At 41.9% G+C, this 57671-nt stretch carries 52 protein-coding genes and 1 tRNA gene (1 of these 53 running past the window's edge); 29 read left to right on the plus strand and 24 right to left on the minus strand.

All coding sequences use genetic code 11. From position 1 onward, the window contains the following. The 4 genes from H6G74_RS06060 to H6G74_RS06075 all read right to left on the minus strand — a co-directional run. On the minus strand, positions 1 to 1079 hold the 5' portion of the coding sequence (locus H6G74_RS06060) for an alpha-hydroxy acid oxidase (RefSeq protein ID WP_190966821.1). Its footprint begins 22 nt before the window's first position; only the first 1079 of its 1101 coding nucleotides appear in the window; the start codon lies at positions 1077 to 1079; its stop codon lies beyond the left edge, outside the window. 309 nt (positions 1080 to 1388) lie between these two features. Next, positions 1389 to 1694 carry a small RNA NsiR4-regulated ssr1528 family protein gene (locus tag H6G74_RS06065; RefSeq protein WP_190966822.1) on the minus strand — a complete coding sequence of 102 codons (306 nt, stop codon included), beginning with the start codon at positions 1692 to 1694 and terminating at the stop codon, positions 1389 to 1391. A gap of 97 nt (positions 1695 to 1791) precedes the next feature. Further along, a complete protein-coding gene (locus H6G74_RS06070; protein WP_190966823.1) occupies positions 1792 to 2184 on the minus strand; it encodes a four helix bundle protein in 393 nt (130 codons plus the stop codon). Between the two features lie 27 nt (positions 2185 to 2211). Then, complete coding sequence (locus H6G74_RS06075) at positions 2212 to 2388, minus strand: hypothetical protein (protein ID WP_190966824.1); 177 nt, start codon at positions 2386 to 2388, stop codon at positions 2212 to 2214. A gap of 53 nt (positions 2389 to 2441) precedes the next feature. Here H6G74_RS06075 and H6G74_RS06080 point away from each other — a divergent pair, with 53 nt between their 5' ends. Continuing rightward, complete coding sequence (locus H6G74_RS06080; protein ID WP_190966825.1) at positions 2442 to 2813, plus strand: hypothetical protein; 372 nt, start codon at positions 2442 to 2444, stop codon at positions 2811 to 2813. 97 nt (positions 2814 to 2910) lie between these two features. Here the strand turns inward: H6G74_RS06080 and ppc are convergent, their stop codons facing one another. Then, the gene (gene ppc, locus H6G74_RS06085; protein WP_190966826.1) at positions 2911 to 5964 is read right to left on the minus strand and encodes a phosphoenolpyruvate carboxylase; all 3054 of its coding nucleotides are present in this window, start codon (positions 5962 to 5964) and stop codon (positions 2911 to 2913) included. A gap of 100 nt (positions 5965 to 6064) precedes the next feature. Then, the gene (locus H6G74_RS06090) at positions 6065 to 6304 is read right to left on the minus strand and encodes a hypothetical protein (protein ID WP_190966827.1); all 240 of its coding nucleotides are present in this window, start codon (positions 6302 to 6304) and stop codon (positions 6065 to 6067) included. A gap of 217 nt (positions 6305 to 6521) precedes the next feature. Between H6G74_RS06090 and H6G74_RS06095 the strand changes: the two genes are divergently transcribed. Together H6G74_RS06095 and H6G74_RS06100 are read left to right on the plus strand one after the other, a co-directional pair. Continuing rightward, positions 6522 to 9545 (plus strand): DUF1574 family protein, encoded by a 3024-nt coding sequence (locus H6G74_RS06095; RefSeq protein WP_190966828.1) that lies wholly within the window; start codon positions 6522 to 6524, stop codon positions 9543 to 9545. A gap of 145 nt (positions 9546 to 9690) precedes the next feature. Beyond that, positions 9691 to 11190 (plus strand): MBOAT family O-acyltransferase, encoded by a 1500-nt coding sequence (locus H6G74_RS06100; RefSeq protein ID WP_190966885.1) that lies wholly within the window; start codon positions 9691 to 9693, stop codon positions 11188 to 11190. Positions 11191 to 11440: 250 nt separating this feature from the next. Here the strand turns inward: H6G74_RS06100 and purF are convergent, their stop codons facing one another. From purF to H6G74_RS06115, 3 genes are all read right to left on the minus strand, one after another. Continuing rightward, positions 11441 to 12931, minus strand: coding sequence for an amidophosphoribosyltransferase (gene purF, locus H6G74_RS06105; protein ID WP_190966829.1), 1491 nt, complete (start codon positions 12929 to 12931; stop codon positions 11441 to 11443). A gap of 391 nt (positions 12932 to 13322) precedes the next feature. Continuing rightward, positions 13323 to 15671 carry a phosphoribosylformylglycinamidine synthase subunit PurL gene (purL, locus tag H6G74_RS06110; protein ID WP_190966830.1) on the minus strand — a complete coding sequence of 783 codons (2349 nt, stop codon included), beginning with the start codon at positions 15669 to 15671 and terminating at the stop codon, positions 13323 to 13325. Positions 15672 to 16368: 697 nt separating this feature from the next. Further along, positions 16369 to 16854 carry an allophycocyanin subunit alpha-B gene (locus H6G74_RS06115; protein ID WP_190966831.1) on the minus strand — a complete coding sequence of 162 codons (486 nt, stop codon included), beginning with the start codon at positions 16852 to 16854 and terminating at the stop codon, positions 16369 to 16371. A gap of 138 nt (positions 16855 to 16992) precedes the next feature. On the opposite strand from H6G74_RS06115, the gene rlmD reads away from it, so the two are divergent. Both rlmD and H6G74_RS06125 read left to right on the plus strand, forming a co-directional pair. Continuing rightward, the gene (gene rlmD / locus H6G74_RS06120; protein ID WP_190966832.1) at positions 16993 to 18354 is read left to right on the plus strand and encodes a 23S rRNA (uracil(1939)-C(5))-methyltransferase RlmD; all 1362 of its coding nucleotides are present in this window, start codon (positions 16993 to 16995) and stop codon (positions 18352 to 18354) included. 432 nt (positions 18355 to 18786) lie between these two features. Then, on the plus strand, positions 18787 to 19236 hold the full coding sequence (locus tag H6G74_RS06125) for an ATP-binding protein (protein ID WP_190966833.1): 450 nt from the start codon (positions 18787 to 18789) through the stop codon (positions 19234 to 19236). 719 nt (positions 19237 to 19955) lie between these two features. Here H6G74_RS06125 and H6G74_RS06130 read toward each other — a convergent pair. Then, positions 19956 to 20028, minus strand: a tRNA-Val gene (locus H6G74_RS06130). Positions 20029 to 20134: 106 nt separating this feature from the next. On the opposite strand from H6G74_RS06130, the gene H6G74_RS06135 reads away from it, so the two are divergent. From H6G74_RS06135 to H6G74_RS06160, 6 genes are all read left to right on the plus strand, one after another. Beyond that, positions 20135 to 20740, plus strand: coding sequence for a metal-binding protein (locus H6G74_RS06135; RefSeq protein ID WP_190966834.1), 606 nt, complete (start codon positions 20135 to 20137; stop codon positions 20738 to 20740). A gap of 264 nt (positions 20741 to 21004) precedes the next feature. Beyond that, positions 21005 to 21622 carry a GerMN domain-containing protein gene (locus H6G74_RS06140; protein WP_190966835.1) on the plus strand — a complete coding sequence of 206 codons (618 nt, stop codon included), beginning with the start codon at positions 21005 to 21007 and terminating at the stop codon, positions 21620 to 21622. A gap of 48 nt (positions 21623 to 21670) precedes the next feature. Further along, on the plus strand, positions 21671 to 21913 hold the full coding sequence (locus H6G74_RS06145; RefSeq protein WP_190966836.1) for a hypothetical protein: 243 nt from the start codon (positions 21671 to 21673) through the stop codon (positions 21911 to 21913). A 188-nt stretch (positions 21914 to 22101) separates the two neighbouring features. Then, positions 22102 to 22269, plus strand: a complete 168-nt coding sequence (locus H6G74_RS06150; protein WP_190966837.1) for a hypothetical protein — start codon at positions 22102 to 22104, stop codon at positions 22267 to 22269. Positions 22270 to 22320: 51 nt separating this feature from the next. Further along, positions 22321 to 22716 (plus strand): beta-lactamase hydrolase domain-containing protein, encoded by a 396-nt coding sequence (locus H6G74_RS06155; protein ID WP_190966838.1) that lies wholly within the window; start codon positions 22321 to 22323, stop codon positions 22714 to 22716. 232 nt (positions 22717 to 22948) lie between these two features. Then, positions 22949 to 23308: a hypothetical protein gene (locus tag H6G74_RS06160; protein ID WP_190966839.1), complete on the plus strand. Its 360-nt coding sequence runs from the start codon at positions 22949 to 22951 to the stop codon at positions 23306 to 23308. Positions 23309 to 23433: 125 nt separating this feature from the next. Here H6G74_RS06160 and pcrA read toward each other — a convergent pair whose 3' ends face one another. Next, entirely contained in the window at positions 23434 to 25758 is a 2325-nt protein-coding gene (pcrA, locus tag H6G74_RS06165) for a DNA helicase PcrA (RefSeq protein ID WP_190966840.1), read from the minus strand. 285 nt (positions 25759 to 26043) lie between these two features. On the opposite strand from pcrA, the gene glgA reads away from it, so the two are divergent. Further along, positions 26044 to 27522 (plus strand): glycogen synthase GlgA, encoded by a 1479-nt coding sequence (glgA, locus tag H6G74_RS06170; RefSeq protein ID WP_190966841.1) that lies wholly within the window; start codon positions 26044 to 26046, stop codon positions 27520 to 27522. 350 nt (positions 27523 to 27872) lie between these two features. Further along, a complete protein-coding gene (locus H6G74_RS06175; RefSeq protein WP_190966842.1) occupies positions 27873 to 28370 on the plus strand; it encodes a hypothetical protein in 498 nt (165 codons plus the stop codon). A 33-nt stretch (positions 28371 to 28403) separates the two neighbouring features. On the opposite strand, the gene H6G74_RS06180 is transcribed toward H6G74_RS06175, so the two are convergent. Beyond that, entirely contained in the window at positions 28404 to 29036 is a 633-nt protein-coding gene (locus H6G74_RS06180) for an HAD-IB family phosphatase (RefSeq protein ID WP_190966843.1), read from the minus strand. A gap of 626 nt (positions 29037 to 29662) precedes the next feature. Between H6G74_RS06180 and H6G74_RS06185 the strand changes: the two genes are divergently transcribed. Next, positions 29663 to 30790: a hypothetical protein gene (locus tag H6G74_RS06185; RefSeq protein WP_190966844.1), complete on the plus strand. Its 1128-nt coding sequence runs from the start codon at positions 29663 to 29665 to the stop codon at positions 30788 to 30790. A gap of 85 nt (positions 30791 to 30875) precedes the next feature. On the opposite strand, the gene H6G74_RS06190 is transcribed toward H6G74_RS06185, so the two are convergent. Further along, positions 30876 to 31694: a M15 family metallopeptidase gene (locus H6G74_RS06190; protein ID WP_190966845.1), complete on the minus strand. Its 819-nt coding sequence runs from the start codon at positions 31692 to 31694 to the stop codon at positions 30876 to 30878. 100 nt (positions 31695 to 31794) lie between these two features. Between H6G74_RS06190 and H6G74_RS06195 the strand changes: the two genes are divergently transcribed. Beyond that, entirely contained in the window at positions 31795 to 32712 is a 918-nt protein-coding gene (locus H6G74_RS06195) for an AEC family transporter (protein WP_190966846.1), read from the plus strand. 60 nt (positions 32713 to 32772) lie between these two features. Here H6G74_RS06195 and H6G74_RS06200 read toward each other — a convergent pair whose 3' ends face one another. Further along, positions 32773 to 33291 (minus strand): phosphoribosyltransferase, encoded by a 519-nt coding sequence (locus tag H6G74_RS06200; protein WP_190966847.1) that lies wholly within the window; start codon positions 33289 to 33291, stop codon positions 32773 to 32775. Positions 33292 to 33362: 71 nt separating this feature from the next. Between H6G74_RS06200 and H6G74_RS06205 the strand changes: the two genes are divergently transcribed. The 3 genes from H6G74_RS06205 (at position 33363) to H6G74_RS06215 (ending at position 41350) form a co-directional block, all read left to right on the plus strand. Next, on the plus strand, positions 33363 to 34811 hold the full coding sequence (locus H6G74_RS06205) for an MFS transporter (RefSeq protein WP_190966848.1): 1449 nt from the start codon (positions 33363 to 33365) through the stop codon (positions 34809 to 34811). A gap of 152 nt (positions 34812 to 34963) precedes the next feature. Next, complete coding sequence (locus tag H6G74_RS06210) at positions 34964 to 35731, plus strand: class II glutamine amidotransferase (protein WP_062297612.1); 768 nt, start codon at positions 34964 to 34966, stop codon at positions 35729 to 35731. Positions 35732 to 36796: 1065 nt separating this feature from the next. Further along, positions 36797 to 41350, plus strand: coding sequence for a beta strand repeat-containing protein (locus H6G74_RS06215; protein ID WP_190966849.1), 4554 nt, complete (start codon positions 36797 to 36799; stop codon positions 41348 to 41350). A gap of 75 nt (positions 41351 to 41425) precedes the next feature. On the opposite strand, the gene H6G74_RS06220 is transcribed toward H6G74_RS06215, so the two are convergent. The 3 genes from H6G74_RS06220 to H6G74_RS06230 all read right to left on the minus strand — a co-directional run bounded on the left by H6G74_RS06220 (position 41426) and on the right by H6G74_RS06230 (position 44548). Next, positions 41426 to 42211, minus strand: coding sequence for an FHA domain-containing protein (locus H6G74_RS06220; RefSeq protein ID WP_190966850.1), 786 nt, complete (start codon positions 42209 to 42211; stop codon positions 41426 to 41428). Between the two features lie 169 nt (positions 42212 to 42380). Then, entirely contained in the window at positions 42381 to 43694 is a 1314-nt protein-coding gene (locus H6G74_RS06225) for a DNA double-strand break repair nuclease NurA (protein ID WP_190966851.1), read from the minus strand. 65 nt (positions 43695 to 43759) lie between these two features. Further along, on the minus strand, positions 43760 to 44548 hold the full coding sequence (locus H6G74_RS06230) for an HAD family hydrolase (protein WP_190966852.1): 789 nt from the start codon (positions 44546 to 44548) through the stop codon (positions 43760 to 43762). A 465-nt stretch (positions 44549 to 45013) separates the two neighbouring features. On the opposite strand from H6G74_RS06230, the gene H6G74_RS06235 reads away from it, so the two are divergent. The 10 genes from H6G74_RS06235 (at position 45014) to H6G74_RS06280 (ending at position 52469) form a co-directional block, all read left to right on the plus strand. Then, positions 45014 to 45559, plus strand: a complete 546-nt coding sequence (locus H6G74_RS06235; RefSeq protein WP_190966853.1) for a peroxiredoxin-like family protein — start codon at positions 45014 to 45016, stop codon at positions 45557 to 45559. 53 nt (positions 45560 to 45612) lie between these two features. After that, complete coding sequence (locus H6G74_RS06240) at positions 45613 to 45768, plus strand: hypothetical protein (protein ID WP_190966854.1); 156 nt, start codon at positions 45613 to 45615, stop codon at positions 45766 to 45768. A gap of 235 nt (positions 45769 to 46003) precedes the next feature. After that, on the plus strand, positions 46004 to 46489 hold the full coding sequence (locus H6G74_RS06245; protein WP_190966855.1) for an ATP synthase subunit I: 486 nt from the start codon (positions 46004 to 46006) through the stop codon (positions 46487 to 46489). Between the two features lie 62 nt (positions 46490 to 46551). Continuing rightward, entirely contained in the window at positions 46552 to 47316 is a 765-nt protein-coding gene (gene atpB, locus H6G74_RS06250) for a F0F1 ATP synthase subunit A (RefSeq protein ID WP_190966856.1), read from the plus strand. 150 nt (positions 47317 to 47466) lie between these two features. Beyond that, a complete protein-coding gene (atpE, locus tag H6G74_RS06255) occupies positions 47467 to 47712 on the plus strand; it encodes an ATP synthase F0 subunit C (protein ID WP_015112744.1) in 246 nt (81 codons plus the stop codon). Between the two features lie 178 nt (positions 47713 to 47890). Beyond that, entirely contained in the window at positions 47891 to 48322 is a 432-nt protein-coding gene (locus H6G74_RS06260) for a F0F1 ATP synthase subunit B' (RefSeq protein ID WP_190966857.1), read from the plus strand. Between the two features lie 280 nt (positions 48323 to 48602). After that, positions 48603 to 49172 carry a F0F1 ATP synthase subunit B gene (locus tag H6G74_RS06265; protein WP_062297596.1) on the plus strand — a complete coding sequence of 190 codons (570 nt, stop codon included), beginning with the start codon at positions 48603 to 48605 and terminating at the stop codon, positions 49170 to 49172. Continuing rightward, positions 49172 to 49726 (plus strand): ATP synthase F1 subunit delta, encoded by a 555-nt coding sequence (atpH, locus tag H6G74_RS06270; protein WP_190966858.1) that lies wholly within the window; start codon positions 49172 to 49174, stop codon positions 49724 to 49726. Before H6G74_RS06265 ends, atpH begins: the two co-directional genes overlap by 1 nt. A 192-nt stretch (positions 49727 to 49918) precedes the next feature. Further along, positions 49919 to 51439, plus strand: a complete 1521-nt coding sequence (gene atpA, locus H6G74_RS06275) for a F0F1 ATP synthase subunit alpha (protein WP_190966859.1) — start codon at positions 49919 to 49921, stop codon at positions 51437 to 51439. A gap of 82 nt (positions 51440 to 51521) precedes the next feature. After that, positions 51522 to 52469, plus strand: coding sequence for a F0F1 ATP synthase subunit gamma (locus tag H6G74_RS06280; protein ID WP_190966860.1), 948 nt, complete (start codon positions 51522 to 51524; stop codon positions 52467 to 52469). Between the two features lie 331 nt (positions 52470 to 52800). On the opposite strand, the gene H6G74_RS06285 is transcribed toward H6G74_RS06280, so the two are convergent. The 4 genes from H6G74_RS06285 to H6G74_RS06300 all read right to left on the minus strand — a co-directional run bounded on the left by H6G74_RS06285 (position 52801) and on the right by H6G74_RS06300 (position 54389). Next, entirely contained in the window at positions 52801 to 53163 is a 363-nt protein-coding gene (locus H6G74_RS06285) for a hypothetical protein (RefSeq protein ID WP_190966861.1), read from the minus strand. Between the two features lie 97 nt (positions 53164 to 53260). Then, complete coding sequence (locus H6G74_RS06290; RefSeq protein ID WP_190966862.1) at positions 53261 to 53401, minus strand: hypothetical protein; 141 nt, start codon at positions 53399 to 53401, stop codon at positions 53261 to 53263. Positions 53402 to 53686: 285 nt separating this feature from the next. Beyond that, positions 53687 to 53956 carry a BrnA antitoxin family protein gene (locus tag H6G74_RS06295; RefSeq protein ID WP_190966863.1) on the minus strand — a complete coding sequence of 90 codons (270 nt, stop codon included), beginning with the start codon at positions 53954 to 53956 and terminating at the stop codon, positions 53687 to 53689. 103 nt (positions 53957 to 54059) lie between these two features. Then, positions 54060 to 54389 (minus strand): helix-turn-helix domain-containing protein, encoded by a 330-nt coding sequence (locus tag H6G74_RS06300; protein ID WP_190966864.1) that lies wholly within the window; start codon positions 54387 to 54389, stop codon positions 54060 to 54062. Between the two features lie 222 nt (positions 54390 to 54611). On the opposite strand from H6G74_RS06300, the gene H6G74_RS30905 reads away from it, so the two are divergent. Next, complete coding sequence (locus H6G74_RS30905) at positions 54612 to 54761, plus strand: hypothetical protein (protein WP_206756976.1); 150 nt, start codon at positions 54612 to 54614, stop codon at positions 54759 to 54761. A gap of 84 nt (positions 54762 to 54845) precedes the next feature. Here H6G74_RS30905 and H6G74_RS06310 read toward each other — a convergent pair whose 3' ends face one another. The 3 genes from H6G74_RS06310 to H6G74_RS06320 form a co-directional block, all read right to left on the minus strand. Next, complete coding sequence (locus H6G74_RS06310) at positions 54846 to 55292, minus strand: SRPBCC family protein (protein WP_190966866.1); 447 nt, start codon at positions 55290 to 55292, stop codon at positions 54846 to 54848. 24 nt (positions 55293 to 55316) lie between these two features. After that, a complete protein-coding gene (zds, locus tag H6G74_RS06315) occupies positions 55317 to 56756 on the minus strand; it encodes a 9,9'-di-cis-zeta-carotene desaturase (protein WP_190966867.1) in 1440 nt (479 codons plus the stop codon). A gap of 334 nt (positions 56757 to 57090) precedes the next feature. After that, positions 57091 to 57264 carry a CopG family transcriptional regulator gene (locus tag H6G74_RS06320; protein ID WP_190871154.1) on the minus strand — a complete coding sequence of 58 codons (174 nt, stop codon included), beginning with the start codon at positions 57262 to 57264 and terminating at the stop codon, positions 57091 to 57093. Positions 57265 to 57671 lie beyond the last annotated feature (407 nt).

Here is a 57671-nt window from a genome sequence, read left to right on the forward strand (position 1 = left end):
CTAGGGTCAATATCTTGTATTGATGTGCAGCCACTCAGAGCCATTGCTACACTTAATTCATCTTGTAGTAGGGAAATGATATGGGATACGCCAACTTGTCCTGCTACGGCTAATCCCCAGAGTACGGGGCGACCGATAAGAACCGCTTTTGCACCTAAAGCCAAGGCTTTGAGAATGTCTGTACCACGACGAATCCCACCATCTACTAGCACTTCGGCTTGATTATCCACAGCAGCAACTATTTCAGCCAGTGCATCTAAAGCGGCGATCGCACCATCGAGTTGTCTGCCACCATGATTAGAAACTACAATTGCTTTGGCTCCATACTCAACTGCTCGCACCGCATCATCAGCGCGTAAAATCCCTTTGAGTACCAAAGGTAGTGGCGATAAAGACTGCAACCATTCCAAGTCACGCCAAGTTACAGCCGGGTTTAATTGCTGGGCAAAATAAGTAAATAATCCAGATTCTGCTGATTCTTGGGGAATATTTAACCCGGAAATATTGGTAATGTTCGCTAATTGCAATCCAGGGGGTAAGCTAAAGGTGTTCCGCACATCTCGCTCTCGTCGTCCCAACATTGGTGCATCCACAGTTACACACAGGGCTTGATAACCTGCGGCGTAAGCTCTTTCTACTAAATTCCGCGTTAAGCCTCGGTCTTTGTGGATATACAGTTGGAACCATTGCAAGGCATTATGTTTGTAACCTACCGCAGCAATTTCTTCTAGGCTTTTGGTAGCCATTGTACTCAAGACCATACCTACACCTGCGGTAGCTGCGGCTAAGGTTGTGGCTAGTTCTCCCTGGGTGTGGGCTAGACACTGAAACGCCATCGGTGCAATTAATAAGGGTATTTGTAAAGGCTGTCCTAAAATAGAGGTGCTTAAATTGCGATCGCTCACATCTACCAACATCCGCGGACGCAATTTTATCCGTTCAAAAGCAGCGCGGTTATCTCGTAATGTAATTTCATCCCAAGCACCACTACTGTAATAATCAAAAGCCATCTGTGAGAGATGCTGTTTGGCTAACTGTTCATATTCCCAGAGGTTAATGGGTAAAGAGACATCTGTCATGATGGGGAAAAATCAAGGGTTTGGGAGAGGGTGTTTGAAAAAGGTGTAAGGGTGTGAGGGTGTTTGAGAAGGGTGTGAGGGTGTGAGGGTGTACTTCTCTGCGAGACGCTCCGCGAACGGCTGCGCTCAGTAACCGGGGGGTTTAGGTGAGCAAAACCCATACACCCATACACCCAGCCTCAACAGACAATCTTTGTAAACCCAACCCATACACCCATACACCCAGCCTCAACAGACAATCTTGGTGCGCCTTACCCATCCCTACACCCATTCTTGACAGACCAACTTTGTATGTAAATCCTGGATTAATTACTTACCGCCGTAGAAAAAGGCGATTTCTTTTTCTTTCAGGGGTGCAAAACCCGCGTCGATGAGTTTTTGGTCAAGTTCTGCTTGGGGGATATGTTTTGCACCGATTCTCACAATCCGCGATCGCATGGTATTAGAAACGCCACTACGCTGTCTATTTGCTTCTAAGGCCATGACTTGATGATAAAGGTCTAGCTTGGCACTAGGAATGGGACTTCCATCAAAATCTATCCCTTTAGCGATCGCTTGGTCAATGGCATCTGCACCCTTGGTTGTGGAATTTACTTGATTTGTTTCAGCAGTCATGGCTATTTGCTCTTTCTTTGCTCTGGGTAGATTTTACCAGGACTGATGCACAAAGGGGGAGTGTGGGGAGTGTGGGAGGTGTGGGGAGTGTGGGAATTTAGTCAAGTAACCAATCATCTGCATGGGTAATCATCTTGACTAACCCACTAAGGACTTGATTGTAAGGAGCGTAGAGTTCTCTTCCTTGTTCAACGGTAAGATATTGACATTTCACAGCAAACTTTAACCAAACTTGAGTTTCTGCTGCCTCTGCTTCACAATCATTGAGTTTAGAGACAAAAGCGGCTTTATATCGCCGTTTTCTCCAAGCCTCTGCCATATTTGCACAGACAGAGCGAAAGGAGCGACGAATTTGGTCAGTTAATGAATATTTTTCTTCAACTGGAAACTTTTTAGAATATTCAAAAATTTGCATTGCTGTCTCAAATGCTAATTGATAAATGGCTAAATCCTCATGATTTCTAAAATACTTTTTCCCTTTTTCTTCCATCTTCTTTAATTTCGACTGCTCCTTTCTTCATCTTCCCACACCCCCCACACTCCCCTCTCTCCCCACCCTCTCCACACCCCCCACACCCCCCACACCTCCCACACTCCCCACACCTCCCACACTCCCCACACCCCCCACACCCCCCACACCTCCCACACCCCCCACACTCACCAAACTGAGCAAGTCCTGATCGACCCTTGGCATTTTGGGAAATTTTGGATTAACCTCGAACCATTGGTATAGGAATAGGTGAGGCTATGTCTGAGGCTCACATCTCTCAAAACAACGATCGCACTCTCGAAAAAGCACTAACTAACAGGATTATTGACGACTATTTTGATAATTCTGAAAGTTGGCTGAGAGCGATTTTGCGTATGTGTATATTCTCTTTAGCTCACTTGAATAAAAAACCAGTATTTATTGTGGAATGCCCCAATCAAGCTGTAGCTAAACGTTTAAGTCGCAAAACTTACCCTTTTCGGGGATTAGTATACTATTTAACTGATAATTTGTACAGTGGCGATCGCACTTTGTTTTGTTATCAGGATACCAAGCACGGTACTTGGCATTGTTTTGATACTAGTACCAATTCCTGGAGAAATTTGAATAACTTGCGATCGCGCAATTGAAGTCTGAAGTCTTCTACCTTGTCTACCTTGTCCCCTTTCCCTAGTCAATGGTCACTAGAGAACGAATGACCATTGACAAAGGACTCCCCAAACCAAATCAGCCTGTATTTCGCATTCCCGCAGCAATACCATTAATGGTTAGCAGTGCGCCCCGGAGTAATTCGCCTTTGCTGTAACGGGAGTGAATCACACCAGAGGTAGCTGTAGTATTTTTGGCTTGGCGCAGGCGCTTGAGTAATGAAACCTGGATGAACCCTAGCGGTACAATTGTTCCGTTACGTAATTGTACTGAACGCTGCAATACCGGATCACCATCTAGCAGTCGAGTGTGACCAGTAATTTTCAGGACGAAATCTTTTGTGAGATAGTATTCACTAGCAATTTGTTCAAAGACTACCTCGAAGCGTTCTTTGTCTTCTGGGTTGGATAATTCCTGGACGTAGTGTCGCGCCATTTGGATATCGACTTTCGCCAGTGTCATTTCCGCTTTAGAAATCACCATTTTGAAGAACGGCCACTTCATATAAAAGTAGCGGAGTAATTTCAGGTGTTCTTCTGGTTCTTCATTCAAAAATTCTTGCAAAGCTGTTCCGACACCATACCAGGAAGGTAGTAAAACTCTGGTTTGTGTCCAGCTAAATACCCAAGGAATCGCCCGTAAACTGCTTAAATCTTTCTTTCCTGAAGGACGACGTGCGGGGCGAGAACTGATTTGCAGTTGGCTAATTTCTTCAATGGGGGTGACTTGGTTGAAAAAGTCGATGAAATCTGGTTGTTCGTAGATTAAAGCACGATAATGTTGCCGCGATCGCGCTGCTAGTTCTTCCATAATTTCGTTCCAAGGTTCGATATCATCAAACCCTGTCCGCAGCAAACTAGCTTGAATTACCGCAGTGGTGACGGTTTCTAAGTTATATAACGCCAAGTCCACCAATGAATATTTAGAAGCTAAGACTTCGCCTTGTTCGGTAATTTTAATTCGCCCGTTAATACTGTGGCCTGGCTGTGCTAAAATCGCCTCGTAAGCAGGGCCGCCACCTCTTCCCACAGAACCGCCGCGACCGTGGAAAATTCTTAAATCAACACCATATTCTTCGGCAATTTTCTGCAATGATTTTTGGGCTTTGTGAATTTCCCAGTTGCTACTTAAGAAGCCAGAGTCTTTATTACTGTCGGAATATCCCAACATGACCTCTTGTAGGTCGGGCGTAATTGTGGAATGGGGATTTGCTTCAGCGTCAGAAAGTCTTTGCTGAATATTTTCGTAGCCGCCAGCCAACAAAGCCCGATACGAGGGAAGTTCAAACAGCTGACGCATAATGCTGCGGGAACGCTGCAAGTCTTCTACAGTTTCAAATAACGGTACAACTTGAATTGTGCCAACGGCAATAGCTGGGTCAAATAATCTTGCTTCTTTGGCTAAAAGTAAAACTTCTAGTACGTCGCTGACTTGACGGCACATACTAATAATGTAAGTTTGGCAGATGTTGACACCAAACTCTTGTTGCAGCGATCGCAAAATTCGGAAGGTTTCAATGATATCGTTGGTTTTCTCGGAAAATGGCAATTCCGCCGGAATTAACGGACGACGAGTTTGCAATTCCGAAGTTAACCAAGCTACGCGCTGTTCTTCTGTGAGGTCGTTGTATGCTTGGGGTAAAACTTGCAGATACTCCAAAATTTCATTTAGCGCATCCGAATGGCGGGTTGATTCTTGGCGGATATCTAACTGTGTCAAGTTAAAGTCAAAGATTTCTACTTGACAAATCAAATTATCTAATTCTCGACAACTCAAGCCAGTTTCGCTCAAATTGCGTTGAATTAGCCGCAATTCTGCCAAGAAATCTGCTCCAGAACGATACATTGGTGCATCTTCGTTGCTGGGAGTTTCGCGCTTATATAATGCTAAATTGCGATCGCGGGTATTTTCTAACCGTCTCAGGACATAAGACAACTTCAACCGATAAGGTTCTTGGCGATAACGCAACGCCAGGGCATCATATATATCACTTAACTGGGACTGGTCTAATTCCAGCGATTCAAGTAAATCTGGTAAAACATCACTCCAGTGCATCGAGATGCTTAATAATTCAATTAGCTTTTTGACTGACTGAATATAACGTTCCAGCACCATTTTGCGCTGATAGCAAGCTGTCTTCCAGGTAATTTCCGGTGTAACTGAGGGGTTCCCATCTCTATCGGAACCTACCCAAGAACCAAAGGAACAAAAGTTTTTCCGGGGCGGTTCTAACCAATCAAAGGTTTTACCCAAAGCATACTTAAACCGTTTATGCAGTTGGGGAATACCATCAAATAAGACTTCTTGGAAGTAGTGCAGGGCGTAATCTACTTCATCTAAGACTGTGGGTTTAAACTGGTGGAGTTCATCGGTACGCCACCAGAGGCGAATTTCTTCTAGTAGCTTTTCGCGTAACTCCCCTGACTCCCAAGGATATGCACCAGCCCGATTTTCGATTGCGTCGATTTGTTGCAGTAGATTCACTACTTGTCTTTGTTTATCGCGGATGGTGTGACGCACAATTTCTGTGGGGTGGGCGGTGAACACCAAGCGCACATCTAACTGGGAAATTAAACGCTGAATTTGTTGGGGCGGGACATTCAAATCATACAAATAAGGAAACAGTGTTGCAAAAGTACCTTTTTGTTTATTTTGCATTTTGCCCACCCAGCTTTTAGCCAACAAGTCTGAACCTATACCTTTGTTGACAAAGGCATCATCTTCAGTATTGTTGGAGGAATAAGTACTCTCTGACATAGTGTCAGAACTAGTGGTAATTTGCTCATCTATTTCGGAGTAGCGGGTGAGTTGCTGCTTCTGCTCATATTCTTGCTCAATAATGTTAATTAGCTGAAAATAAAGCGCAAAAGCCCGTGCTGCCCGAATGGCTTCATTAATATTCAGTTGTTCAATCAATTTGACGGCGGAGGATGCTTGGTCGTTGGTGGCTTGTCCTTCCGGCGAACATAAATCTCGCAACTGTCGCAACAAATCTACCATTTTCTGGCCGCATTCTTGCCGCAAGACGTTCTCCCATAACTCTTCGACGATTTGGAGACGACGACGTAAAAATAATTCTGACGCAGGGTAATAATTCGCAGCGTGGGACACAGAGTATAAAAGCGAACTCATATTTGCTTCTCTTGTAAAGCCAATTACTGTTTACATTTTTGAACTTTGTGATTTACGCTCATTGTTTTCTATGAGCGGTTTATTTTTTAAAGTATAAGTTTTAGCTTTTATTGGTTAATTCATCGTGATTGGGAAAGGGAAGAATCGGCAAGCGATCGCCGCGAAACAATTCTTCACTAGCTTGCCCGATAGATTCTAGGGCTTTGAGCGTGAATTTTTCGCTGGTCAGCAGCAGTAGTATAGACGCTGTACCTATTTCGAGGATAAAAGATTGGGGAATGCTAAACAAAACCAGATTTAGGCCGGGGTTGGGTGAAGATTGGGAGGTGATAGGAGGCATTGCTAATTTTTGGTGGTTGGCAAACGAGGAAAATGAAACGCAAAACTCAAAATCTGTATGACTTGCAACGATATAAGACTATCTTGGCCTATTTTGCAAGCACAGAAGGTAACAAAAGTGTTAAAAAAAAACAGCAAAATGTGATAGACATTATGGTTCTAGTTTACAAGCGCAGGCAATACCCCCGAATACTCGCTTCCTGTAAAGTTAACTGCCCATGAAAAAAGTATTAGTAGATAGCCAGCAAATATTAGTGCAATGGGTAAGCCAAGCAACAGGGATTAACACTTTAGGGGTGAAAATCCGGTTGCGGGGAAATGACCTACACATTCTTTGTGAAGCGACAGAGTGTCCTCTACGCTGGCGCACTCTTGCTGATTTGCTTCACGCACTCCAGCAAACAAATTTAGATGTCTTAACCAATAACGAACAACCCTCAATATACCAAGTATTGGTTTATGGACGAAAAAAGGGCGAAAATCGACCCCAATGGTGTCATCGGGTACATCTAAATCAGTTAGACAAGCATTTAGAACAGGTAGAACAAGCCCTAAAAGATGCAGAAGCATCACAGCCGGGTGGGTCGCTAATTATATCAAATGAGAGTTTAGCCCGTCGCGGCGACCCCAATGCGATCGCTCATTATCTCAGTGAAACTCTCAGTTCTTTGGGTGTGGGAGTTCAAGTCAAGATTAAGCCACACCAACCCAAAGACAAAACCCAAGCCCCAACAAATCGTCTCTGGGTTTTTTGTCAATCTGTCTATAGTCCAGATTCTTCCTTATTAGCCGAAACAATTGCCCAAAAACTGCGCCTATTAAAGTTGACGGGCTATCAAGATGCAGTCATTACCGCCCAAGTTAGTGGTGAAACAAATAATGATTGGGTACTGCGGGTAGATTTAACGCCCCCAGAAGTAATGTTGAAAGAATGGGCGCGTTGGGGAGATATACAAGCGATCGCTCGGCTGTTAACAGAAGTATTATTAGAATTTAAAGTTACTGTCCAAGCATCTCTCAAAGAATCAACTTTACACCTTTTCTGCTCCCCGGCGTTTGATCCGCTAGAAGATGCACCCGCACCCGATAAAACTCAATGTTTGGATATCATCGTATCGCACCTAGAAGCGATCGCTCCTCAAGGCATTCTCGGCGCGACGATATACGGTCAAAAAACTGCCCAAAAGCAACCAGCTTGGATTGATTGGATTTCCTTACCTGCGTCCCAACATCCAGCCTTGGCGACTTCCGCTTTAGAATTAGCCATTAGCGGCGATGAACCAGCCACGCATTTCTTATTAGAACGCTTACTCAATACCGATTTAGAATGGCGCTTGAAAACAGGCGGGATACGTGTCCTTTTACTTCACAAAGGCGACTTGCTGCATATTATGTGTGATGCGCCTGTCTGTCCCAACCGCAAACAAGTCGCCAATAAAGTTACCCAGTTTGTCCGCCAGTTAAAATTACCTGGAATCACTGGGGTGAGGGTTTACGGTCGTCGCGCAGGCAATAAAGAACCAGTTTGGCATCATGGCGCAGATTTTGTCCAACGCCAACGTTTAGTACCCGAAGCCACCCCAGAATTTGCCGCAACTTCGGAATATGTCGGTGAACTGATAGTTAAAGACGGTCAAGAACCGATTTTTCGCCCTGATTTAACTTCCGAAGAAGTTCAAAATTTTGTTACAGAAGTCGCGCGAGATTGGGTTGTCAGCACCAGCACGACAATTAAAAATTTCCTTTTAGGTACACAAATATTTACCGAATCTGATCAGTCAAGCGCCGCCGACCCCGATTTACAAGGCGGACTGAAAGTGGCTTTGGTTTGGGGAACATTAGGATTATTGCTGACACTGCAAACCGATTGGATTAGCGGTCAAATGGTGGCGCGGACATTACCCCAGACACCACAGGTAAATAGTTTAGAGACTGCCAATGCCAAACCAAAACCCCCGGACAAACCCAAACATCAAGAAAAACTGGAATTATTGAATAATTCCTCTGGGCAGAAATTATCAGGATCGAAAAATTCCGCCTTCAACGCTTCTGGATTTACTGTGCATGAAGATGATCCAGAAGCGACAACTTTAACAGCCGCGCCATTAAAAGAAAAAGCCACAGCCTCGGCAATTTTATTAGCAGCGCGATCGCAAATGCCCAGTTTTAATGCGCGGCAATTAGACGAACAATTAGCTTTATACCGCCAACAATTAAATATTAAAGGCAGTCCCCCAGATATTTTAATTATTGGTTCTTCGCGGGCTTTGCGTGGCGTTGACCCGGCGGCATTATCCAAAGGTTTAGCTAAACAAGGATATCCAAATATTGAGGTGTTCAACTTTGGGGTAAATGGTGCAACAGCCCAAGTTGTCGATTTTATTATTCGTCAAGTCCTGGAGGTATCAGAATTACCCAAAGTGATTCTGTGGGCTGATGGTTCTCGCGCTTTTAACAGTGGTCGAGACGATATTACCTTTAATGCGATCGCTGCTTCCCCTGGTTATCAAAAAATCTTGGAAAAAGCCCAGAATACTGACGCTAATGAAGAAGCTGCTAACAATCCAGCAAAATCTCCAGACAAGCAAAAAAACACAAAAAAACCAGATGAAATTACTAGCTATCAAGCTATTAATAATGGGTTAAATCAAATTTTAGGGGCTTTTTCCAGTACCTATCAAAATCGTAACCAGCTTAAATCTCTGTTACATCAACAACTGGATAATTTGCCATTAATTAGCGATCGCAATTCCAAAGAAAATCAACCAACTGACTCGGCTAATGACAGTTCTGATGATGAAACCTCACTACAATCAGTTGATTTTGATGGTTTCTTACCTTTATCTGTGCGCTTCAATCCGGCTCGATACTATCAAAAACATCCCAGAGTTACAGGTAATTATGACAATGACTACAAATCATTTCATATAGAAGGTAATCAAGATGCAGCCTTTCAAGAAGTTTTGCAGTTTACGCAGGCGCAGCAAATCCCTCTCGTATTTATTAATATGCCTCTCACTGCCGAATATTTAGATCCAATTCGCAAAAAATACGAGCAAGAATTTCAACAATATATGATTCGGTTAGCAACAAATCCTAATTTTATTTATCGGGATTTTAGCCAACTTTGGCCCAGGAAAAATGACTATTTCTCTGACCCCAGCCATCTAAATCGCTTTGGTGCTTATGAAGTCTCGAAAAAATTAGCGATCGACCCGGTGATTCCTTGGCCTACAAAGTAAGTGCTGAGTGCTGTAAACTTCGACTTCTCCTGACGGAGACGCTGCGCGAACGCTCAGTGTACATGTTGAGTTAAAGATTCTCCCCCTGCCTTCTGCTTTATAACAAATGACCAATGACCAATGACAATTGACCAATGACCAAAATATGAACTTTATTTCAATTTCTTACGCCATATTTCTACTGAGTATATTAGGTATTTACTGGACTGTTGCCGAACAAAAATGGCGATTGTGGATTTTATTAATTGCCAGTATTGCCTTTTATGCTTCTTGGAGTATTCAATACATCCCACTGTTATTAGCACTGACCTTTATTAACTTTCGCTTAGGTAGAGAAATCGGCAAAAATACTTCGCCGGGAGACCATAGTCTTGATTGGCGTATATCTAATGAAGAATGGCAATATGCCAATGCTGATTGGAATAGTCGCCGTCTGAAATTGTTATCGCTCGGTGTAGTATTAAATGTTTTATTACTTCTAGGATTTAAATATATTTCGCCGATATTAAACTTAGTTTTTCCTATCCAATCAAATTCACCAGAGACATCTTTTAAAGTTATTGCACCGTTGGGAATTTCATTTTTTACCTTTGAGTGTATTGCTTATTTGATAGATGTTTATCGCGGCGCTCCGGCTACTGACCATTTTCTCAAATTTGCCACATATAAACTATTTTTTGCCAAACTAATTTCCGGGCCAATTACGCGCTATCACAACTTAGCAACTCAATTTAATGCACTGCAATTTCCCACAGCCGAGAGAGTCGCTGAAGCATTATGGTTAATTGCTAGAGGTGCAATCAAAAAAGGACTCTTGGCAGATAACTTGGGAATTTTTGTTGATTTATGTTTTGGAAATTTGCCCCGCGCAGGTAGTACTGATTTGTGGTTAGCGACTTTTGCCTATGGTTTGCAATTGTATTTAGATTTTAATGGCTATGTAGATATTGCCCGTGGTACAGCGTTGCTATTTGGTTTAGTTTTACCAGAAAATTTTGATTTTCCTTACTTTAGTACTAGCATTGCTGATTTTTGGCGACGCTGGCATATAACTTTAGGTGATTGGTTGCGTAACTATGTTTACTTTCCTTTGGGTGGTTCTCGTCGCGGTTTGATGCGTACCTGCTGGAATTTGTTCCTGGTGATGGTAATTGCAGGTATTTGGCACGGTTCCGCCTGGGGTTTCTTTGTGTGGGGTATTCTCCACGGTATTGCTTTAGCCGTACATCGAATCACAGATGATTGGAGCGATCGCAACGAAAAACTAGCCCAATTCTGGCAAAATCCTTTTGGTGTATTTATCGCTTGGCTATTGACACAGTTGATGGTTTTCACTTCTTGGATTTGGTTTCGTTTACCCAATCTCCAAGATTCTTCGTTAGTAATTCAGCACCTTTGGGGTCACACTGCTGACGCACAGTTCGCCCAAAAAGTATATGTAGAAGCTCTAACAATTAGCCCTTATCAACTTTCTTGGCTATTGGGAATTTTAGCGGTTTTGATGGGCTTGGTTTATGCTTTGAATGGCCGATTAAAACTAGAGTTAAACTGGCCCATCAAGCTGGTTTTCGTACCCTTGTGTTTTTATATTGTCTGGTTACTAGCCCCCGAAGGCGGTCTACCTTACATATATTTTGATTTTTAATTGATCAAGATTTACGCAAAAGTATGGAGCGACGAACCGCATAGACGCGCAAGATGCTACTCTTACGAGTTCTCCGAAGGAGTACCCGCAGGGTAGGAAGTGAAGGACAAGAAGTTATAAGAGTTTGAGAGAGTTCTGGTGTAAGTTCTAAATTCTTTGGGTACTCCATCCCAAAAAAGACTTCCATCTCCCTTGTCCCCCTTGTCCCCCTTGTCCCTAACTCATAGGAATTGCAGTCCCTTTTGAGAATTTAAACTACCACCTTCTCTAAAATCAACTTAGAACGCTTCACTTGTTCAGGAATAGCGACTGGGTAATCTCCTGTAAAGCAGGCAGAACAAAAACTATTGGTGTCTTCTCCTGTAGCTTTCAGCATTCCTTCCCAACTCAGGTAGGCGAGGGAATCTACTTCTAGTTGTTGGGCAATTTCGGCAACAGATTTGGTAGCCGCAATTAATTGATCCTGACTATCGGTATCAATCCCATAAAAGCAAGGATGAGTGACAGGCGGTGAAGAAATTCTCATGTGAACTTCAGCCGCACCCGCATCACGCAAGGCTTTGACTAATTTGCGGCTGGTTGTACCCCGCACAATTGAATCATCTACAATTACAACTCTTTTACCCGCCAAGACATCTTTGAGGGGGTTGAGTTTCATCCGAATACCAGACTCGCGCATGGTTTGAGTTGGTTGAATAAAGGTGCGCCCAACGTAGCGATTTTTAATCAAGCCCTCACCATAGGCAACGCCAGAAGCTTGAGAAAATCCAATCGCCGCCGGGATACCAGAATCAGGTACGCCAAACACAATATCGGCTTCGACATTCGATTCGGCAGCCAGTTGTCTTCCTAAGCGCATCCGATAGCTGTATAAAGTTTCATTGTGCATAACGCTATCAGGACGGGCAAAGTAAATCATTTCAAAGATGCACAATTTACGTTGCGGCTGCTGACTCCAGTGGAATGAAGCCAAACCTTCTTCGGTTATCCAAACTAATTCTCCCGGTTCAACATCGCGCAGGTATTCAGCGCCAATAATGTCTAAACCGCAAGTTTCGGAAGACAATACATAACGTACAGGATTTGTCCCAACAGTCCCAATTACTAAAGGACGAATACCGTTAGGATCGCGGGTTCCCATTACCCCGACTGGTGTGCCAATAACTAAACTAAAGGCTCCTTGGCAACGATGAAATGCTTGAATTGCCCCGTCTAACCAATCTGCACCAGCGTTGACTGCTTCGGCGATCGCAAAGGCAATCATTTCTGAGTCAGTTGTTGTGACTAAGTTAAAATTGCTCTTAACCAATTCATCACGTAATTGTGTCGTATTGACAAGATTCCCATTATGTGCAAGAGCAAGATTGCCTAAGCGAGTCTCAACCACAGCAGGCTGGGCGTTAACTTTGCGGCTAGAACCAGTGGTGGAATAGCGGGTGTGACCAACAGCAAGATTTCCGGGCAACTCTTCTAAAATAGATTCGTTGAATACTTGAGACACCAAGCCCATATCTTTGTGCAGATGGACTTTTGTACCCTCAAAGGTAGCAATTCCAGCAGATTCTTGACCCCTGTGCTGGAGGGCATACAATCCAAAGTAGGTTAGTTTGGCAACGTCTTCTCCTGGTGCGTAAATTCCAAAGACACCGCAAGCTTCTTCGGGCTTGTCAGGACGGTCATTATTTGAGTTGAAATGAGGTTCGGGGTATTCATCCGAAGTCACAGAATCAATGGGAATCATGCTGGCTTTGCTCCTGGTTGGGGTGTCAAGTCACTGGGGTGATGGCTTGAGGTGGCTATACCATTTGGGATTTTGGATTGTCAAACGGTGAGTATGTAACCTTTTGAGCAATCCGTCTCCGTATTCACTTTTTGAAAGTGTTATGGTCTATTCTTAACAAATCTTTAACCACTTATTAAAACAGTACCCTAAGAAGTCTGAAGTATGAAGTCTGAAGTGTGAAATTTTTGACTTCAGACAAGATAACTTGATGTGGAACTTATTTTTGAAACCCCTCTCCAAACCTCTCCCCGACGCGGAGAGAGGCTTTGAGTCTTACTCCCCTTCCTTCGTAGGGAAGGGGTTGGGGGTTAGGTTAAAAAGAAAGTTACACACGGCGTTAGATACTTTTTTAGGACTGAGTGTGTGCAGCTAGACGTTTAGCGATCGCATGATTGTAACGATCCTTCATATCTTCCATACTAACTGCGATTAAGGTTTGGTTATCGGTAGTTAAAACCGTCAAACCAGCACCATAATTACCAACCATGCCTAATTTTTGCCATTCTTGAGGAAGATGTTCTTGTAAGTATGATTCCCAGATTTCTTGGTGTTCTGATCCCACAGAAACAATAATTCTTGCGCCAGCTTCACCAAATAGCACTTCATCCAGACGCTGTAACTGATTTGGCGAAATGTCTAATTGTACTTCTGCGCCCAAATTGCCAGTAATCGAAGATTCTGCCAAAGCGATAACTAATCCGCCCTCAGCACAATCATGGGCTGAACGCACCCACCCAGAACGAATACCATCACGACAAACCTGCTGCACACGTCGTTCCAAGTCAAAATTTACCCTTGGTGGTCTGCCAGCTACAGTATTGTGGATGGTAGCCAGATATTCTGATGCGCCTAATTCCACTTTGGACTGTACAGTTAACCCCAGTAAATAAATCGCATCACTGCTTGCTTGCCAAGCTTGACCGCAAATTTTGGTGAAATCAGGAATTAAACCCACCATACCCACCACAGGAGTCGGATAAATTGGTTGGGGGTTGCCTTGAGAATCGACAGTTTCATTGTAAAGAGAGACATTTCCCCCTGTGACTGGTGTGGCTAGTTCTCGACAACCTTCTGCTAAACCGCGACAAGCTTCGGCTAATTGCCAATAACCAATGGGTTTTTCGGGACTGCCAAAATTCAGGTTATCGGTAACAGCTAATGGTTCTGCACCCACACAACTGAGGTTGCGGGCGGCTTCGGCAACTACAGCCTTAGCACCTTCATAGGGATCAAGGTAAACATAGCGGGGATTGCAATCTACCGTAGCAGCAACGGCAGATTTCAGATTTGGCGATGTGAGATTGGGGATGGCTTCTAATGGTCTTAAGCGCACTACAGCCGCATCTGCACCACCGGGAAGGAGGACAGTATTATTTTGTACTTGATGGTCGTACTGACGGTATACCCAATTTTTCGAGGCGATCGTGGGTGTATTGAGTAAAGTCAATAAGATATCATTCCAACTGTGGCTACCGATCCCCGCAGTTGTGCAAGCAGGTAAACTATCGGCTGTCCATGTCCAAGCTTGGCGGGCGTATTCTGGCGGTTCCGCTAACAACTCACGTTCGTAAAGTGGCGTATTTTCTGCCAAAGCATCAGCCGGAATTTCCGCCGCAATTTTCCCCCGGAATAAAATCCTGACGATGGGTTCTGCAATTACTGTGCCAGCGACAACCGCGTGAAGCCCCCACCGATGGAAAATATCAATTAACTCCTGTTCCCGGCCTTTGTGGGCAACAAACAACATTCGTTCTTGCGATTCCGACAGTAAATATTCATAGGGAACCATCTCAGTTTCCCGCACCGGAATCTTATTTAAATCTAATTCAATGCCGACACCACCTTTGGCTGCCATTTCTGAGGTAGAACAGGTAATCCCGGCTGCACCCATATCTTGGGCGGCGACCACTGCGCCAGTTTTAAATGCTTCTAGACAAGCTTCAATTAACGACTTTTCTAAAAACGGATCGCCGACTTGCACCGCCGGACGGTCATCCATCGACGCATCAGTTAATTCGGCACTGGCGAAACTTGCGCCACCCATCCCATCGCGTCCGGTGGTGGAACCCACATACAATACAGGATTACCGATACCCGATGCCCCAGATTTGACAATTTCCGGCGTTTCCATCAATCCCAAAGCCATGACGTTAACTAAGGGATTTCCGGCATAAGCAGGGTCAAAGTATACTTCGCCACCAACTGTGGCTACGCCAACACAGTTGCCATAATGGCTGATACCTGAAACTACCCCAGTAAATAGCCTTTGGGTTTTCGGGTCATCTAGAGAACCAAAACGCAATGAGTTTAACAAAGCAATGGGACGCGCACCCATTGTAAAAATATCTCTGAGGATACCACCGACACCCGTGGCGGCTCCTTGAAAGGGTTCAACGGCGGAAGGGTGGTTATGAGATTCAATTTTAAAAGCGAGGCGGAGTCCTTCACCTAAGTCAACCACACCCGCATTTTCACCAGGGCCTACGAGAATGCGGGGGCCTGTAGTGGGAAACTGTTTGAGTAAGGGTCGGGAATTTTTGTAGCAGCAATGTTCTGACCACATCACCCCAAACATTCCCAGTTCTGCTTTGTTAGGATGGCGGCCTAAACGTCGCACAATTTCTGCATATTCTTCGGGCTTAATACCTTCGGCGGCAATTTCTTGGGGAGAAAACGGATCTTTGGGGGTGGTGGTCATGGGAATAATGCACCAAGGGGACAGAAGACTATTTTATAGTTAATGGTCAATATAAAAATCCGGTTTGATTTCTGAATCTAGTTGTATGGGCAGGGAGTAGGGAATGGGGAGTGGTGAGTAGGTAAGAAGTCTTATTTGGGCGTACTGACTTTTTTCATAAATCAAATTATGAGTCCTATGTCATTGGCTATTTGTGCTTTGTTTTTCCCCATCTGTAACTGCTGTTGTAGCTCTAAGCTTGTCCGTTGTTACACACTTAAGTAGATACCGCTCGATAGTAACACTCAAGTGACGACAATCACATAGAAACATGATTGAGATCGTCTCTCACCCTTTGCCAAATTGGCATAATTACATACAACTGAACTCTAGCCGAGTCATTAATAGGGAACACACTAATCGCCGACAGCTTTGATAAAAGACTGTCGGCTTTTTGTATTTGGGAGTGTGGGAGGTGTGGGAGGTGTGGGGAGTGTGAGAAAACCAGGTAGTGACCATTGACTAATGACTTAATGACTAATGACCAAATAAAATTTCCCCACAGTTGGTTGATAGCTTGACACAGAGATGGCCAAAGCCACTACCAAATGTGGGGAGAGTATGATCAAATTAGAGTTGTTATGTTTTGAGTGCTAACACTCAGCACTCACTTTAGGAGACAGGAAGACACATCTAAAGAAGCAAAACAAACTTTGGCTTATGACATCGCTTGAATGATGTAATCAAAGTATGGTGCTGCTGCGGCTGCGTCGTCTGCACTGAGTAAGTCAAGGGAGGCTTTTTTCAGACAATTGATGGCTTCTACCATTCCAGGAACGGGAACACCAAGGGAGTTGTACATTTCCCGCACACCAATTAAACCGATTTTTTCAATTGGCTCTTTGTCACCAGCAAGTACGCCATAGGTAATCAGGCGTAAATACCAGCCAAAGTCACGGATACACAATGCACGTTGGCGTTCACCATAGGCATTGCCACCGGGTGCGATAAAATCAGGACGCTTCTGCCAAAGTTGCTTGGTGGCTTCCTGAACTATCTTTTTTTCATTTTCGGACAGGGTGGCAGCAATACGAGTCCGTTGCTCCCCTGTTTGCAAAAAGTCTTTGATACTTTTGAGTTCGCCACTGCTGGGATAACGCAGTTCGTCGTCGGCTTTGAGAATAACTTGGCTAATTACAGTCATGATTATTGTAATCACGAGAAATATTATTTGCTAGTTTAACGAGTTGGAGGTACAGAGGGGAAGGGAAATAGAAGTATGAAGTATGAAGTGTGAAATTAAACTTCAATTTCTTGACAAATGACAAATGACTATTGACTAATGACAAATAATATTTGGAAACAAGGTGAATTAATTGAAGTAGCGATCGCTGATCTCAGTGACACTGGTGATGGGGTTGGTCGCTATGAGGAGCGGGTGGTATTTGTACCAGATACTGTCCCTGGCGATCGTGTCGTGGTACGTTTACTGCATGTCAAGCCAAAATATGCTCACAGCAAACTTATCCAGCTATTGCAGCCATCACCGCACCGCATCCGCCCAAGCTGCATTGTGGCTGATAAGTGTGGTGGTTGTCAGTGGCAGCATATTGATTATGAATATCAGCTAGAAGCAAAACGCAATCAAGTTATTCAGGCTTTGCAGCGTATCGGTGGTTTTACTGCACCATCAGTAGATCCTGTATTGGCGGCTGTGTCACCCCTGGGATACCGCAATAAATCTACTTATCCTGTCAGTGTTTCTACTACCGGGCAAGTACAGGCGGGATATTACCAAAAGGGTAGTCACCATTTGGTGAATTTAAATCAATGCCCTGTGCAGGATTCTCGCTTAAATCCTCTGCTTGCGGAAGTAAAGCAAGACATTCAAAAGCGTGGCTGGAAAATTTACAACGAACAACGCCACCAAGGGCAAATTCGTCATCTAGGTTTACGCATCGGCCGCCGCACGGGAGAAATGCTGTTGACTTTGGTGGTCACAGATTGGCAGTTAGCGGGAATTACGGAACAAGCCGAGGAATGGTTGCAGCGATATCCCCAATTGGTGGGAGTTTCTTTAAATCGCAACCCAGAACGCACTAATGCCATTTTTGGTAGGGAAACTCGCACTATTGCTGGAGTTCCTTATCTGAGAGAAGAATTTGCCAATTTAGAATTTCAAGTCCGCCCCGATACATTTTTCCAAGTTTCTACGGAAACAGCCGAAGCACTGTTAGAAGTCATTCAGGAGGAACTTAACCTCCAAGGAAATGAGGTACTAGTTGACGCTTATTGTGGGATTGGAACCTTAACACTGCCTTTAGCCAAGCAGGTGCGCCAAGCAGTAGGACTGGAATTACAAGCCGAAGCAGTTGAACAAGCAATTTTGAATGCGAATCGCAATAGTATACATAACGTTACATTTCAAGTCGGTGCGGTAGAGAATTTACTGCCGCAAATGGGAATAATACCTGATGTGGTCATACTTGATCCACCACGTAAGGGATGCGATCGCACTGTCATCGATTCATTACTGCGATCGAAACCTGCTCGCATCGTTTACGTCAGCTGTAAAGTAGCCACACTTGCGCGTGACCTAAAGTTGTTATGTGAAGGAGGCCTATATAAAGTTACAAGGGTGCAACCTGCTGATTTTTTTCCACAAACCTCTCATATAGAAGCTGCTGCCTTTCTTGTGTTATGACATTTAAATAAGAGTACTTACTCTTTATCAAAATCTTAAATTGCAAATTTGTAGTCTCTTGCATAGTAACAATGCTAAAATCGAATTAACCTAAAACATAGAAATGATTTTGTTAAAACAACTAAAGTCGCATAGACTCTCATTGATTATGAATAAGGTTGTCTGATATAAGAATCGGCAATACAAAACTCACTTTCATAGTTCTCAAAAATTTTCAGCATATTTTAATTTGCTGACTACGATCGCAGATTTTTAAAAGCCGTTTTATGTATCAACAATCAAATTTCATAAACAGAGTAAATGCTCCCTAGCATTTTCAAAACTAGTATAAAAGACGCAAGTTTGAAGGCAGCATGACCACCTCCAACTTTGTCAGGGTGCGCGTACAAGCAAACTGATGTCTAGCTAACTGAAAGCTATGGGGTTTCTCTTGTGATTAGTATTTCGCTCCGTCCTGTTGGACGTTATTGGGGCACACTTAGCTTTGCCTCTACTCTCTATCTTTGTCCCATATTAGATTTACTGCTGGCAGAAATTCCAGCTAAATTACAAGCAGAATTGCGGCTAGGACTCCAAGAAGCTTTAGTCAATGCCGCCAAACATGGTAATAATCTCGACCCCAGTAAAAGAGTCGTAGTCCGTTTTTCGTTGATAGATAATCAATATTGGTGGGTAATTTCTGACCAAGGTCAAGGCTTTACACCGGAGCCAAGTTCTGATAGGGAACCGACAGACTATTTACCGCCGGATGAATCAGAAAGTGGTCGCGGTTTATGTTTACTCCATCAAATTTTTGATCAGGTAGAATGGAGTCGCAAAGGTACAGAATTAAGATTGTGTAAACAGATGGAAAATCGCCACCGATTATCTTTGAGGCGATGAAGAAAAGTGTGAAGTGTGAAACGTAACATACTTCACACACTGCGTGCGTAAATACTAGAAAAAAGCAGGTTTGGTGCAGGCGTACAACGACAAATATATATTGCGCCGTAACCTAACAGGAAATTATGAAATTTGAGAAAATTATTGTGACAGGTGAATTAATTGCAGCGTGCATTTGATCGTTGGAATTGTATTATTTTGGTAGATGAAAATTTTGCGGTTTTCCTTATCTTAATATCTTAATAAAGGTATTTAAGCACTAGTACAATAAGGCAAAAGTAAAAAGGCAAAAGGAAAAATAAGGAATAACGATACAACATACCTTGTAGCAATTCCAGATAGTTTGTTTATTTACGCCGACCTGTACTAGTTATTCGGCAAGTTAAATGACAAGCGATCGCACAAGTAATTCGTAGCTAGATAAAATTGGGTTATTTGTTCAGCAAATTCCGCTAATCTTTGATGGTATGTTTAAGGATTCAGCAATTTCACGCTGAAGGCATCTATCCTAGTAAAGCGGCTGTTTCTTAGCTACTGGCTCAACCAGGATGTTTTCGTGACCAAGAGGTTCGCGTCACCTTTCAATCTGTAAAAAGATAAATTGGTTTAGAAGCATAAACATGCCGTCCTTTATTGGAAGCACAATCTTGGCATATCTTTTGCAAGGTTATAGATAAAGCCACACGGCACTAAGTGTGACGTATGGCTTTATTGTAAAATGGGCAGTACCAGACTCGAACTGATGACATCCTGCTTGTAAGGCAGGCGCTCTACCAACTGAGCTAACCGCCCGTTTGCGCTTTGTGTTTGCGCTCACAATTAAATAATATAGCAAAATATTTTGAATCGCGCTAGTATTTTTGAGAAAAATTTTTTGAATATTTTTGAGAACCTTTAAATGCCCTCTGGTCGAACGCATGATCGCATTACTCTGTGGGCTTTGCCGTTGGTGGCGGGTGTGGCTTTTTGGCAGACCCGCAGTAGCAGCGTGACGTTGCTGGTGGCTGGTGGGTTTATGTTTGGCGGTTTGATGTTTGGCCCTGACCTAGATATTTACTCTCGGCAATATCAACGCTGGGGTTATTTGCGCTGGATTTGGCTACCTTATCAAAAAAGCCTGCGTCATCGTTCTTTTTTATCGCATGGGCCGATTATTGGGACGACACTGCGAGTCATTTATCTTTCCTGCTTGTTAGTGATCGCAGCATTTATAATTTTGGTAATTTTTGAAAAACTGGGAAACACAAGATTTAATTGGTTAGGTTTGGGTGAAAATATCCAAAAATCGCTACTTGGCTATGGTACAGAATATCTTGCCCTGTTTCTTGGTTTAGAACTCGGCGCGATGAGTCATTCTTTGAGTGATTGGTGTGGTTCTGCATATAAGCGAATGCAAAAGCAGGGAATTAGCGGTTTATTCCCTACCAGCAAAGTCAAAAAGCGCAAAGTATCACGCCGTGTTCGTCCGTCGCCACCTAGAACTAGTACAAAAAAGCAAAAGTAAAAAGTCAAAAGTCAAAAGTAAAGAATAGTAATACCACAAGCCTTTTAGCAATTCTAGATGGTGACTGAGCGATTATTTGTTTTTATGCGTCAGTTTTAATAATGAAACTCCCTCACAAGTTCCTCAAATTGTTCTTCTAAATTAAAAGTGTAGGTAACTAGCGATCGCCTTTAGTTGCTTAACTCCATCTCATACCCAATCAGACCAAACATCAGTATAAATGCTGTCTGATGTTCGCACTCGGAAGATTTACAGGAGTTCGTTATGAAAACCCAACGCAACTATCCAGTATATCGAGGAGAAGTGATCGCTGCTTCGGCACTAGTTACCTTGGCGCTATTTGGAGGAACTGCTTGGTGGAGTTGGCAAATCACCAATCCCACAACCCAGGCGAATAATTCAGCAGTAATTATTGACTCAAAATCTGCGCCAGAAGTAGCAGCAATACAACCGCAAACTTATTGGTTAAAATTTGACAACAACCAAATTCACTTAGTACCTCAACCTGTAAAAGTAAAAGCCGGAGTAACTTCAGAGGAAGCCTTAAAATTAGCTTTCAATTATCTATTAACAACGCCTAAAACTGCTGAATTAATTACCACAATTCCAGCAGGTACAAAGTTATTAGATATGCGAATTACTCAGACAGGAATTTATATCAATTTATCACCAGAATTTAGTCAAGGTGGTGGTAGTACTTCAATGGCTTATCGTTTAGCACAGGTTATCTATACTGCTACTAGTATTGACCCAACAGCTAAGGTTTTTGTCTCAGTTTCAGGCAAACCAATCGATACAGATCATCCACTTGGTGGTGAAGGGTTGATTTTGCGACAACCAATTACACGGCGACAATTTGCCGAAGACTTTACGATTTCTTGATTGCTTGAGTTGCTGTTCTGTTTTTTCAATATATCAAACTGCACTACTATGGCAAAAAGTCATAATTTTTTACTCAATAATTGTATTATTTTATGGCATTTTATTAACCAACCACTTTTCCGGCGCACGACATTATTCAACCCTTGTAAGTTTTGGCAAATTTACCACATACACGAGGAGTTAGAGCGCATCTGGAATTATGACACCATTCAATTTTTAGAGAAATGCTGTAATTATGACACAATTATCCTCTTAGAGAGATGTTTAGCCATAGAAAATGAGCCTAAATAAGATTACAGCGTTTTCCAGTTGAGTGCAGTACAAGTTATTAGAGGCTAGGATGCTCAAGGCTAAATGAATGTAACTCATTAGGATGAAAAACGCTGTACATCATCTAAAAGTCACAATTAGCGAGAAGAAAATTTAAATAAAGCATTTACTAAAGTTTTTCACATCAAAACCAAATAGGAGAAAGATTTATGTCTATTAGCAAAATCATCAAAACAATTACAGATGGTACGGCACAAGTTGTCACCTATATTTCAAGTGCAGCTAGTAGAATTTTTAGCCCCAGAGATGATAACTACCCAGAAACGGGAGTTCAACCTTTTGATGGCGATATTGCTGATAATAAACGTAGACATTAAGGTTAAACGGGCGACTTATTCAGTCGCCCTGACTCAAGTAAGGCGGCAAACATGATTACTGTTAGGAAAATTAACGATGAATTAGCGATCGCAGGACAAATTACCTTAGATCAGTTAAAGCAATTAGCTGAGGAAGGCTGCCAGTCTGTAATCAATTTGCGATCGCCAGATGAAACAAGCTCACTAGACAACGAAAAAGAAAAAGTTGAGTTTTTAGGATTACAGTATATTAATTTTCCTACCAATCTTGGAGAAATTAATCATCAAGCAGCACTTGATATCTTTCAAGTAATCAACAAATCACCGAAACCAACTTTGATTCATTGTGATGATTCCATCCGTTCAGCAGCAATAGTACTTTTATATATTGCTACTAAACAAGGAGTCACCTTTGAAAAAGCTCTCCAACAAACTATCAATTTAGGCTTAATTTCGTCTCACTGTTGAAATTTTATCTAGGAATCTGCTGGCTTTTTTAGAAATCAAATCTGTATCATATATCTTTGACCGCAATTTAGGATAAATTCTTCCTAGTAATTTATAAAATCAACTTTATAAAGAAGAATTCAGAAATCAGGGGTCAGAATTAAGTATGAATTCTGAATTCTGTTTTCTGACTCCTTTTTAAAAATTGGTGACTCATTATCATAAAGCTACATTAATAAAGAGGTAATTTAAAATGACTAAAACTCTATTGAATCTAACAATAAGATTAGTTGTTCAAGAACTTGAAGGGATTTTAGAAACTTACCCTCATCATCCTTATCAAGAAGCCTTTGCTAATCCTGATATGCGGCAAAATCTCATTGCTTATATTTTAAGTAGGATTCCCAATCAATACATCACAGTTGATGAGGTGGAAAAACCAAAATTTATTTGTTCAGAATCTCTGTGTCGTTCTTTAGAAAGTACACTGCACATAGAATCAATTATTCGCCAAGGTGTTGATAAAATTCTAGGTGAACAAGCACAAAATCTTCATCGCTACATTCCAGAAGTTGTTGATCCAAATTTGTCCGCATCTCATTGGTTTGGATAAGTATATTGCAGTTCCATTTGAGATAGGAAAAAAGAGACAAGGGGGACAAGGAGGACAAATTATTTGTGAACTCAAAAGCTCCCCGACTTTTTCAAAAAGTCGGGGATATGAAGCTTTTTATTTACCTAATCGACTTTTTGCAACTGTGCTACTCTGGGGTCAATAATTTTCTGCCCCAAACTAGCAAATTTAATCGCTACAGATATTTTATTTGCCGAACCGAAAATGTGAGTTATTTCCCCAATTCCAAAACTTTTATGTAGGACTTTATCTCCTACTTGCCAGTTATTAGATGTTTCTTGCTGTCCGCGATTTGTTGCACCAGTTCTAGGATAATTTTGACGAATTGTACTTTGGCTAGTTAATAATTCTGGGGGTAATTCATCGAGAAATTGCGATCGCAATGCAGGTTCCCGTGAACCATATAAACGGCGTTCGCGGGCGAAGGATAAATGTAACCGTTCTTGGGCGCGGGTAATTCCTACATAACACAAACGCCGTTCTTCTTCTAAAGCGGCGGGGTCATTCATCGAACGGTAGTTGGGAAATAACCCTTGTTCTAATCCCACCAAAAAGACTACGGGAAATTCCAATCCTTTAGAAGCGTGTAGAGTCATTAAAGAAACGGCTGTTTGTCCTTCTTTCAAATTATCCAAATCAGAACTTAAGGCGGTACTTTGCAAAAAGGCTGTTAACGAAACATCCTCATTTTCTTCTTGAAATTGCAAGACGGCGTTATACAGTTCCTGGACGTTTTGGATTCTGTCTTCTGCTTCATCTGTACCTTGACTTTGCAAGTCTTGGACATAACCAGATTCTTCTAACAAACCCATGACAATTTCCGAAACTGGAACCGTGGCGACTTGTTCTTGATAGCGGCTAATCATTTGGGCAAAATTATTTACCGATTTTGCCGAACGCCCCGCTAATGTATTTACAGATGTTTCATCACTGAGAATTTCCCACAAGTTCAGCCCTAATTGTTGGGAGGCGTTAATTAAGTTATCAATGGTGGCTTTACCGATTCCGCGCCGGGGAGTATTAATCACCCGCAATAAACTCACTGTATCAGCAGGGTTAGCGATCGCTCTGAGATAAGCTATCACATCTTTAATTTCTTTGCGGTCATAAAATTTCATCCCCCCCACAACTGTGTAAGGAATTTGATTCCTGACTAACAATTCTTCAAAGGGTCGAGATTGGGCGTTAGTGCGATACAAAATCGCAAAACTACCCCAATTTAATTCGGGATGTTGATTTTCTAAAGTGCGTATTTGCCGAATCACAAAATCTGCTTCTGCCAGTTCATCATCGGCTTTATGACAATAAATTTGTTCGCCACTTCCCCGCGTCGGCTTTAGGACTTTATCAATTCGTTGGGTGTTATTTTCAATTAATTCATTCGCTGCTTGTAAGATATTTTCACAAGAGCGATAGTTTTCTTCTAACTTCACCATTGTGCGCGTATCTTCATCCGCTAAACCATCACCGAAATCATTTTGAAATTCCAGCAAAATGGTAAAGTCTGCCATACGGAAACTATAAATTGATTGGTCAGCATCGCCTACTACAAATACTGAGCGATTTTGCCAATTCCATTCACTTTTTCTGTCTTCTCCATTTGTAACTAACAACCGAATCAAATCATATTGAGTGCGGTTGGTATCTTGATATTCATCGACTAAAATATGACAGAATTTGCGATGCCAATAACCTAAGACTTGCTCGTTTTGCTGAAATAATTTGGTAGGTACAAGAATTAAATCATCAAAATCTAGAGCATTATTTTCTGCTAGTTTATCTTGATATGAACTGTAGACTTGAGCAATAACTCGTCCGCGATAATTTGGTTGTTCTTTTTCAAAGTCTTGGGGTGATAGACCTTGGTTTTTAGCGTTACTGATGGCGTAGCGGACAGAACGCGGTTCAAACTTTTTATCGTCGAGGTTTAATTGTTTGGTGACGATTTCTTTAACTAAAGATTGGGCATCTGATTCATCAAAAATTGAGAAATTCCGATTCCATTTGCGCCCCTTTTCATCTTGATATTTCTCAATATCAAACCGGAGAATGCGTGAAAATAAACTGTGGAAAGTGCCGCACCACAAATCTTTGATGGTTGTGCGGTAAACTTGCGATCGCAGTTTTGTTTGTTCGTGTTCTGGTAATAGCTCAAATCTTGTACCATGTTGCGTCATCGCCAATTGTTCCGCAAACAACTTTTGAATACGTTCCTTCATTTCCCGCGCGGCTTTGTTGGTGAAAGTCACCGCCAAGATATTTTCCGGGTTCACACGGTGTTTGAGAATCAAGTTAGCGATGCGATAAGTTAAGGCACGGGTTTTACCGGAACCAGCGCCAGCCACAACTAACAACGGGCCACAGTAGTGTTCTACGGCTTGACGTTGGCTAGGGTTGAGGTGACTGAGAAAGTCAATAGTTGTAGTCATGGCTTGTGAGGTGTGCGGGTTTGTCGCTGCTAGTCATAAGGTATTTTAGCAGTGTCAACCCTGTGGTTTTAACTAGAAAGGTGCGATCGCATTTTTGCATTCACCATATTTAATCCCCCTCAACGTTCCTCAGTATAAGTCTTGCAGCAGATGAAGCATCCCAAATCTCTACCACTTGTATTAAGCTTTCGTGATTAACATTGGCTTACTTACTTGTCAATGAGTACATATTGCATATACTGAACAGTATAGTTAATATAAATTTTTGTATAGCGAGGACTAGGAATGTACATAGTACAGATTGCCTCGGAATGCGCTCCTGTAATTAAAGCAGGCGGTTTAGGGGATGTTGTCTACGGACTGAGTAGGGAATTAGAAGGCAGGGGAAATTGCGTTGAGATCATTCTGCCCATGTATGATTGTATGCGCTACGACCATATTTGGGGTCTGCATGATGCCTACAAAGACTTATGGGTACCTTGGTACGGTGCGGCAATTCACTGTTCTGTGTACTGCGGTTGGGTACATGGTAGGCTGTGCTTCTTTATTCAGCCCCACTCCGAAGATAACTTCTTTAATCGTGGCTGTTATTACGGTTGTGATGATGACAATATGCGCTTTGCCTTCTTTAGCAAAGCCGCTTTAGAATTTCTCAATCAAAGCAACAAGCGACCTGATATTATCCATTGTCATGATTGGCAAACAGGCTTAATTCCTGTTTTACTCGCTGAGATTTACAAATACAATGGTATGGAATATCAGCGAGCTTGCTACACCATCCATAACTTTAAGCATCAGGGAATAGGTGGTGGAGAAACGCTTGTGGCTACAGGTTTAAATCGAGAAGAGTACTATTTCCAATATGATAAGCTGCGTGACAACTTTAACCCCTTTGCGCTGAATTACATGAAAGGGGGTATTGTTTACGCCAATGCAGTCACCACAGTTTCACCCAACCATGCTGAGGAAGCAAGTTATACAGAAGTTGGTTGTGGTTTAGGTCATACACTGCATTTACATCAAGATAAATTCTCTGGAGTACTTAACGGTATAGATTACGATTTTTGGAATCCTGAAGTTGACCGTTATATCCCGAATAACTATACCTACGAAGATTTTGAACAAAAAATATATAACAAAAAGGCTTTACGCGAAAGGCTCTTGCTTGATGCAGCCGATAAACCAATCATTGCATATATTGGTCGGTTAGATAATCAAAAAGGTGTACATTTAGTACATCACGCGATTTATCACGCACTCAATAAAGGCGCACAATTTGTATTACTTGGTTCAGCCACAGAAGCAGGAATCAATGCTCATTTCCGCCATGAAAAAGCATTTTTAAATAGTCACCCCGATGTGCATTTAGAATTGGGCTTTAATGAGGAATTATCCCACCTCATCTATGCAGGGGCAGATATGATTGTTGTTCCCAGTAATTACGAACCCTGCGGTTTAACCCAGATGATTGGTTTAAAATATGGTACAGTGCCAATTGTGCGTGGTGTTGGTGGGTTAGTAAATACGGTATTTGATAGAGATTACGACCAAAATCTGCCACCAGAAAAACGCAATGGTTATGTATTTTATCAAACCGATCATTACGCTTTAGAATCGGCAATGAATCGCGCGATTGATTTATGGTATCAGTCACCTGATGAGTTCCGCCAATTAGCGATTCAGGGCATGAAATATGACTACTCATGGAATATTCCAGGAACAGACTACTTAAAGATTTACGAATGGATTAGACATCCTTGGTAAGTCAGCATAAACGGATTTATCTTGGTTTAATTTAATACAATTTTCATACTAAAGGGTGCGGTTTGCTATAGCGATCGCACCTTTACTAATTTATAGATACCAACATATAACTTGATAAATATTTGTTGCTCATTCTAGGGGTTTTCTGGAAAGTCAAACAATCAGCTTGAGGTAATCAAAAACGGCTGTAACTTATCTTGTTAACAATTTTTTATATAACGTGAAATGTCAAAGTTACTCTTTAGCCAATTGAATCTCTTAGGATAGATGTCAGAATTTCAACACAAGCTATAGATCAAAATATAACGTTTGATTCATTTGATATATTCATCATATTTTGAGAGGTAACTATGCTCCACCATATTTCTATTTCTGTCAACAATCCTCAGCACGTAGCTAATGTTATGGCAGAAATTATGCAGGGCCGAGTAGCACCATTTTCACCTAATCCCGGTGGGTATACGATGTTAGTGGGGGATGAATTTGGTACAGGAATTGAGTTTTATCCCTTGGGTAGTGAGATTATCCCTGATGTATGGCAAGGACAAGCAGGATTTCAGATGAATGAACATCCTGCAAATTACACATCAGTTCATGCAGCAATTTCTGTCCCCGTCAGCCTAGAGGAAATTGAACGCATTGGCGCACGGGAAGGTTGGCGAGTGCTGGCTTGTAGCCGTAATGGTGTGTTTGATGTAGTGGAATTTTGGATTGAAAATCGTTTGATGTTGGAACTCCTGACACCGGAGATGGCTGCTAAGTATCTCGATGTAACCAGTCCGCAACAATTAGAACGGAGGGCTAATTCAGTGGCGGGTTCAGTGGCGGGTGTGGAGGTGGGTGGATAAGCTGGAATGCGATCGCTAAATAATACTGAAAGATTAAAGTTTCCACAATTGCTGTAGATATTCCTGAACATCCGAGAAAGTATTCCAGGGAATATACGGTTTTTGGTGTTGGTCTAAGTAATATGCTAGGCGATCGCGGGCAAATACAATCGAAGCTTGTAAGCCCATATTCAAATCTGTGAGGGAGTCACCTATGGCGATTGTCTCATCAGCAGGATACTTTGCCATGACTTGCACTTTGGCTACTAATTCTGTACCGCCTTCATAATCAGAATTGACTTTGAAGTAAGTACCACTAGTATCTATATCAACAGCGTGAATTGCGGCTACTCTTTGGGCTATCTCACCTAAAACTACTTCTACCATTCCCCGCAGTCCACCAGACACCACAACCAAAGGGACATTTTGGGAATCTAGAAAATCTAGCAGTTCGATAAATCCTTTACGTATGGGTTGCGATCGCGTAGACTCTACAATTTCTCCATACTGTGAAGATGGAATTGATTCTAAAATTTTCTTGACTCCCTCCCGCAGTGTTACCCTCTGGGCATAAATTTCTGGCAAAAATTGTGCAGCTACTTCCGGCGCAAACTTTTTTAGCACCGCCACAAAGGTTTCCTCTACTGTGATTGTCCCATCAAAATCACAAAAAACAATCCGCTTCACAGTTTCATCCTATTAGATTTTCGAGTAATGAGCGTCCAATTTGTCGCGCTTCATCTGTATTATTCAATGTGACGTAGTAGAGCTTCATTGAATATTCCCATTAAATTTTAGAACTGAGTAAAAGATTTATCTCAATTCGATTTGAACTCAATAGGCGAATAAATCAAATACGGCAACATTTTCCGATTTTTTGCGTCAGCTACCAAAACTTGCTATTAAATCCCTAATTTTTTGTTTTTCTCTGATTTTATGTTTTCATTCTATCTTCTATCTAAAGTAGTAACTTGCATCTATATTTTGATAGATATGTTGAGAGTTAAATTTGTAACTAAGCAATTCATAATTTTATGACTTATGACTGATTAATAAATATTAATTTTCAAGTAAAAAATATTAAGTATTATCACTAGGAAAACTTGAATTTTGTGTACTGCGTTACAAAACTTAACAATAGTATATGTTAATTTTAAAATAAATCAAGCTAAAAACTTGATTTCTGCTTGATACTAAATAGTAGTAATACTGAAGCAAAAGTAAATTTAACTACTAAATAAGATGTTATGAGGTGCTATTTTTAATAGTTTTGACAACTGAATTAAAAAATTGATTGCTCAAGAAAACTCGCCATGAATGCACTACCGATTACAAAACTTGCTGTCCCAGATAGATTTTGGTATACAGGAGTGAGGAAAAAAGTCTTAATTGACTTTGGTAGCGATCGCCCAAAAATTATTCATAAAGTAGGACAGAGTCCAGGTTTTGAAGCAACTGCCAGCTACACCGACCCAATAACAGGCAAACTGCGGTTATACAGTGATGGTCAATTGATTTTCCACGGACAAACTCATGAAATATTAGATAACGGAGTGTGGGGTGCAAAAAGTTGGTCAGCGACACAAGCCGTAGCAATTGTACCCTCACCTGGTGGTCATCCTGACAGATTTTACATCTTTACTAATAACAACCAGGAGATATATTACTCCATTGCAGATTTATCTCAAGGTATTAATGGTTCAGTAATTTTATTGAACCGTAAATTGACAGGGAAACAAGATAATCCAGGGGAAGCAATGGGTGTTGTACCCCATAGCGATGGCGAATCTTTTTGGCTGATAATTTTTAATGGCAGAACAGAGGTACGTGCCTACCTAGTGGATAAAAATGGCATCAACAGTAAATATGTAGCTTCACCAATTGATTTTCCCGAAAATCGGTTGAATCCCTTAGTTGGTAAAAAAGTTCATAAAGGTTCGATTATTTTCAGTCCCAATTGGCATAAAGTCGCCTTGGGTGTGGCAGGATTAGGAATTGCGATCGCCAAAGTTGACCGTGCTACAGGTAAAATTAGCCACAGTGATTTTTTAATTCGTGGTTCGGCTGGTTACTGTTGCGCCTTCTCTCCTGATAGTACAAAGTTGTATTACGCTAAAGGTGATTGGGAGTTTGGGCAGTGGAACCACCATACCTTAGAAGGTTGGAACGCCACACCACATCAAATGGACTTAGTGACTGAGATTGAAACCGAAATTGATACCTTACCTATTGGCGATACGACTGGCTATTCCGGGCCGAGGTTAGCACCTGACGGCAAAATCTATTGGACAGGGCAAGGCAAATCTTCTCTAGCTGTAGTTGAAAACCCCAACGCCCCAGGAAACGCCCTGAGATTTAAACCGGATGGTTTACCCTTGGGAAATGGTGTATTTGCTAGTTGGAACCTACCAACACAGACATTTAGTTTTTATCGAGAATAGGGGGCGGGAGTCTGAATTCAGATATTTAATTTTATGTTGTCAATTAGTGGAGTAAAAATACCACCACTAATTGCTTCAGACTTTTTTATGGTGATGCTTTAGCGGGTTTCAAATTTCTGGCCTTATAGAAGGTTTCTAAACTTTGGCGATCGCCAACGAAACGCCAATGCCAAGGTTCATAACTCACACCTTGGATATTATCTTGAGGAAAAGACAACTCAAAACCAAAGCGGGCGGCGTTTGCTTGTAGCCAGCCAAAAGCTTTGGTTTGATCAAAGTTAGCCTGAAGATTAGTGGCGGGTACGGCTCCGTCTCCGATATCTACCGCATAACCTGTGTGATGCTCACTATGGCCTGGTGGCGCACTGAGGGCGGCTCTTTGGGCCGGGGTTTGATTGCGTTGCGCCCCGACTTCAAAAAATAATTGCTCTTGTTCTTTCACAGAGCGAAAGCCGGAAATTGGCACTAAAATTACCCCAGCACTCCGCGCGGCTTGAGTCATGGCGCGAAACTTTTCGGCCGCGCCTTTTCGCATTCGGATGCGGCGATCGCCTGTAATTGCTACTAACTCTGACTCTGGTGCTTCTGGGTAAGCTAAATGTCCCAACACCGCATTATTATCTTGGGGATTTGCTGAGTTAGTCGCGCCGGGAGTGGTGACAATTGAGGAATCTGCTGGTGAAGATGAAGAATCAGTGATTTTTTTCGGTGTAGTGAGAGAAAAGAAAAAGCCACTAACTACAGCCAGCAAGATAAATCCCGCGACTCCCCCAATAATCAGAACTAAAGGTTTTAAGGGTGTTTTGGACGAGACATCAGGAGTATCGCGTAAAGCTACTGGAATGTCATCACCAGAATCACCGGACGAATTTGGGGCTTTTCCAGAAAACCCAGCTTTATTCAAGGGTTAACTCCTGCTTTTGTTCAAAATTCATAACAGACTGTAGACTGGACAGAGATTAGCATATTCGTTACATATTACATCTGTCTTTGTTAGGGAAATTTTGGCAAACCTCCTAGAACTATACGTCAAACTGGCAGGCTTAATTTTAATCGGATTTTTCCTGGGACGGAAACTGCCTGCCGCAGTTCCACAGCGTTTGGGTCAGTTCCTTTTTTGGGTGGGAGTACCTGTAAGTATTGTGGCTTTTTTACGCCAAGCTGATCTATCGGCACAGATTTGGATTGCACCTGCGATCGCTCATTTAGCGATTTTATTGGGTGCATTTTTGGCTTGGTTAACAATCAAAGGACAAGCTTATCTGACAAATACAACTTTTCAGCACCCAACTCAGGGAAGTTTTATCTTAGCGGCAATGGTCGGCAATACAGGTTATATCGGCTTTCCTGTGACTTTAGCAATGGTCGGTCAAGATTATTTTGCCTGGGCTTTATTCTACGATTTATTGGGGTCACTGTTTGGTGCTTATGGTTTGGGTGTCGCCCTCGCATCTCGTTATGGTGATGGTGGCACAAACTATTGGCAAATGACTCAAGCTATTTTAATTAACCCAGCCTTGTGGAGTTTTGGCTTGGGTTTGTGGTTTCGCCAAATTAGTATTTCTCCGACGGCAGAATTTTATCTGGAAAAATCGGGTTGGATTGCTGTCGCTTTATCTTTAGTATTAATTGGAATGCGCCTTTCGCTGTTGACTTCTTGGCAAAATTTCCCCCAAGCCGCCATCAGTTTGGCAATCAAAATGCTTCTAGTTCCCCTGCTTCTCGGCAGTACTTTATCTTTATTTGGCGTGACTGGTTCCGCCGCTAAGGTAATTGTTTTACAAATGGCAATGCCGCCAGCTTTTGCAACAATGGTGCTGGCTGAAACTTTCAATCTTGACCGTAATCTCGCCGTGACTTCCCTAGCCTTGGGAGTCTTGCTGTTGTTGGTGACTTTGCCTGTGTGGTTGTGGCTATTCTAAATTTTAGATTTTGGATTTTAGATTTTAGATTGGTAAATTCAGTTGTAGGGCAATAATTTGTCAGCAGAGTTGACTTAACTTTGTTGCCAAATCTGCGGGACTGGTATGTTCGTAATGTTCAAAGGGTTGGTGAATCCAAGGATTATCCGGTAAGTAATCGACGTAATAATCAGGTTTAATTACTGAACAGGCTTTATACCAAACGACGGCGCTGCGAATTTCCGCAATTGAGGAATCGACATTTTCCCGTAACCAAGGACTTGTCTGTTGAAGGGTAATCCCAGAGTCTACCAAGTCGTCAATTAACAGAATATGGGAACCTAACTTTTCTGTGGTCATGGTCAAATGATGGGAAAAAGTGAGATTACCTCGCTCTTGTTTACCGGGGCCGCTATAAGATGATGTCGCTAAAATGGCTAATGGCTGTTGATAAATCCGAGAAATAATATCTCCAACTCGCAGTCCGCCTCTGGCTAGACAGACAATTTGGTTGAATTGCCAACCAGATTGATATATCTGAACCGCCAGTTGTTCGATTTTATAGTGATATTCTGACCAAGAAACGTAAAGGTCTGGCATAAAAAAAGAGATTTTGAGGTAATACTGATAGCGATCGCAAACTTTTTATTTTAATCCGAGCCTCAGATATTATGAACGATTCTGCCGATAATTCTGCTCAAAATCCGGCTTTGAGTCCAAAACTGGATTTTAAAACAAAATTAGCTTATGGTGCAGGTGATTTAGGCCCAGCAATTACGGCTAATATTTCGATATTTTTCTTGTTAGTTTTCTTTACAAATGTCGCTGGGATTCCCGCCGGGTTAGCTGGGAGTGTGTTGTTGATTGGCAAAATCTGGGACGCAGTTAATGATCCATTTGTCGGATTATTAACAGATAAAACCAAATCTCGGCGCTGGGGTCGTCGGTTACCTTGGATGTTCTATGGTGCAATTCCTTTTGGGATTTTCTTTTTCTTGCAGTGGATTGTACCGCAATTTAGCAGCGATCGCAGTACAAATATGTGGGCTTTGTTTTGGTATTACGTTGTGATTGGGTTGATATCTCAGGTGTTTTACACCGTCGTGAATTTGCCTTACACAGCCATGACTCCTGAACTCACCCAAGATTATGATGAACGCACTAGTCTGAACAGTTTTCGCTTTACTTTTTCGATTGGTGGCAGTATTTTATCGCTGATTTTAGCGCAAATAGTTTTTTCACAGATTCCTGACCGTCAACAACAGTATTTTATCTTAGCGGTGATTTGTACGGTAATTTCTGTGGTTTCTTTATATTGGTGCGTTTTTGGAGTGCGCGATCGCATTTTAGCTTTTGAAGCCAAACGCATTCAACAAGAAGAACCTCCATCAATCCCATTTTTTGAACAGTTAAAAATTGTTTTTACCAATCGCCCATTTTTATTTGTCATTGGCATATATCTATTTTCTTGGCTGGCTGTGCAAATTACAGCCAGCATCATTCCTTATTTTGTCATCAACTGTATGAAACTAAAAGAAGCAGATGTACCAACAGTCATGATTGCTGTCCAAGGCACTGCTTTAATTATGTTATTTGTGTGGAGTAATTTAAGTAAAAAAATCGGTAAAAAAATTGTTTATTTTCTAGGCATGAGTTTATGGATTATTGCCGCCGCCGGACTATTTTTTTTACAAGCTGACCAATTGGTTTTAATGTATATTATGGCTATGATGGCTGGCGTAGGAGTATCTACCGCCTATTTAGTTCCTTGGTCAATGATTCCCGATGTAATTGAATTAGACGAACTGCAAACAGGACAACGCCGCGAAGGTATATTTTATGGCTTCATGGTTTTGTTACAGAAATTTGGGTTAGCATTCGGATTATTTCTTGTTGGTAACGCCTTACAATCTGCTGGTTTTAAAGAAGCTGTAGCGGGACAAAGCACTTTACCAATTCAACCAGAATCAGCACTCACAGCTATTCGCCTGGCTGTCGGCCCTATACCCACTGTTTGTTTAATTTGTGGTTTAGTTTTGACATATTTTTACCCCATTACTAAGGAAATGCACGCGGAAATATTGTTAAAACTCAGAGAACGTCAGACAAACAAGTCGTAAATAATTTTTGGCACTATTTGGACTGAAACTATCTACAAATATGTCTTTAATAGTATAGAACTACAAGATTCCGGACTTCTTAAAAAAGTCGGGAATCTGAAAGTCTGACAGTTTTCTCAGATCAAACATCCTCAAACTCATAGTTACTAATTATGTGCCAGCTGCTAGGGATGAACTGCAATGTACCCACAGATATTTGCTTTTCCTTTGAAGGTTTTTCTGCACGAGGAGGCAAAACAGATGATCATAGCGATGGTTGGGGTATTGCATTTTTTGAAGGAAAAGGATGTCGCTTATTGTTAGATGATAAACCTTCTGTGACATCTCCCATAGCAGATTTAGTCAGGCGCTATCCCATCCACTCTACTCATGTGATTGCCCATATCCGTAAAGCAACTCAGGGAGAAGTAGCTTTAAGAAACTGTCATCCCTTCCAACGAGAATTGTGGGGTAGGTATTGGGTATTTGCCCATAACGGCAATTTACCAGATTATCATCCCCGGAATATGGGTTTTTACGAACCGGTGGGTGATACCGACAGTGAAAAAGCCTTCTGTATTATGTTAGAAACTCTCCGAGAGGCTTTTCCTAATGGTAAACCGCCTTTAGAAAAACTTAATGTTGTTCTGCGTCAAATTACGGCAGAAATCGCCCAAGTCGGTGTTTTTAACTATTTATTGTCGGATGGAGAACATTTTTTTGCCCATTGTTCGACAAAACTCTCTTACATTGTCCGTCAAGCCCCCTTCGCCGCAGCCCACTTGATAGATCAAGATATGACGGTGGATTTTCGGGAGTTAACTTCCCCACGCGATCGCGTCGCTGTTATCGCCACTACCCCACTCACCGATAACGAAGTTTGGACAACCATCCAACCAGGAGAATTACTCGTCTTTCAAGACGGTTTACCCCAGAAATAACCAGAGTGTATGGATGACAATTTATTTTTGATTCATCATCAATAACATTAGTATCTTTATAGTCTGCCATCAGGGCAAATCTGCTACTGATCGCCATTACCATATTTGTTTGCTATCAAAAAGGGAATAGTACACAAATGTAAATATTGTTATGCCTATGTAGATATCTTGAGTAGTGACTGTAAAGAGTATGTAAAGATGCTTTTAGTGAGAATAGACACCTCAGTAAATATACAGTACAATTGCAATAAATTATTTAAATAATAATAGCTTCTAAGCTAAATAATCATAAGTAGCAGCCCATAATTTAAGTGTGGGACTGATTTGGCTGTCCAATACATCTTTAAGCTTGATTTTTTGATAATTAATTAGCGATCGCTAATGATCAAAGGATGGTTGAAATAAAGCCTAAATATGAGTACTTTTCTGGGAATTCATAAAGGCATAGAGAATGCAGAGATAAATCACAGTTAAACATATCATCCCGACAAGGTTGACTCAAATAATACAGCTATTAGGCAGCTAAAAGCCACATTCACTCTAAGAATAGGCTCTAAGAGTTGAGTAATTTTTCTGGCTAAAGATTAAGATGTCGGCAAGATGAGAAAAATTAGTGTTTTCTCGTCTTAAATTCTATGGAATTTGCTAGATATTGCTAAAGCTTATTGGTTATCAATAGATATACTCCTGTTGCTAAAAAATTGTTCATAAACTTTTCAGAAGTACGTTACATATTAATTAATAATCAACTCTTTTAAAGCATCTACTACGTGTATATGTTTCTTGAAACTTAATAGGGAAAACTTTATAAAAAATTACTTTGTTATGTAATCTAAATATGCTTTAGTTAAATATGTTTCTACTTAGTTAATGCGACAGCAAAAGCCAACATTATGTTGCGAAATGTGCCTTTAAAATTAAACCGAATTGTATTGCTTCTATACTCACGCAAAAAATGCTGAAAGCATCGGCTATCGGTATATTTTTTGTTGTTTCCAATAGCAAAATCTGTAATTTGATAACTTTCAACTGACTGAAACAATCAATTTATTTTAGGTAAAAGTTATGGCAATTAATGGCACTAATGGCGATGATAATCTCATCGGCACAGCTGGTGATGAGATTATTAGAGGCTTTGCCGGGAATGATAATTTATCAGGTAATGGGGGCAACGATATTCTAGAGGGTGGCGCTGGAGATGATAATATTTCCAGTTTTGCTACCTCTGGTAATAGCATCCTTGATGGTGGATTAGGCGACGATGTATTAGATGTGGATCAGTCAAGTGGTGATAACTTACTTGATGGTGGTGCAGGTGATGATTATCTCTCCGCAGTAGGTTCCTCTGGGGTTAACGTTCTCAACGGTGGTGGTGGAGAAGATATCTTAAATGCGGATCAGTCAACAGGCAATAACCTGCTGAATGGTGGTGCTAATGATGATTTTCTGTCGGCGATCGCTTCTGAAGGTAATAACATCCTCAATGCTGGAGGCGGTAACGACACCCTAAATATCAATCAGTCCGACGGCGATAACACCCTTGAAGGTGGTGCTGGTAATGATGAACTGTCGGCTGTCGGTGCGTTTGGTAATAACACCCTTAATGGTGGAGATGGTGACGACACATTAAATGCAGACGATTCCACAGGCAATAACATCCTCAATGGTGATGGGGGTGCTGATTACATTACGGCTGTGGCTTCATCTGGTAACAACATCCTCAACGGTGGTGCAGGTACTGATACCTTAGATGTCACCGATTCCACAGGGGATAACCAGCTCAACGGGAATGGCGGAGACGATATCCTGACAGCTTATCGTTCCGAAGGTGATAACACCCTCAACGGTGGTGCAGGCGACGACACCTTAGATGTGGATCAGTCCAGTGGCGCTAACACCCTGGATGGTGGTATCGGTGATGATTCTTTGTTTGCGATCGATTCTTCTGGGGACAATACTCTCTCTGGTGGTGATGGAGAAGATATCTTAAACGCAGACCAATCAACAGGCAATAACTTACTTGATGGTGGTGCTGATGATGATGATCTTTCTGCCGTTGGTTCTGAAGGTAATAATACCCTCGATGGTGGAGGTGGTGACGACATCCTAAATATCAGTCAGTCCGATGGCGACAACCTACTTGAAGGTCGTAGTGGTAATGATGAACTGTCGGCTGTTGGTGCGTTTGGTAATAACATCCTCAATGGTGGCGCAGGCGACGATACATTAAATGCAGACGATTCCACAGGCAATAACATCCTCAATGGTGATGGGGGTGCTGATTACATTACGGCTGTGGTTTCATCTGGTAACAACATCCTCAACGGTGGTGCAGGTACTGATACCTTAGATGTCACCGATTCCACAGGGGATAACCAGCTCAACGGGAATGGCGGAGACGATATCCTGACAGCTTATCGTTCCGAAGGTGATAACACCCTCAACGGTGGTGCAGGCGACGATACCTTGGATGTGGATCAGTCCAGTGGCGCTAACACCCTGGATGGTGGTATCGGTGATGATTCTTTGTTTGCGATCGATTCTTCTGGGGACAATACTCTCTCTGGTGGTGATGGAGAAGATATCTTAAACGCAGACCAATCAACAGGCAATAACTTACTTGATGGTGGTGCTGATGATGATGATCTTTCTGCCGTTGGTTCTGAAGGTAATAATACCCTCGATGGTGGAGGTGGTGACGACATCCTAAATATCAGTCAGTCCGATGGCGACAACCTACTTGAAGGTGATGCTGGTAATGATGAACTGTCGGCTGTTGGTGCGTTTGGTAATAACATCCTCAATGGTGGCGCAGGCGACGACATATTAAATGCTGACGATTCCACAGGCAATAACATCTTAAATGGTGATGCAGGCGCTGACTATATTACGGCTGTGGCTTCATCTGGTAGGAACTTCCTCAATGGTGGCGAAAGTGATGACACTTTAGATGTGACCGATTCCACAGGTGATAATGTCCTCAATGGCGCGAACGGTGACGATATCCTGACAGCTTATCGTTCTGAGGGTGATAACATCCTCGATGGTGGTGCAGGCGACGACACCTTGGATGTGGATCAGTCCAGTGGCGACAACTATCTTGATGGTAGTGTTGGTGATGATTTCTTATCGGCAATCAATTCCACTGGAGATAATATTCTCTACGGTGGTGATGGAGAGGACATCTTAAACGCAGATCAATCCAGTGGCGATAATTACCTCTTCGGTGGTGCTGATGATGATTATCTGTCTGCCGTTGGTTCCGAAGGCAATAACCTCCTGGATGGTGAAGATGGTAACGACACCTTAGTTATTGATCAGTCTACAGGCAATAACACCCTTGAAGGTGGTGCTGGTAACGATGAACTGTCGGCTGTCGGTGCGTTTGGCAATAACATCCTCAATGGTGGCGAAGGCGACGACACATTAAATGCTGACGATTCCACAGGTAATAACACCCTCAACGGCGGTGCGGGAAATGACGAATTGTCTGCCCTTGGTGCATCCGGTAATAACACCCTCAACGGCGATGCGGGAAATGACGCTATCTATGTCAGTACTGCCTTGCAACAGTCAGCCACCCTGGTAGTACAAACAGTTGATGGTGGCGCAGATAACGATTACCTTTTTGTTGATTACAGCAACGCTACAGTCGGCATTACCTCCACATACAACTCTTCAAGCAATATTGGTAGAATCACCGCAGGCACAAATCAAGTTAACTACAGAAATATCGAAAGTCTAGAGCTGATTGGTACCGCCTACAATGACAACATTATAGGAACTAACGGCAACGATATACTTTCTGGTGGCAGTGGTGGCGATGATATTATCAACGGCGGCGCTGGTGATGATTATATTTCGGCGATTGGTTCTTCTGGTAATAACAACCTCAACGGTGGCGAAGGCGACGATAGGTTAACAGTGGATGAATCTACCGGGGATAACCTGCTGAATGGTGGTAGCGGTAATGATACTTTGTCTGCTTATCTTTCCACGGGTGATAACACTCTAATTGGTAATGTGGGTGACGACATATTAGATGCGGATCAGTCCACAGGTAATAACACCCTTAATGGTGGTAGCGGTGATGATCATCTTTCGGCAATTGGTTCATCTGGTAATAACACCCTCAATGCTGGTAATGGACGCAATACCTTAGATGTCAGTCAATCCAGTGGTAATAACACTCTGAATGCTGATAATGGTGATGATGTATTGTTGGCAGATGCTTCTGTGGGCAATAACACCCTGATTGCTGGTGGTGGTAATGACATATTAAGTGTGGAATATTCTGAAGGGAATAACCTACTTGATGGTGATGCTGGTGATGACTATCTGTCTGCTGTTGGTTCATTTGGCGTTAACACCCTCGATGGTGGTCATGGTAACGATATAGTGACTGTTGACTATTCCAGTGGTAACAACCTACTCATTGGTGACGATGGTAACGATACCCTGTCTGCTTATCGTTCCGAGGGCGATAACACTTTAATCGGGAATACGGGTAGTGACATATTAAATGCCGATGAATCCACAGGTAATAACACCCTCGATGGTGGTAGTGGCGATGATTATCTTTCGGCTATTGGTTCAGCTGGTAATAATATCCTCAATGGTGGCGCTGGGCGCAATACCTTAAATGTCAGTCAGTCCAGTGGTAATAACACCCTCAATGGTGACACTGGGAACGATACCCTGTCTGCTTATCTTTCCACGGGTGATAACACTCTCATTGGTAATGCGGGTGATGACACATTAGATGTAGATCAGTCCACTGGTAATAACACCCTCGAAGGTGGTAGCGGTGATGATTATCTTTCGGCTATTGGTTCATCTGGTAATAACACCCTCAACGGTGGCGCTGGGCGCAATACCTTAGATGTGAGTCAGTCCAGTGGTAATAACACTCTGAATGCTGATAATGCTGATGATGTGTTGTTGGCAGATGCTTCTGTGGGCAATAACACCCTGATTGCCAGAGGTGGTAATGACATATTAAGTGTGGAATATTCTGAAGGGAATAACCTACTTGATGGTGGTATTGGTAATGATGAATTGTCTGCCGTCGGTTCGTTTGGCATTAACACTCTCTATGGTGGTAATGGTAACGATATATTGACTGTTGACTATTCCAGAGGCAATAACCTACTTTATGGTGACAGTGGTAATGATACTCTGTCGGCTGTAGAAGCTACTGGCAATAACACCCTAGATGGCGGTAGTGGAAACGATACCTTGATTGGTGGTAATGGTAATGATGTTCTCATCGGTGGCGCTGGTAATGACCTGATCACGGGTGGTAACGGTGCAGATACCTTTGTCTTTAATCGTTTTAACGAAGGTACTGATACGATTACTGACTTCAGTATCACTGATGACATCATTCAGATATCTGCTGCTGGTTTTGGTGGTGGTTTATTAGCTGGGGCGCTGTCGATTAGTCAGTTTACCTTGGGAACTTCTGCAAGCACCGCCGATCAACGATTCATCTATAACAACAATACTGGTGCGTTGTACTTTGACCAAGATGGTAATGCTGGTGGATTCAGACAAGTACAACTAGCACAACTATCTGGTGCGCCGGCGCTGAATGTCAGCAATTTTGTGATTGTTTAAAGCCTGTCGCAAAACTAGTTATTAAATTGCAATAGTACAGAAAACAAAGGTTACGCCATCAGCGTAACCTTTTTTCTATTTATTAATTATTTGTGGAAGCGATCGCCAATCATAACCAAATATTTTACCTGTTGTAAAAAGTAGATAACCAATAAAGAATAAAGCCGAAGTTGCGATTAACAATAACAAGTTAACTGAGGCAAAAATCCGACCAGTAAATATAATTATGAGGACTCCGATAGCAATCAAAATCCAGCCGAAATGACGATTGATACGTTGTTGACATAACACAAAAATTCCGGCAAAACAAAGCGCAATGCTAGGTAGACCAAAAAATATGCCGATTCTCACGTTGGCAGTTAACAGTACAATACTGGCAACTATTAAACTTAAACCTATGAGCTTAGTTGTTTTATCTACCACGATTGATTGCTTCTGCTCAACTAATGGCGGTACAATTTGCGTGCTATTAACTGCTGTCGCTAAAGCTGGTGAATGTTCTGGGGGATTTTGCCAAATGAAAGTGATGGCATCACCTTGACCAAAGTTAATGCGATCGCCTACTTTTAACTGATGTCTAGTTCCCGCTTCTAGTTTGACATCGTTAAGAAATGTGCCATTAGAACTACCTAAGTCTTCAATTAAGTAATTGCCATTTTCGACGATAATTTGAGCATGAGCGCGAGAAACAACCTCTGCATTTGGCAAACTGGAAACATCAATATCTGGGGGATTTTGGTCATTTGGCTTACCCAGTCGTATTACTGTCAGATTTGCTGGTAAGTCAAAAGCGGTGTTGGTTTGAACATGGAATAGCTGTAAACTTAGCCCGGTAGTGCTGAATTGATTGAGATTTTGCATGGCTTACCGTTGTATCGCTAATCCTATGTTAAATAGTTTAGGCGATCGCTGACACCTTTGCGTATTTTCCCAGACACAGGGTAAAGAAGAATTCAGGTGTCAGAAGTGATCGCAGTTTGATGACAAGTTAATCAATAATTACAGGTTTTGGCTTGCTAAGTAACAACTTTTAAGCGATACTTCCGCGTTTCCTGGCTTCTTTGTAAGAAGTACCAACATTTTTTAAGCCAGCTTTAATCATTTGCTTTTCTAAAAGGGCGAAGAAACGCGCCTTATCTCCACCTCTAACCACAGCTTGATTATGCGCTTCTGCGATCGCCACTGGGTAGCCATATCCTTTTTGAACTTGCGCCAGCATTAATCCCAAGGCTTCATCAAACATAGCTGTATTTTCCACAACCCAAGCCGGGACTTCAATACGAGCAATTTCCGTACCTACGTGAACATAACAAAAATAAATGTTTTGACCTTCATAAAACTCTAAAATTCGCGCATTACTCCGCCATAAAGGGCCGCGTTGTCCTGGCTGGAGTTGGGTTGACCACAAAGACGTATCTCGTAAAGGTTCAAATACTTTGCAAGGAACTTTTTCTAACTGGTTGGGACAATAACTTACACAGTCGGGAACCGGATGGGGACAAGCCATCAACCGTAAAAAGTTAATTCCCTCCACATTCCGAGAGGCGCTGAGATAACCCATTAATGGGATTCCTGCATCACGTAGCTGCTGCCAAGCTTGCAAAATCGGCGGTAAAATGCGATCGCGTGCTTCTAGCGGTAACTGTTCTAAAAACCAATAAACTAACGAACCATCCACCATTGCTAAGGTTGGTATTCGGTCTTGCGAGGGAGAGGGGAGAGAGTGGGAAGACAAGGGAGAGGGGGGAGACAAGGTAGGAGGGGGAGACAAGGGAGAAGAAACTTCTTTGTCTACCTTTCCACTTTGTCCACCTTGTCCCCTTCGTCCCTCCCGTCCCTCCATCACTCCACAAGCTAATTCAGCCAGTACAGTTGCTTCACTCGCAGTCCGACAAAAACTCATCCATTCTTCCGTCCTAATTCCCCACTGTCGAGATGTATATAAATCTTCGGGGCGGTAAAATACCTCTGGCAAACTATCAAGTAGTGGATGACGATTTTGACCGTAGTGTAAAACTACTCTGCCAATATTTAATAGATAACAATAAGCAATTTCATGATGACTGGGGGCAATTTGTGAACCGTCGGTAGCGATAACAGTATGTACTTTCGGTGGAACAGGAATATCAATGCGAGTTTCTAATGGCTCAATTGGGGTAGCATTAGCAAATAAAATGCGATCGCGCCATTTTTCTTGACGTTCAATTAAATCTTGCTGACATTCGTAAGCATTTATTAAATGTTGTTGCGCTAATTCTAAACGCTGGCGACCAGCAACAGCTTCTTGAGAAAGATGCTGACTTAAACCTTGCATTTGTCGCGCTAATTTTGTCAGGTCAAGCATAGATTTTTAACTGAACCAGAAAATATTTGATGAGATAGAGACGTAAAATTTACGTCTCTACAAATTTATGACAACCAATCAGAGAAGTTCTTGGTAAACTGTGACAGCGATATTAACTGAATTCGCTCGTCATCTTGTGCCGCTTTTCTTTCTGGTTGGGTATTATAACCCCAGTCCGCCAGAAAAAGCTTCACATCCTCCAAATCAGCTTGCTGTTGAACTAACTGCAAAGTTTTAATTCGGTCTTCAACAAACCATAAACTCATCGGCTGTTGATTAGCTGTTTGCATCAATTCTCGCAGAATCTCATATTTAGGACGCTTCACTTCTTTGCCAAAAATTGCTGCGGGAGGTAAATTCACTCCTTCTTTCTGTAACAACTGTTGAACAAAACGACCTTCTTTAGTCGTGACAATGAATAACTGCACATCACTAGCCAGAGTCAATTTGATTTTTTCAATCACACCCGGATAAAATTTGTGCAGACTCAGCCAGCCTTCTAAATCTGTAGCAATCCATTCATCCCGGAGGTGATCTAGTTTCGCACCGATTTCTCTAGCCTGCAAGTTATCTTTCAATAAAATTTGTGGCGTAATTGTTGTCCATTCCTGAAGAATCTCTTCATCAGACATTCCCGCCAGCAAAGCTTTAATTAAAACAGGCATTTCCCAACCTGTTTCAATCACTGGTCTGAGACGGTAAAATCTCAAAGCCAAGTCATCAGGAGGTGTATCATTATCTGGCAACCAAAGTTTACAGTAGGTTAACCATGCGACCTCAAAATATTCAATTAGTCCGTCGCAAATTACTCCGTCAAAGTCTAAGGCCAAAATTGTAGGACTACTTGCGGTCATTGTTTTGAGGATTAAAACTGCTTTTGTCAGCTTACATGAAAAATTAAAAATTGGTAGTAATTTTTGCTAGTTTTTTGCAATTTATATTTTTTTCAAAATAGCTTCATATACTGTTAATTATTCACTTTTAACTCGCTTAAAAGAAAAATTCCTCTAGACTTTTGTTATTGATTAATCTAGTTAATATTTTCTCTGAAATAATCTAGTTATTATATAAGTAGTTTTTATCTGCATAGCCTGTAACAATCGATGGAAGCATTTAAGTCTGCTTCAATTTGTGGTTAGTTATTTATTTTATTAATTTTTACAATTATCTGAATATCTTTAAACAAAGAAATTAAAAAAAGCTTATTTAATTTTTTATTTGCGTTTCTACGCTCTTATATGAGGTAAATTAATACCCGGATTCAGCACAGTACAAAATCAACAAGCGCGAGATATAGCAATTAAATTGGAAGAAAAATCATGATTACCCAATCTGAGAAAACAACTTCACCCAAGCTGCTGATGGAAAATCCGGCTCCTGTTTTGGAAGTCAAAACCTTAAATGGAACCATCTGGAAACTAGCTGACCAAACCCCGAAAAACTACACAATGGTTGTATTTTATCGAGGGTTACATTGTCCCATTTGTCAAAAGTATATTAGCGATTTAGAGCAGAAACTCGATGATTTCCAAAAACTAGGTGTAGAAGCGATCGCTATCAGTGGTGATTCTCTAGAAAAAGCACAACAATTTCAACAACAAGCTAACATCCAAAATACCACTATTGGCTATAACTTCACCCCCGATGATATGCGTCGTTGGGGACTGTATCTTACCAAAGGCCATTTTGAAAGTGAACCAGCTTTATTCAGCGAACCTGCTGTATTTTTAATCAAGCCTGATGGTCGTCTATACTTTGCCAACATTGGTACTCATCCCTTCTCCCGCGTAGATTTTGCTTTCCTACTCCAAGGACTAGAGTACATCATTCCCAGAAACTACCCCTTCCGTGGAACTGAAGGCTAATTAATCCCAAGCAATTTTGGCCAATCTAATGTAAATTAAGAATGTACACAGCAATGCCCTCTTCAGTGGGTAGTACAAACTCAACAGGCTGGAGTTTAGCAAAATTTAGCTTTGGTGTGATGTCTAACGACAAGACGTTCTGCGTCTACGCTCCTCAAGCACCAAGTAGATTTTCTAAACCCGGCTTTCCCGAAATATTACGTAGGTGATGACACAACGCTTCTGGAGGTCACTGAGATTATTTGACGAAAAAGCAATCTAACATCAATTAGGAATTTCGCAGGTGAGATTCACGTTACATCCTCAGATTGGCCTGCTTCCTTGATTTTCTCGCTTTGTGCCTATCCAAAGTTTAATTTGTGTTGCGTTTGGGTAAAAAACAAGAAGTTAATTGTTTTTTTCTAAAGTATTGTTACCGGATCGTGATATGATTCAGCTGACTGAATGTGCAGTCATAATAAGTTAGCTGTACTGGTTTCAAGTCCCGTGAGCTTGTCAGAAGAACCAATTGCGCCCCCTCCGACAACACAACAAGATGCTCCATCTGGTTTTGAGGACACAGAACCAGTCAACGCTTCTATGCAGGAGTTCTATCAACTCTATCAGAAGTTGTTGGTAATCACACTTGTTTTGACGGGGATTATATTTATCTCTGTGTGGATTTTTTATTCACTAAACATTGCCCTGAATTATTTAATTGGGGCGTGTACAGGTGTGGTTTACTTAAAGATGCTGGCTAACGACGTTGAGCGATTGGGTGCTGAGAAAAATCGTCTAAGCAAAAATCGTTTTGCTTTATTTATTGGGTTGATTATACTAGCAACTCAATGGAACGATCTACACGTAATGCCCATTTTTTTGGGATTTCTTACATACAAGGCCACGCTCCTCGTCTATACGGTGCAAACTGCGTTCCTTCCTGATTCTTAACAAAATCAGGCTCACTAAAGACAATACACCCATCCTCGCTCGTTGGGGAAAATGCTTGAAGAATGCAAATGCTTAGTGTTTTAAACGCCTTTAATTCTTTTCCCCTCGCCGAATTAGAAGTAGGTCATCATTTCTACTGGCAATTAGGCAACCTCAAAATTCATGGGCAGGTTTTTCTCACCTCATGGTTCGTCATTGGCGTTCTGGTACTAGCTTCATTAGCTGCGACTCGGAACATACAAAAAGTTCCCAGAGGTATCCAAAACTTAATGGAATACGCTCTGGAATTTATTCGTGATCTAGCAAAAAACCAACTTGGTGAGAAAGAGTACCGCCCTTGGGTACCATTTATTGGTACATTGTTCTTGTTTATCTTCGTATCGAACTGGTCAGGTGCTTTAATTCCCTGGAAGCTAATTAAGCTGCCATCTGGTGAATTAGCGGCTCCCACCAATGACATCAATACGACGGTAGCATTGGCACTGCTGACTTCTCTTGCTTATTTTTATGCAGGTTTCAGCAAACGTGGTTTGGGCTACTTCAAGAAATATATAGAGCCAACACCCGTATTGTTGCCGATCGCCATTCTCGAAGATTTCACTAAGCCCCTCTCCCTAAGCTTCCGTCTTTTCGGTAACATCTTGGCGGACGAATTAGTTGTGGCGGTATTAGTGCTGCTTGTGCCTTTATTTGTACCTCTGCCTGTAATGGCCTTGGGTTTATTTACCAGTGCCATTCAAGCTCTAGTGTTTGCTACCCTAGCAGGGGCATACATTCATGAGGCAATGGAAGGACACGGCGGCGAAGAGCATGAGGAGCATCATTAAAGCCCTCAGTTGTTAGCACAGTTCCGACGAGCATCAAAGCTCAAAACGTCGCAAACTGCGATTTGCGAGAACTCGGTGCAGCGTGAAAAAACACGTCTTTACTAGTTAATTTACTTTTGTAGTTCTGTACTTAAAGCAAGGAAAATCAAAATGGATCCATTAGTTTCTGCTGCTTCAGTTCTGGCTGCTGCTTTAGCAATTGGTTTGGCTGCGATCGGCCCTGGTATTGGACAAGGTAACGCTGCTGGTCAGGCAGTAGAAGGTATTGCTCGTCAACCAGAAGCAGAAGGTAAAATTCGCGGTACTCTGCTATTAACCTTGGCGTTCATGGAATCTTTGACCATCTACGGTCTAGTAATCGCGCTAGTACTATTGTTCGCTAACCCCTTCGCATAAGACCTGAAAGTTTTTGTTTTGTAGAGACGTGAGCTATCACGCCTCTACAAGCACAACATTTTGGGGATTAATTGGTTCTGATGTAGGCTGACCCTTGTGGCTATGGGTCTCTAAAATACGAAAGGTTGGATAACGTTGCTAGCCATGAAAACTGCTACTCCAGCCAAAGAGGAGAGAAATGTTTGATTTCGATGCTACTTTGCCCTTTATGGCATTGCAGTTCCTGCTGTTGGCAGCCTTGTTGAATGTAATTTTCTATAAGCCACTGACCAAGGTACTGGATGAGCGCGATAATTACATCCGCACCAATACCCTTGAAGCCAAGGAACGTTTAGCCAAAGCCGAACGCCTAACTCAAGAATATGAGCAACAACTAGCAGAAGCTCGCAGACAATCGCAAGCTACTTTAGAAGCTGCTCAGGTTGAGGCTAAGAATATTACTGCCCAGAAAATTGCTGAGGCGCAACAAGAAGCTCAAGCTCAACGAGAAAAAGCTTCTGCTGAAATAGAGCAACAAAAGCAGGAAGCTATGCGTTCCTTGGAACAACAAGTTGATGCTCTCAGCAGGCAGATCCTAGAAAAACTATTAGGGCCGAGTTTAGCTAGATAAGCTAAAGATGATTGGTCTGACAAAACCTACGCGCAACTGGGCATTTGTCCCAGAGCGCCTAATTTAAGTGTCAGCCAATTTTAGATTTTAGATTGCCGATTTTGGATTTACAGTGCCAATTTTTAGGTTGCAGATTGATAAATTACTCAATCAAAAATGACAATCTAAAATTTTGGTGGGGGATAAACCAAAAAATTTAAAATCTAAAATCTAAAATTCGTAGCACTTTTTTCCTACGGGAAGACAAAACTTAATTAGCAAGCGAGCAGCGCACCTGTAAATGGCTATCATGGGCATTTTCTTCTTACTTGCCACAGAAGCTCAAGCTGTTCACTCTGAATTGGCAGAAGGCGCAGCAGAAGGTGGTTTCGGTCTAAACCTAGACATTTTAGAAACCAATCTCATAAACCTAGTGATTCTGATTGGCATACTATTCTACTTTGGACGCAAAGTTTTAAGCAATATCCTGAACGAGCGCAGCTCCAATATCGCAACTGCCATTCAGGAAGCAGAACAACGCTTAAAAGAAGCACAAGCTTCTCTTTCACAAGCACAAGAACAGTTGACCCAGGCTCAAGCTGAGGCACAGCGCATTCGCCAAGCAGCCACAGAAAGCGCCCAGGCAACCAAGCAAGCTCTGTTAGATAAAGCAGCACAAGACGTAGAACGCTTGAAACAAACAGCAGCAGCAGACTTGAACACCGAAAGAGAACGGGCGCTAACCGAATTGCGGCAGCGAGTAGCCGCTTTGGCACTACAGCAAGTTGAATCACAGCTGCGCTCTGGTGTAAGTGACGATGTTCAACAGGCACTAATTGACCGTAGCATCGCTCAGGTGGGAGGACGGTAATGAAAAGTAATGTAGAAACAGCCGAAATCGCCCAGCCTTATGCACAGGCATTGATGTCAGTAGCACAGTCTAAAAATCTGACAGAAGAGTTCGGTAACGATGCGCGTGCCTTACTAGATTTGTTGCAAAATTCTCAACAACTGCGGAACTTTATCGATAACCCCTTCATTGTACCTGACACCAAAAAAGCGGTGATCAGCCAAGTCGTGGGTGGAGGTGGTAATCCTTATTTACGCAACTTTTTGCTACTTTTAGTAGACAAACGACGCATCTTCTTCTTAGACCAGATTTTAAAACAGTACTTGGCATTGCTACGGCAGCTGAATCAAACTGTGTTAGCAGAAGTAACTTCTGCTGTTGCGCTCTCACCAGAGCAAGAAGAAGCCATTAAACAGAAAGTCATTGCTATCACCAATGCGCGTCAAGTAGAACTTGAAACTAGAGTAGACAGCGAATTGATTGGTGGTGTGATCATCAAAGTCGGCTCACAGGTAATCGATGCTAGTTTACGTGGTCAACTACGTCGCTTGTCTTTGCGTTTGACAAATGGCTAGGAAGAGGCAGGGGAGCCAGTGCGTTGCGGAGGTTCCCTCCGTTGTAGCAACTGGCGTGAGCAGGGAGCAGGGAGCAGGGGAGAAAAATTTTACTCAGCACTCAGCACTCAGCACTCAGCACTCAGCACTTTCAACTCAGCATTTCGATATTGATTACTATTTCTTCCATGTTGCAAAAGAAAAACATACACCATGAGCATATCAATTAGACCTGACGAAATTAGCAGCATTATTCAACAGCAGATCGAGCAATACGACCAAGAGGTTAAAGTTGCTAACGTTGGTACCGTTCTGCAAGTAGGTGACGGTATTGCCCGGATTTATGGTCTGGAAAAGGCTATGGCTGGGGAACTTTTGGAATTTGAAGATGGCACCGTTGGTATCGCCCAAAACTTGGAAGAAGATAACGTGGGTGCGGTACTCATGGGTACAGGTAACAGTATCCAAGAAGGTAGTTCTGTGAGAGCTACTGGTAGAATCGCCCAAATCGGTGTCGGTGAAGCTTTAATTGGACGGGTTGTTGACGCTTTAGGTCGTGCCATCGACGGCAAAGGCGACATCAAATCCAGCGAAAGCCGCTTGATTGAATCCCCAGCACCCGGTATCATTGCTCGTCGTTCGGTACACGAACCCATGCAAACCGGGATTACCGCTATTGACTCCATGATTCCCATCGGTCGGGGTCAGCGCGAGTTAATCATCGGCGACCGTCAAACAGGTAAAACTGCGATCGCAATTGATACCATCATTAACCAAAAAGGTGAAGATGTAGTTTGCGTCTACGTAGCCATTGGTCAAAAAGCTTCCACCGTTGCTAACGTAGTTCAAACCTTACAAGAAAAAGGCGCAATGGACTACACCGTAGTTGTTGCAGCTAACGCCAGTGACCCTGCTACCTTACAATTCTTGGCTCCTTACACCGGAGCTACCATTGCTGAGTACTTCATGTACAAAGGCAAAGCTACCCTGGTAATCTACGACGACCTTTCCAAGCAAGCACAAGCTTATCGCCAAATGTCCTTGCTACTCCGTCGTCCACCCGGACGGGAAGCTTACCCCGGAGACGTATTCTACATTCACTCTCGCTTGTTAGAAAGAGCGGCTAAACTCAGCGACGAATTGGGTAAAGGTAGTATGACTGCTCTACCCATCATCGAAACCCAAGCAGGTGACGTATCTGCTTACATCCCCACCAACGTAATTTCCATCACCGACGGTCAGATTTTCTTGTCTTCTGACTTGTTCAACGCTGGTATCCGCCCAGCTGTAAACCCTGGTATTTCCGTATCCCGTGTGGGTTCTGCGGCACAAACCAAGGCAATGAAAAAAGTTGCTGGTAAGATTAAGCTCGAACTAGCACAATTTGACGACCTCCAAGCTTTCGCGCAATTTGCTTCTGACTTAGATAAAGCTACCCAAGACCAATTGGCACGAGGTCAACGCCTACGGGAACTCCTCAAGCAGTCTCAAAACGAGCCTCTGTCCGTAGCTGAACAAGTAGCAATTCTCTACGCTGGTATTAACGGTTACTTAGATGATATCCCTGTAGATAAAGTAACCACCTTCACCAAAGGTTTCCGTGACTACCTGAAAACTGGTAAGTCTGCTTATTACGGAGAAGTACAAAGCAAGAAAGTACTAGGTGATGATGAAGAAGCCGCATTGAAGGCTGCTTTAGACGATTACAAAAAGACCTTCAAAGCTTCAGTGTAATTAGTCATTAGTCATTAGTCATTGGTAAGTAGCTAATGACTAATGACATAAGGACAAATGACTAAGGACAAAGGACAAAAATATGCCTAATCTTAAATCCATACGCGATCGCATTCAGTCGGTCAAAAACACCAAAAAAATCACAGAAGCCATGCGGCTAGTAGCAGCAGCGCGGGTACGTCGGGCGCAAGAACAAGTGCTGGCTACTCGTCCCTTCGCGGACAGACTAGCGCAAGTGCTATATGGTTTGCAAACCCGTCTGCGGTTTGAAGATGCAAACCTACCTCTGCTGAGAAAACGGGAAGTTAAATCAGTAGGCTTGTTAGTCATTTCTGGCGACAGAGGTTTGTGCGGTGGTTATAACAACAACGTCATCCGTCGTGCTGAAAACCGCGCCAAGGAACTCAAGGCAGAAGGTGTTGACTACACATTTGTATTGGTTGGTCGTAAAGCTACCCAATACTTCCAACGCCGGAACCAGCCTATTGATGCTACCTACAGTGGCTTAGAACAAATCCCCACGGCAGAGGAAGCAAATAGAATTGCTGACGAGTTGCTGTCCTTGTTCCTCTCGGAAAAAGTAGACCGCATCGAATTAATCTACACTCGTTTCGTCTCCTTAGTGAGTTCTCGTCCTGTAGTTCAAACCTTGTTACCTCTTGATACCCAAGGTTTAGAAGCAGCCGACGACGAAATTTTCCGGTTGACAACTCGTGGTGGTCAATTTGAAGTCGAACGGCAGAAAGTCACCTCTCAAGTTCAACCTTTAGCCAGCGACATGATTTTTGAGCAAGATCCAGTACAAATTCTGGATGCTTTGCTACCCCTGTATTTGGGCAACCAATTACTACGGGCATTACAAGAATCTGCTGCCAGTGAACTAGCAGCACGGATGACAGCTATGAGTAACGCTAGTGATAACGCTGGTGAACTAATTAAAAGCCTCTCGCTGTCTTACAACAAAGCCCGACAAGCCGCAATTACTCAAGAACTTCTAGAGGTTGTTGGTGGTGCAGAAGCACTAAGTTAGGGACAAGTCAATTGTTAACTACAACTAATAGCTGATTGCTAGTTACTTTCAAACTAGCAATCAGCTATTTTTGCTTTCTTTGGTTGAATTTTAATTTCGGGTTGCTCAGAATTTGGTAAATAGGAATATCCCGATATTCTTTTTGGGTAGGAAGCAATCTCAAGAAAGTAATACCAATTTTGTATGAATATGCACTGAATCAGATAAAGAACCACAAAGGGCGCAAAGGACACAAAGCAAGAAATCAGAGATCAAAGGATTAAATGCAGCAATACTTTTGATACACTATATTCCAATGGATAATATGATTGTCCTATGTGCTGCATTTTTATTAGTCTTTTTTATTGTCTGTTTGGGTAAGATATATTTCTATTTTCTCAGTAAACAAGTCTGTCTCTGATTTCATTTTTTGAATTGATGTAAATAGTATTTTTGTTATACTCTTATTTATTGTATTAGAAATAATATCAGACATTATGTTTTGTAAATTTATCACTGTATCTGTTAGACAGGTAAACCTAAGCAAAGTTTGTTTAATACCATGATCTTGAGGTTTAACTCTAACACGTGTTACATAGCTAGGATTTTCCTTATGTGCTATAAATATTATTCCTTTGCGTTTTAAGAAATCAACAACTTTATATTTTTGTTTAGATAATATAATTGGATTATCTTGATTATTGTTTATCAGCATATACTTTTGTTTATACTACTTCCTATCTTTACCTTTTTCTAGCTATTTTTCCTCAGTAAATTTATCAATTTTTATAAAAAATAGTAAAATACTGTTATTATTCATTACCGCACAAGAAAGCTAGACAGCATAATAGTAGATTGGGCGCAATCACACCACACAAAAGTACGATCGCTATCTTCCGTAGGTTGGGTGAAACGCCGTGCAACCAAACACTATTTTGTAGTTCATCTACCATCCTCAAACTTCTATACAAAAATTTTTTGTTTACTAAAATCATTAATGTTGGGTTACGACGCAAAATAGAATTATCTGTTGTGTATCAAGATTTTTCATGCGTCTCACCCAACCTACACAAGAATTAAAAAACTCCTGATTCTCTCTGCGCCTTTGCGCCTCTGCGTGAGCAAATTCATCTCGTATTTATGCAACATTTTACATGAAATCTGCGATCGCCAATCTACACAGCCTAATAATAGATTGAATAGAGCGATCGCCCCACACAACTTACAAGGATACTGATTTAATGTTGGGTTTTATTTTGAATATTACTCTGATGTTCAACGTAAGTTCGTAATACTGCATTCATTAAAGACTGATAGCCCTTACCTTGATTTTTAAACCATTGCAATACATCACTATCAATTCTTAATGAGATTGCTTGTTTAGTGATAGGTTGAACAAGTTTAGCATTTTCCCAAAAATGAGCATCTAATTCAGGAATATCAGAAGTATCAATATCTTCATCAGGAATATTCTGAATTTCTTCAAGTCGTTTGGCTGAGATATTCATAGTATGCTTTTAATTTCCAAAAAACGAACGGCAAACAAGTATCATTGCGATCGCCTGCGTAAAAGCATAATAGTGAATTGGATGCGATCGCATCACACAATAGTTAAAAACAAACTACAGTAGTAGAAGCAGAAGGACGATTTTCGGGTTTAGGTTTGACTCTAATTTCTACATCATTACCCAAGATATTCAAAAATTTTATTAATCTTTCAACTGAAAAGTCTTTTAGTTTACCTCTAGTTAAAGCAGAAACTTTTGGTTGATCTATACCTAAAATTTCCGCCGCTTGAACCTGAGTTAGTTCCTGACTAGCAATAATTTCACTAATTTTCATCGCCAATTCAGCCTTAACTAAACGTTCTTCAGGATTAGATAAACCTAAATCAGCAAATAGATTCCCACTACCACTAGTAACTTTATTTTGGTTGTCCATCTTTATTACCATCGCTCTTTTGAGTTTCTTGTAAATAATCTGGATTTAAACTTTTTTAGCTGTGGTTTTTCTTGTTCTGTATCCATACACTATATAGCGGTTTTCATTCCAGTGAGGTACATTTCTCTAGCCTCTAGCCTCTAGTCCCTAGCCTCTGTCCTATATATATATGTACTGCGCTCAACTGAGAAACGCTATAAATCATGCTGAAATTAGCATATTGTGTCAATAAGTAACTTTGGCATAATTTTTTATGCGTCTAACCCAAGCCACACAATAGTTAAAAAACTCTTGATTCTCTCTGCGTCTTTGCGTCTGTGCGTGAGAAAATCTTTTACAGAAAATCGGCGATCGCCAGCTTCCACAGCATAATATTAGGCTGAGTGCGATCGCGTTAGAAGATTTTTCTCTCCTCATAGTAGAAAGCAGGACATTAAATACTATTCCTGCTTTCTACTATGAGTTTGCTTTAACATTTAAAGCATATTGTTTGAATCTTTCTAAATCAGCTTGAATTGTTGATTCTACAACCCTGCCTAAAAACAAGTTATCCATGATTTTGCCAATAATGCCAGGGATAGCATAGGACACAGTTAGCTTGACAATACTACTAGTGTGGCGATCGTAAAACCGAATCGCTCCCTGATTTGGCAAACCATCAATTGATTTCCACTGGATAATCTGGTTGGGGATAATTTTGAGAATCTGCGATTTCCAGGTAAATTCCAAACCGCCAGTGTTGAGTTTCCAAATAGATATCTCTGGATCATCGGGGGGTATTTTGACCGAATCAATCCATTTCATCCATCGGGGCATTTGTTCTAAATCAGACCACAGACTCCACACTAAATCAATGGGAGCCTCTACTTCTACCTGTACACTATGCTCTAGCCAATCTGACATTCTTTGTTGTTCCTCTGGGGTGCGCTACTGCTTGATTGTCTCTAAAATCGCTTTTGCTGCCCTTCTTCCAGAAATTGTTGCTCCTTCCATACTATCGATATAATCTTGCTGAGTATAGCTACCTGCAAGGAAGAAATTCGGAATAGGAGTTTTTTGGTTGGGGCGGTACAAATCCATCCCTGGGGCTTCTCGATAGAGAGATTGGGCAAGTTTCACGACACCATACCAAGTCATGTTAAGTTCCCGTGATGAGGGGAAAAGTTCATGTACTTGCTTGAGGACGTGCTGGGCGATCGCTTCGTTACTTTCCTTAATAAATGGATCTCCTGGTGTGAGTACCAATTGCAGTAGCGAACCTTGTCCTGGGCGATAGTAATCACTAGGACTAGTCAACGCCAAGTCAGCAAAACAAGAAAAGTCTGCGTCAGCAGTATACAGCAAGTTATCTATCCCTGCGGCATGGTTTAGTTGTTTGCGTTTCTCAGCATCTTGCAGTTCTGTCACCCAACCATCAAAACGCAACTGGACTGTAGCTACAGGTACTGCATCTAATTTATAAATATTGTCAAATTCCGACCATTTCCGCCAATCTGCGGGTAATATTCTTTGAATACCTGGAATATCACAGGCGCAGACATAGGCATCTGCGGTGATGGTTTCTGTGCTATCACCTTGAGCTACTACTATGCCAGTAACTCGTGTTTGTCCATCGACTTCAGCAAATTGAATTTCTCGGACTTGCCGACGAGTATAAACTTTCGTGCCTCTAGCTGCCAAATATTCCAGAATTGGTTTATGTAAATACCCTTCCGGGGAACCTTCCAACATCCGCAACACAGAAGCTTCACTTCTGACTGCGAAAAACTGGAAGATAGTTAACATACAACGGGCAGAAATATTTTCACAGTCAATAAATCCCAACGCATAAGCGATGGGGTTCCACATCCGTTTAATGCTACCTTCACTACCACCGTGGCGACAAAACCAATCGGCAAAGCTAATTTTATCTAGGTTGCGGATGGTTTTCATCGCCCCGTCAAAGTCTATTAAGCCTCTAACAATGGGACTGGTACCAAGGGCGATCGCATTTTGTAACTTATCTTGTAAAGATAGTTGGGAAGTCGTGAAAAATGCTTTCAAGCCATTAAAAGGCGCACCTGTGAAAAAACGAAAATCCAATGCACCGGTGCGTCCGCCTTTATTAATAAAAGTATGGGTGTGTTCTTTTAGGCGTAAATGTGACAACGCACCCACTTTTTCCATTAACTCAAACAATTGATAGTAGCAGCCAAAAAAGACGTGTAAACCCATTTCTACATGGTTGCCATCGCCATCTACCCAACTGCCGACTTTACCACCAACAAATGGACGGGACTCAAAAATCTGGACTTCACAGCCAGCATCGGCTAAATCTACAGCGGTTGCTAGTCCAGCCAATCCCGCACCTACAATTGCAACGCGCATTCCGTTCTACCTCTTCAGTTTCTTTACAAATTGTAACTGGGTTGGTGTCGGAATTTGCTACTAGCATCAAGCCTGTTTGCGAGATTTCACACTCGCTGAGTTAGAAATTAGTTGTCAGAGATTGATCAGGAGTCCACCATTATGTAGATGCACGATGGGGTTTAACCCAGGAGTAATAAAAGCTATTTTATTACTTGATTTAATTCCTGATTACTAAATTTACTTCCTGCAAAATGTCTGTGTGGGGTTACACAAACAGAAGTAAAGGTGGACTGAAAAAGCATAATAGGTATTTCTAGCCAAAGCAATGAGAATCTAAAATGCTTTTTCTTATCTATTTTGCTTCCTTATTGTCATCAGATACTGGTAATCCTCGAATCAGTTCTCGAATTACATCTGTTGCAGGTCTACCTGTCTGCTGACAATATTTTTCTAGCTTCTCTGCTTCCTGTGTTGCTAGATTCACAGTGATACGTTTAACGGCCCATTTTTTATTAGTCATTATCATGCTATCTGCTGTATGTTAACACCATCAAAACAACAAAAGACTCCAGATAAGGAGGTATAAGATTATCAGAGTTTGTGTCAAGAAACAAGCAATGCTACAGACACAAAAATCATCATTTTGTCAAATTATTCATCATTTTTCCGGAAGATAATCAGAACGGGATCACTATTGTGGCAGGAAAAGTCCTTGGTGTACATTCATGAGTTGTAACAATTGCACTAATGATGTTTTCAAGAAAACCTGACATTAAATTCCATCAATTAATTTGAGATACCTAAGCTTCACTCAATCGAGATTACCAATATTTTTATTCAGAAAAAGTATTTTAATTTTTCTGCTGCATCAGTTCAGATTACACTGTTGGAGAGACAATTTTGTAAACAACTTCAGACCTTAATACATCTACT

Origin of the sequence: Nostoc spongiaeforme FACHB-130 (assembly GCF_014698475.1) — a bacterium.
In the GTDB taxonomy this organism is placed as follows: Bacteria; Cyanobacteriota; Cyanobacteriia; order Cyanobacteriales; family Nostocaceae; genus Nostoc_B; species Nostoc_B spongiaeforme.

Coding starts and splice junctions, on each gene's coding strand:
- H6G74_RS06280 (WP_190966860.1), top strand. CDS start 51,522: ATGCCTAATCTTAAATCCATACGCGATCGCATTCAGTCGGTCAAAAAC.
- atpB (WP_190966856.1), top strand. CDS start 46,552: ATGCAAATGCTTAGTGTTTTAAACGCCTTTAATTCTTTTCCCCTCGCC.
- pcrA (WP_190966840.1), bottom strand. CDS start 25,758: ATGACTACAACTATTGACTTTCTCAGTCACCTCAACCCTAGCCAACGT.
- H6G74_RS06265 (WP_062297596.1), top strand. CDS start 48,603: ATGGCTATCATGGGCATTTTCTTCTTACTTGCCACAGAAGCTCAAGCT.
- atpE (WP_015112744.1), top strand. CDS start 47,467: ATGGATCCATTAGTTTCTGCTGCTTCAGTTCTGGCTGCTGCTTTAGCA.
- H6G74_RS06205 (WP_190966848.1), top strand. CDS start 33,363: ATGAACGATTCTGCCGATAATTCTGCTCAAAATCCGGCTTTGAGTCCA.
- H6G74_RS06240 (WP_190966854.1), top strand. CDS start 45,613: ATGCCCTCTTCAGTGGGTAGTACAAACTCAACAGGCTGGAGTTTAGCA.
- atpA (WP_190966859.1), top strand. CDS start 49,919: ATGAGCATATCAATTAGACCTGACGAAATTAGCAGCATTATTCAACAG.
- H6G74_RS06295 (WP_190966863.1), bottom strand. CDS start 53,956: ATGAATATCTCAGCCAAACGACTTGAAGAAATTCAGAATATTCCTGAT.
- H6G74_RS06065 (WP_190966822.1), bottom strand. CDS start 1,694: ATGACTGCTGAAACAAATCAAGTAAATTCCACAACCAAGGGTGCAGAT.
- H6G74_RS06230 (WP_190966852.1), bottom strand. CDS start 44,548: ATGACCGCAAGTAGTCCTACAATTTTGGCCTTAGACTTTGACGGAGTA.
- H6G74_RS06210 (WP_062297612.1), top strand. CDS start 34,964: ATGTGCCAGCTGCTAGGGATGAACTGCAATGTACCCACAGATATTTGC.
- H6G74_RS06320 (WP_190871154.1), bottom strand. CDS start 57,264: ATGATAATGACTAATAAAAAATGGGCCGTTAAACGTATCACTGTGAAT.
- ppc (WP_190966826.1), bottom strand. CDS start 5,964: ATGAGTTCGCTTTTATACTCTGTGTCCCACGCTGCGAATTATTACCCT.
- H6G74_RS06150 (WP_190966837.1), top strand. CDS start 22,102: ATGTCTATTAGCAAAATCATCAAAACAATTACAGATGGTACGGCACAA.
- H6G74_RS06215 (WP_190966849.1), top strand. CDS start 36,797: ATGGCAATTAATGGCACTAATGGCGATGATAATCTCATCGGCACAGCT.
- rlmD (WP_190966832.1), top strand. CDS start 16,993: ATGACAAATAATATTTGGAAACAAGGTGAATTAATTGAAGTAGCGATC.
- H6G74_RS06095 (WP_190966828.1), top strand. CDS start 6,522: ATGAAAAAAGTATTAGTAGATAGCCAGCAAATATTAGTGCAATGGGTA.
- glgA (WP_190966841.1), top strand. CDS start 26,044: ATGTACATAGTACAGATTGCCTCGGAATGCGCTCCTGTAATTAAAGCA.
- H6G74_RS06155 (WP_190966838.1), top strand. CDS start 22,321: ATGATTACTGTTAGGAAAATTAACGATGAATTAGCGATCGCAGGACAA.
- H6G74_RS06225 (WP_190966851.1), bottom strand. CDS start 43,694: ATGCTTGACCTGACAAAATTAGCGCGACAAATGCAAGGTTTAAGTCAG.
- H6G74_RS06115 (WP_190966831.1), bottom strand. CDS start 16,854: ATGACTGTAATTAGCCAAGTTATTCTCAAAGCCGACGACGAACTGCGT.
- H6G74_RS06175 (WP_190966842.1), top strand. CDS start 27,873: ATGCTCCACCATATTTCTATTTCTGTCAACAATCCTCAGCACGTAGCT.
- atpH (WP_190966858.1), top strand. CDS start 49,172: ATGAAAAGTAATGTAGAAACAGCCGAAATCGCCCAGCCTTATGCACAG.
- H6G74_RS06235 (WP_190966853.1), top strand. CDS start 45,014: ATGATTACCCAATCTGAGAAAACAACTTCACCCAAGCTGCTGATGGAA.
- H6G74_RS06140 (WP_190966835.1), top strand. CDS start 21,005: ATGAAAACCCAACGCAACTATCCAGTATATCGAGGAGAAGTGATCGCT.
- H6G74_RS06070 (WP_190966823.1), bottom strand. CDS start 2,184: ATGGAAGAAAAAGGGAAAAAGTATTTTAGAAATCATGAGGATTTAGCC.
- H6G74_RS06260 (WP_190966857.1), top strand. CDS start 47,891: ATGTTTGATTTCGATGCTACTTTGCCCTTTATGGCATTGCAGTTCCTG.
- H6G74_RS06200 (WP_190966847.1), bottom strand. CDS start 33,291: ATGCCAGACCTTTACGTTTCTTGGTCAGAATATCACTATAAAATCGAA.
- H6G74_RS06160 (WP_190966839.1), top strand. CDS start 22,949: ATGACTAAAACTCTATTGAATCTAACAATAAGATTAGTTGTTCAAGAA.
- H6G74_RS06100 (WP_190966885.1), top strand. CDS start 9,691: ATGAACTTTATTTCAATTTCTTACGCCATATTTCTACTGAGTATATTA.
- H6G74_RS06075 (WP_190966824.1), bottom strand. CDS start 2,388: ATGCCAAGGGTCGATCAGGACTTGCTCAGTTTGGTGAGTGTGGGGGGT.
- purF (WP_190966829.1), bottom strand. CDS start 12,931: ATGATTCCCATTGATTCTGTGACTTCGGATGAATACCCCGAACCTCAT.
- zds (WP_190966867.1), bottom strand. CDS start 56,756: ATGCGCGTTGCAATTGTAGGTGCGGGATTGGCTGGACTAGCAACCGCT.
- H6G74_RS06300 (WP_190966864.1), bottom strand. CDS start 54,389: ATGGACAACCAAAATAAAGTTACTAGTGGTAGTGGGAATCTATTTGCT.
- H6G74_RS06135 (WP_190966834.1), top strand. CDS start 20,135: ATGCCCTCTGGTCGAACGCATGATCGCATTACTCTGTGGGCTTTGCCG.
- H6G74_RS06245 (WP_190966855.1), top strand. CDS start 46,004: ATGTGCAGTCATAATAAGTTAGCTGTACTGGTTTCAAGTCCCGTGAGC.
- H6G74_RS06290 (WP_190966862.1), bottom strand. CDS start 53,401: ATGGTAGATGAACTACAAAATAGTGTTTGGTTGCACGGCGTTTCACCC.
- H6G74_RS06145 (WP_190966836.1), top strand. CDS start 21,671: ATGGCAAAAAGTCATAATTTTTTACTCAATAATTGTATTATTTTATGG.
- H6G74_RS06310 (WP_190966866.1), bottom strand. CDS start 55,292: ATGTCAGATTGGCTAGAGCATAGTGTACAGGTAGAAGTAGAGGCTCCC.
- H6G74_RS06080 (WP_190966825.1), top strand. CDS start 2,442: ATGTCTGAGGCTCACATCTCTCAAAACAACGATCGCACTCTCGAAAAA.
- H6G74_RS06220 (WP_190966850.1), bottom strand. CDS start 42,211: ATGCAAAATCTCAATCAATTCAGCACTACCGGGCTAAGTTTACAGCTA.
- purL (WP_190966830.1), bottom strand. CDS start 15,671: ATGACCACCACCCCCAAAGATCCGTTTTCTCCCCAAGAAATTGCCGCC.
- H6G74_RS06185 (WP_190966844.1), top strand. CDS start 29,663: ATGAATGCACTACCGATTACAAAACTTGCTGTCCCAGATAGATTTTGG.
- H6G74_RS06285 (WP_190966861.1), bottom strand. CDS start 53,163: ATGCTGATAAACAATAATCAAGATAATCCAATTATATTATCTAAACAA.
- H6G74_RS06090 (WP_190966827.1), bottom strand. CDS start 6,304: ATGCCTCCTATCACCTCCCAATCTTCACCCAACCCCGGCCTAAATCTG.